36 protein-coding genes are annotated in these 43,243 nt (G+C 47.2%); 24 read left to right on the top strand and 12 right to left on the bottom strand.

What is annotated here, in order from left to right; translation table 11 throughout:
* Positions 1-693 precede the first annotated feature (693 nt).
* The 8 genes from queE to ACO0KV_RS15310 all read left to right on the top strand — a co-directional run bounded on the left by queE (position 694) and on the right by ACO0KV_RS15310 (position 12,504).
* Positions 694-1,329 carry a 7-carboxy-7-deazaguanine synthase gene (gene queE, locus ACO0KV_RS15345; RefSeq protein ID WP_423043571.1) on the top strand — a complete coding sequence of 212 codons (636 nt, stop codon included), beginning with the start codon at positions 694-696 and terminating at the stop codon, positions 1,327-1,329.
* Between the two features lie 7 nt (positions 1,330-1,336).
* The gene (queD, locus tag ACO0KV_RS15340) at positions 1,337-1,780 is read left to right on the top strand and encodes a 6-carboxytetrahydropterin synthase QueD (RefSeq protein WP_423043569.1); all 444 of its coding nucleotides are present in this window, start codon (positions 1,337-1,339) and stop codon (positions 1,778-1,780) included.
* 13 nt (positions 1,781-1,793) lie between these two features.
* Positions 1,794-2,333, top strand: coding sequence for a tRNA adenosine(34) deaminase TadA (gene tadA, locus ACO0KV_RS15335; RefSeq protein ID WP_423043574.1), 540 nt, complete (start codon positions 1,794-1,796; stop codon positions 2,331-2,333).
* Positions 2,334-2,349: 16 nt separating this feature from the next.
* The gene (locus ACO0KV_RS15330) at positions 2,350-3,276 is read left to right on the top strand and encodes an LD-carboxypeptidase (protein ID WP_423043567.1); all 927 of its coding nucleotides are present in this window, start codon (positions 2,350-2,352) and stop codon (positions 3,274-3,276) included.
* Positions 3,277-3,614: 338 nt separating this feature from the next.
* The gene (locus ACO0KV_RS15325; protein WP_423043565.1) at positions 3,615-4,901 is read left to right on the top strand and encodes an MdtA/MuxA family multidrug efflux RND transporter periplasmic adaptor subunit; all 1,287 of its coding nucleotides are present in this window, start codon (positions 3,615-3,617) and stop codon (positions 4,899-4,901) included.
* Between the two features lie 15 nt (positions 4,902-4,916).
* Positions 4,917-8,018 carry an MdtB/MuxB family multidrug efflux RND transporter permease subunit gene (locus ACO0KV_RS15320; protein ID WP_423043563.1) on the top strand — a complete coding sequence of 1,034 codons (3,102 nt, stop codon included), beginning with the start codon at positions 4,917-4,919 and terminating at the stop codon, positions 8,016-8,018.
* On the top strand, positions 8,015-11,107 hold the full coding sequence (locus ACO0KV_RS15315; RefSeq protein ID WP_423043561.1) for a multidrug efflux RND transporter permease subunit: 3,093 nt from the start codon (positions 8,015-8,017) through the stop codon (positions 11,105-11,107). Before ACO0KV_RS15320 ends, ACO0KV_RS15315 begins: the two co-directional genes overlap by 4 nt.
* An 11-nt stretch (positions 11,108-11,118) precedes the next feature.
* Positions 11,119-12,504: an efflux transporter outer membrane subunit gene (locus tag ACO0KV_RS15310; RefSeq protein WP_423043559.1), complete on the top strand. Its 1,386-nt coding sequence runs from the start codon at positions 11,119-11,121 to the stop codon at positions 12,502-12,504.
* 193 nt (positions 12,505-12,697) lie between these two features.
* On the opposite strand, the gene ACO0KV_RS15305 is transcribed toward ACO0KV_RS15310, so the two are convergent.
* Positions 12,698-14,362: an MFS transporter gene (locus tag ACO0KV_RS15305; RefSeq protein WP_423043557.1), complete on the bottom strand. Its 1,665-nt coding sequence runs from the start codon at positions 14,360-14,362 to the stop codon at positions 12,698-12,700.
* Between the two features lie 574 nt (positions 14,363-14,936).
* On the opposite strand from ACO0KV_RS15305, the gene ACO0KV_RS15300 reads away from it, so the two are divergent.
* The 10 genes from ACO0KV_RS15300 (at position 14,937) to ACO0KV_RS15255 (ending at position 24,513) form a co-directional block, all read left to right on the top strand.
* Positions 14,937-16,115, top strand: a complete 1,179-nt coding sequence (locus ACO0KV_RS15300; protein ID WP_423043555.1) for an acetyl-CoA C-acyltransferase — start codon at positions 14,937-14,939, stop codon at positions 16,113-16,115.
* A gap of 103 nt (positions 16,116-16,218) precedes the next feature.
* Positions 16,219-18,036 (top strand): acyl-CoA dehydrogenase, encoded by a 1,818-nt coding sequence (locus ACO0KV_RS15295; protein WP_423043553.1) that lies wholly within the window; start codon positions 16,219-16,221, stop codon positions 18,034-18,036.
* A gap of 148 nt (positions 18,037-18,184) precedes the next feature.
* Entirely contained in the window at positions 18,185-18,976 is a 792-nt protein-coding gene (locus ACO0KV_RS15290; protein ID WP_423043551.1) for an SDR family oxidoreductase, read from the top strand.
* A gap of 2 nt (positions 18,977-18,978) precedes the next feature.
* Complete coding sequence (locus ACO0KV_RS15285; protein WP_423043549.1) at positions 18,979-19,443, top strand: PaaI family thioesterase; 465 nt, start codon at positions 18,979-18,981, stop codon at positions 19,441-19,443.
* Positions 19,444-19,575: 132 nt separating this feature from the next.
* The gene (locus tag ACO0KV_RS15280; RefSeq protein ID WP_423043548.1) at positions 19,576-20,571 is read left to right on the top strand and encodes an NADP-dependent oxidoreductase; all 996 of its coding nucleotides are present in this window, start codon (positions 19,576-19,578) and stop codon (positions 20,569-20,571) included.
* A 96-nt stretch (positions 20,572-20,667) separates the two neighbouring features.
* The gene (locus ACO0KV_RS15275) at positions 20,668-21,567 is read left to right on the top strand and encodes an SDR family oxidoreductase (RefSeq protein ID WP_423043546.1); all 900 of its coding nucleotides are present in this window, start codon (positions 20,668-20,670) and stop codon (positions 21,565-21,567) included.
* A gap of 57 nt (positions 21,568-21,624) precedes the next feature.
* Complete coding sequence (locus tag ACO0KV_RS15270; protein WP_423043544.1) at positions 21,625-22,521, top strand: alpha/beta fold hydrolase; 897 nt, start codon at positions 21,625-21,627, stop codon at positions 22,519-22,521.
* Positions 22,522-22,531: 10 nt separating this feature from the next.
* Complete coding sequence (locus ACO0KV_RS15265; RefSeq protein WP_423043542.1) at positions 22,532-22,984, top strand: acyl-CoA thioesterase; 453 nt, start codon at positions 22,532-22,534, stop codon at positions 22,982-22,984.
* A 1-nt stretch (position 22,985) separates the two neighbouring features.
* Entirely contained in the window at positions 22,986-23,426 is a 441-nt protein-coding gene (locus tag ACO0KV_RS15260; protein ID WP_423043540.1) for a GNAT family N-acetyltransferase, read from the top strand.
* Positions 23,427-23,517: 91 nt separating this feature from the next.
* A complete protein-coding gene (locus ACO0KV_RS15255) occupies positions 23,518-24,513 on the top strand; it encodes a DHH family phosphoesterase (protein ID WP_423043538.1) in 996 nt (331 codons plus the stop codon).
* A 78-nt stretch (positions 24,514-24,591) separates the two neighbouring features.
* Here ACO0KV_RS15255 and ACO0KV_RS15250 read toward each other — a convergent pair whose 3' ends face one another.
* Genes ACO0KV_RS15250 through ACO0KV_RS15240 form a run of 3 tightly spaced genes read right to left on the bottom strand, consistent with a single transcriptional unit; the run spans position 24,592 to position 27,338 of the window.
* Positions 24,592-25,215 carry a LysE family translocator gene (locus tag ACO0KV_RS15250; RefSeq protein WP_423043536.1) on the bottom strand — a complete coding sequence of 208 codons (624 nt, stop codon included), beginning with the start codon at positions 25,213-25,215 and terminating at the stop codon, positions 24,592-24,594.
* 4 nt (positions 25,216-25,219) lie between these two features.
* Positions 25,220-26,026 (bottom strand): alpha/beta fold hydrolase, encoded by an 807-nt coding sequence (locus tag ACO0KV_RS15245; RefSeq protein ID WP_423043534.1) that lies wholly within the window; start codon positions 26,024-26,026, stop codon positions 25,220-25,222.
* A 1-nt stretch (position 26,027) separates the two neighbouring features.
* A complete protein-coding gene (locus tag ACO0KV_RS15240; protein ID WP_423043532.1) occupies positions 26,028-27,338 on the bottom strand; it encodes an O-acetylhomoserine aminocarboxypropyltransferase in 1,311 nt (436 codons plus the stop codon).
* A 163-nt stretch (positions 27,339-27,501) separates the two neighbouring features.
* On the opposite strand from ACO0KV_RS15240, the gene ACO0KV_RS15235 reads away from it, so the two are divergent.
* Positions 27,502-27,951, top strand: coding sequence for a CBS domain-containing protein (locus ACO0KV_RS15235; protein ID WP_423043530.1), 450 nt, complete (start codon positions 27,502-27,504; stop codon positions 27,949-27,951).
* A gap of 81 nt (positions 27,952-28,032) precedes the next feature.
* Positions 28,033-29,025 carry an NAD(P)/FAD-dependent oxidoreductase gene (locus ACO0KV_RS15230; protein WP_423043528.1) on the top strand — a complete coding sequence of 331 codons (993 nt, stop codon included), beginning with the start codon at positions 28,033-28,035 and terminating at the stop codon, positions 29,023-29,025.
* A 3-nt stretch (positions 29,026-29,028) separates the two neighbouring features.
* On the opposite strand, the gene ACO0KV_RS15225 is transcribed toward ACO0KV_RS15230, so the two are convergent.
* From ACO0KV_RS15225 to ACO0KV_RS15195, 7 genes are all read right to left on the bottom strand, one after another.
* On the bottom strand, positions 29,029-29,511 hold the full coding sequence (locus tag ACO0KV_RS15225; RefSeq protein WP_423043526.1) for a cupin domain-containing protein: 483 nt from the start codon (positions 29,509-29,511) through the stop codon (positions 29,029-29,031).
* 72 nt (positions 29,512-29,583) lie between these two features.
* A complete protein-coding gene (locus ACO0KV_RS15220; RefSeq protein ID WP_423043524.1) occupies positions 29,584-31,368 on the bottom strand; it encodes an ABC transporter ATP-binding protein in 1,785 nt (594 codons plus the stop codon).
* 241 nt (positions 31,369-31,609) lie between these two features.
* Entirely contained in the window at positions 31,610-33,148 is a 1,539-nt protein-coding gene (lysS, locus tag ACO0KV_RS15215) for a lysine--tRNA ligase (protein WP_423043522.1), read from the bottom strand.
* A gap of 166 nt (positions 33,149-33,314) precedes the next feature.
* A protein-coding gene (gene prfB / locus ACO0KV_RS15210; protein ID WP_423043521.1) for a peptide chain release factor 2 occupies positions 33,315-34,419 on the bottom strand; the annotation gives its coding sequence in 2 pieces (ribosomal slippage) (positions 33,315-34,337 and positions 34,339-34,419; 1,104 coding nt in all).
* A 127-nt stretch (positions 34,420-34,546) separates the two neighbouring features.
* Complete coding sequence (locus tag ACO0KV_RS15205) at positions 34,547-34,837, bottom strand: hypothetical protein (protein ID WP_423043520.1); 291 nt, start codon at positions 34,835-34,837, stop codon at positions 34,547-34,549.
* A 157-nt stretch (positions 34,838-34,994) separates the two neighbouring features.
* Positions 34,995-37,211, bottom strand: coding sequence for a YgiQ family radical SAM protein (locus ACO0KV_RS15200; protein WP_423043572.1), 2,217 nt, complete (start codon positions 37,209-37,211; stop codon positions 34,995-34,997).
* A gap of 206 nt (positions 37,212-37,417) precedes the next feature.
* Positions 37,418-37,882 (bottom strand): ribonuclease HI family protein, encoded by a 465-nt coding sequence (locus tag ACO0KV_RS15195; RefSeq protein ID WP_423043518.1) that lies wholly within the window; start codon positions 37,880-37,882, stop codon positions 37,418-37,420.
* Between the two features lie 224 nt (positions 37,883-38,106).
* On the opposite strand from ACO0KV_RS15195, the gene ACO0KV_RS15190 reads away from it, so the two are divergent.
* From ACO0KV_RS15190 to ACO0KV_RS15175, 4 genes are all read left to right on the top strand, one after another.
* Positions 38,107-39,018, top strand: coding sequence for an alpha/beta fold hydrolase (locus ACO0KV_RS15190; RefSeq protein ID WP_423043516.1), 912 nt, complete (start codon positions 38,107-38,109; stop codon positions 39,016-39,018).
* 173 nt (positions 39,019-39,191) lie between these two features.
* On the top strand, positions 39,192-39,929 hold the full coding sequence (locus ACO0KV_RS15185; RefSeq protein ID WP_423043514.1) for a hypothetical protein: 738 nt from the start codon (positions 39,192-39,194) through the stop codon (positions 39,927-39,929).
* Positions 39,930-40,154: 225 nt separating this feature from the next.
* The gene (locus ACO0KV_RS15180; RefSeq protein WP_423043512.1) at positions 40,155-40,595 is read left to right on the top strand and encodes an NfeD family protein; all 441 of its coding nucleotides are present in this window, start codon (positions 40,155-40,157) and stop codon (positions 40,593-40,595) included.
* Positions 40,596-40,655: 60 nt separating this feature from the next.
* Positions 40,656-41,606 (top strand): SPFH domain-containing protein, encoded by a 951-nt coding sequence (locus ACO0KV_RS15175; protein WP_423043510.1) that lies wholly within the window; start codon positions 40,656-40,658, stop codon positions 41,604-41,606.
* Between the two features lie 105 nt (positions 41,607-41,711).
* Here the strand turns inward: ACO0KV_RS15175 and ACO0KV_RS15170 are convergent, their stop codons facing one another.
* Positions 41,712-42,824 (bottom strand): NADH:flavin oxidoreductase/NADH oxidase, encoded by a 1,113-nt coding sequence (locus tag ACO0KV_RS15170; RefSeq protein WP_423043508.1) that lies wholly within the window; start codon positions 42,822-42,824, stop codon positions 41,712-41,714.
* Between the last annotated feature and the right edge of the window lie 419 nt (positions 42,825-43,243).

The following is a 43,243-nucleotide window of genomic DNA, read 5'->3' as shown; positions in this document are numbered from 1 at the left end:
GCAGCATTCGACATTAGGTTACCGCTCTCCCGTTCAATATCTGGAAGACTGGATGAAGAAACAAAATCAAGAGAATCTCGCTGCATGACATTCACCTGATGGTGAACTAATTATCGAGGGAAGCTCAGAGTTAGAACTGGACCGGCGTGGATGTGCTCAAGGAAGGTGCGAGCGCCTTCTTCAGTGAGGCTGGATGAAAGCCGGTAAATATTAACTTATGCATATCTATTTTTATCATGCTCTTGGTTGTCATCTGAGTCTTGGGATGTTGATAAAAAATACCTATTAGAAAATGATGCGTTGCACACTATGTTAAGTGAAAAATAGATATTTTGTTAGTGATAATTTAATATTGCGATGCCTTTTATGGGGCGGGCTGGTGATGTATTTGTAGCAAAGAGTTAGATATATTGCGTTGCGCAATGATGGGTAGCTGATTACGTGTTTTCTGTAGCTTGCCGAGGAGATGTTTTGATTAGATGAGGCATTATTTGAAATGCTGTGTTATTCGCCTCAGTCATGTTTACTTGCGGGCTATGGTATGATACGCGGTTAATCGTAATTTACCTCAAATACCGTAGGCGGATTACTTCATCTTGCCTTAATCACATTGTGCTGTCGTCCATTGCAAATCGGGCGTTTCTCTGATTTTGATTAGGTAAAGACAACTCTTACTCATAGCAGGAATCAGGCGTGACCTATAGCGTCAAAGAAATTTTTTATACATTGCAAGGCGAGGGAAATCACGCTGGTCGTCCGGCCGTGTTTTGCCGTTTTGCGGGCTGTAATTTGTGGTCTGGCCGCGAAGAAGACCGAGCAACGGCAATTTGCCAGTTTTGTGATACCGATTTTGTTGGCACCGATGGTGTTGGTGGTGGTAAATTCAGGCAGGCGCATGAATTGGCGGCGAAGATTGATTCTTTGTGGCCAGCGTCTTATGTGGCGAGCAAATATGTGGTTTTCACAGGTGGGGAACCTCTGTTGCAACTCGATGATGTGTTGATCGAGGCGATGTACGCCGTCGGTTTTGAAATTGCCATTGAAACAAACGGCACGTTGCCTGTCCCAGAAGGCGTTGACTGGGTCTGTGTCAGTCCTAAAATGGGTTCAGAGCTTCTCGTGCGCAAAGGGAACGAAATTAAAGTAGTCATCCCACAAATTGGTCAGGATATGGCTTCATATGCGAATCTTGATTTTGAACATTACTTTGTGCAGGCGATGGATGGCCCATTGAGAGATGATAATCTACGCCGCGCAATAGACTTTTGCAAACAGCATCCACAATGGAAGTTAAGTTTGCAAACACATAAACTCCTACAAATTCCGTAAGCTTTTCATGTTAACGATTACCAGAAAAATGGAATTCGATGCAGGTCATCGTATTCCCGATCACAGCAGCCAGTGTCGTAATTTACACGGTCACCGCTATACGTTGCAAATCACATTAACAGGTGAGGTGGTGCAGCAAGACGGCGAGTCCGATAATGGCATGATTATGGACTTTGGTGACATCAAAGCACTTGCTAATCAGCATTTGGTGAATTTATGGGATCACTCCTTCATTGTCTATGAGAAGGATTACATCATCAAGAATTTCCTGGAGAAGTTGCCTGGTCACAAAACTGTGGTGATTGATCGCGTTCCAACGGTTGAGAATTTGGCGAAAATTGCCTTTGATATTCTGAAAGACGTCTATCACGACCGCTTTGGACGTTCACTCGCACTGACAAAAGTGACGTTATATGAAACGCCCAATTGCTGGGCAGAGATTGACGGATAATCCTGTGGTGCCAATGAATAATCTGAATGCTGTTCCTGGTGATATTGATCAGGCAGCTTCAGATCTTTTTTTTATGCGCGCGGCATTGACTCAGGCACAACTGGCTTGGGCTGACGGAGAGGTTCCAGTTGGTGCGGTGGTGGTAAAAAATGGTGTAATTATCGCAACCGGATATAATCGTCCTATCATCGACCATGATCCTACCGCTCATGCTGAAATTATGGCTTTGCGGCGTGCCGCGGATGTGTTGGGTAATTACCGTCTGCCGGGATGTGAGTTGTATGTGACACTTGAACCCTGCGTAATGTGTGCTGGGGCGATGATGCATGCTAGGCTGGCACGCGTGGTGTTTGGTGCTACCGATCGAAAGACCGGCGTCGCTGGTTCGGTGTTGAATATCTTTGACCATGCGCAGTTGAATCACCATACTGCGGTGGTTGGGGGTGTTCTTGCTGATGAGTGCGCTCAATTATTAAAAGATTTTTTTGCTAACCGTCGGCGTGAGGTTGCAGAAAAAAAGCGTTTGTTAAATTTGGATATTCCCGCCACTTAATTCTTCAATTTCTTTCATGCATTCCGCTAATCCAAAACGCTTTGACCGGACGACTCCTTTAAGCATCGCCATCGTGGCGCCGAGCGGAGCGCCTCTTGATGAGGATGCCGTTGTCAAAGGTCTGGCTTTCCTTCGTGAATTAGGGCATCAGGTTCATAATTACTATCATCCAGAAGAAAAGTTTCTGCGCTTTGGCGCTACCGATCAATTGCGTATTGACCATTTGTATGCGGCGGCTGCGAATCCTGACGTTGACGTCGTTATGGCACTTCGGGGTAGTTATGGTTTCTCCAGATTACTGCCGCATCTGGACTTTGATTTTTTCGCGCAAAGCGGCAAAATTTTTGTCGGTTATAGTGATTTCACGCTGATGCATCAGGCGCTGCTTGCGCGCAATGTGCTCAGTATTGCTGGGCCTATGTTAGGCGATTTTAGCCATTCAGAGAAACTGTCTGCCTATACCCTCAAGCAGTTTTCTGAATGCTTGTCAGGGCCCACTCATCGCGTTGAATTTCTGTCCGAGGATACCTTGGATATGGTTGTTCATGGGCGGCTATGGGGTGGGAATCTGGCAATGTTGGTCAGTACTTTAGGTACCCCTTACTGGACTCAGCTTGATGACGGTATTCTATTTATTGAAGACATCGGCGAGCACCCATACAGAGTAGAGCGCATGTTGTTGCAACTGCATTTTGCGGGTGTACTAGAACAGCAAAAGGCCATCGTTTTAGGCGATTTTTCTGGTTATCGGTTGGCACCCCATGATAATGGCTATGATTTCTCGCAGATGCTGGCCTATCTGCGAAGTATTCTCTCAATTCCAGTGTTAACGGGTTTGCCTTTTGGTCATATTCCGGATCGGGCGAGCTTGGTTGTCGGAAGTGAGGCGACGCTACGTGTAGAGCAGGGGTGTGTCGTCCTGGAGATGATATATTTACTTTGAACTTTTTTGACTTCATCGCATCAGATTCAAGATGTTATTGTTATTTAGAGGACATACATAAAATAGACGTTTATTTTTGTATGTCCTTATTACTTTTTTGGTTCAAGGTATTTTGTATAAAAGTATGATCCCAGTCGATCATTTGAAACAAAATCTATACAAACGCCCCATTGCTATTCGATTAAGGGCTCCCCTATGATGTAAGCCCTTATTTGATGGAATTGCTGAAAATTAATATTCCGTCATTCGCTTTAGTCTTTAGTCACGTGCATTAAATATCTGCTAATTAATCATTTTGCTACAACAAAATGAAAACTACTTTTTCTGAAAAAATCATCATGTCAGATTCTAATAATAAATTTTCTCGCAACGTGCGTTATGTCGTTGCAGCGGTTGTGGTAGCAGGTGTTGCGTCAGGGATTTGGTGGATTACACATAAGCAATCCGCAGCAGTTGGTGGTTGGCAAGGGAAAAATGGTATGGCGACAGCAGTTGGTGTTGCGCCTGTTCTGAGGCAGGATGCTCCTATGCAAATAGGAGCGTTGGGTACGGTTAATTCTACCTACACTGTGACAGTACATAGTCGTGTTGATGGTCAGCTTGATCAAGTGCACTTCAATGAAGGTGAATTGGTCAAGCAAGGACAACTATTAGCCGAATTGGATCCCCGTCCGTATCAGGCGACTTTGACTCAAGCTGAAGGGCAATTGCTTCGCGATCAGGCATTGCTGAAAAATGCGCAGTTGGATCTACAGCGCTATCGCCAGTTGTTAGCACAAAATTCTATCGCTAAACAGCAAGTTGATACGCAGGAGGCCTTGGAGCAGCAATATCAAGGTACAGTGAAAAATGATCAGGGTATTGTTGACAATGCCAAATTGCAATTGAGCTACAGCAGGATCACGGCGCCCGTATCGGGGCGCGTTGGTTTGCGTCAGGTCGATCCGGGAAATATTGTTCATGCTAGTGATGCCAGTGGCGTTGTCGTTATCACGCAAATTGATCCAATTAACGTCGTTTTTTCGGTCCCCGAGACGAGTTTGACGAACGTCCTTACGGCGTCACGAGATGCAAAAGGACAGTTGAAAGTAGAAGTGTGGGATCGTGATAATCAACACAAAGTTGCAGACGGGATGCTCTTAGCCATCGATAATCAACTTAACACGGCCACAGGCACGGTGAACTTGAAAGCGAAATTTTCAAACGAAAAACAAACTCTGTTTCCGAATCAATTCGTCAACGTTCATTTGCAACTAGGCGTAAGAGCGAATGTAATCGTTGTTCCTACCGCTGCAATTCAACTCGGCAAAGGCGGGAGTTATGTCTACACCGTTAATGACGATTCTAGTGTCAGCATCAGCAAAATCGTTCTCGGTCCTGTTTCAGGCGACAATACGGTGGTCGAGAGTGGGCTCCAGCCAGGTCAAAGAGTTGTGATTGATGGCCTCGATAAGTTGCGTGATGGTGCGAAAGTGAAATTGGTTGATCGTAACGCAAAAGCCGATGCAACAGGTGGCGATACTCCTCGTGGTCACAAAGGGCAAAAAGGCGATGGAAAGGGTGCTGTTTCTGCTTCAGCTCCTTCTTCGGCATCCGCTGGACGTCCTGCTTCCGCTTCAAATTAAACGCAAGGAAATTGCATGAATCCGTCCCGCCCGTTTATTTTGCGGCCAGTTGCGACCACATTATTGATGATCGCAATTATGCTTACAGGTTTTTTGGCCTGGCGTTTGTTACCAGTGTCGGCGTTACCTGAGGTCGATTATCCAACGATTCAGGTTGTTACGCTGTACCCTGGCGCCAGCCCTGACGTCATTACCTCATCGGTGACAGCGCCGCTTGAACGTCAATTTGGTCAGATGCCAGGACTGTCACAGATGTCATCGTCAAGCTCTGGCGGTGCTTCGGTTATTACTTTGCAATTCAGTCTTGATTTAACCTTAGATGTGGCTGAGCAAGAAGTGCAGGCGGCGATCAATGCAGCAAGTAATTTGCTGCCAACGGATCTTCCGAATCCACCAATTTATAATAAGGTCAATCCAGCAGATACGCCAATTATGGCAATCTCGATTAGTTCGCCAACCTTGCCACTGACCAAAGTAGAAGATTTGGTCGACACACGACTCGCTCAGAAAATTTCTCAGGTTCCTGGCGTGGGGCTGGTCAGTATTAGTGGTGGTCAACGTCCTGCGGTTCGGGTACAGACAAACACCAAGGCACTCGCCTATCGCGGTTTAACGCTGGAGGATATTCGTACGGCAATTGGTAACGCTAACGTGAATCAGGCAAAAGGTAGTTTCGATGGTCCGCTGCAAGCGTCAACCGTCGATGGTAACGATCAGTTAAAGTCTGCTGAAGAATATAAAGATGTTGTGATTGCCTATCAAAATGGCTCGCCCGTCCGGTTGCGGGATGTCGCAAACGTTATTGAAGGTGCAGAGAATGCACATTTGGCGGCATGGGCAGGTGCAACACCGGCGATTATTTTGAACGTGCAGCGTCAGCCTGGCGCCAACGTGATCAAAGTGACCGACAAAATTAAGGCCTTGTTGCCACAGCTTAAAGCCGGTATGCCTGGCGCGGTTGATGTTGAAGTGCTGACAGATCGTACCGTTACTATCCGAGCTTCTGTCGAGGATGTGGAATTTGAGCTGATGTTGTCAGTGGCACTGGTCGTGATGGTGATTTTTATATTTTTGCGCAATGTCCCAGCAACCATTATTCCTGCTGTCGCAGTGCCTTTATCCTTGATTGGTACGTTTGGGGTCATGTATCTTGCAGGTTTTTCGATCAACAACCTGACACTGATGGCATTGACAATCGCGACAGGGTTTGTGGTTGATGATGCGATTGTGATGATCGAAAATATTGCCCGTTATATTGAAGAGGGCGAGGCGCCAATGGCTGCGGCGCTGAAAGGCTCTAAGCAAATTGGCTTTACGATTATTTCTCTGACTTTTTCGTTAATTGCCGTGTTGATCCCGCTTCTGTTTATGGGCGATGTTGTTGGTCGTTTATTCCGTGAGTTCGCGATTACGTTGGCAGTGTCAATTCTGATTTCTGCTTTCATTTCTCTGACGCTGACGCCGATGATGTGCGCACGCTTGCTCAAGCATGTACCAGAAGAAAAGCAAGGTCGTTTTTATCATGCCAGCGGACAATTTTTTGATAATATTATCGCTTACTACGGTAGAAAATTAGAGTGGGTTCTTGATCATCAGAATCTGACTCTATTGGTCGCATTGGGAACCTTAGTGTTGACTGCTTTGCTGTATATGTGGGTTCCCAAGGGATTCTTCCCGTTACAGGATACTGGGGCGATTCAAGGTATTAGTGAAGCGTCTCAGTCGATCTCCTTTTCTGCGATGGCAGTACAACAAGAATCGTTGGCGAAAAAAATTCTGCAGGATCCAGCAGTGGAAAGTTTATCTTCGTTCATCGGCGTAGACGGCGCGAATGCATCTCTTAACAGTGGTCGCTTACTGATCAATCTTAAACCAAAAGAAAGCCGAGATAACATCCGTGTGGTCACTAACCGTTTGCAACAAATGGTCAGTGAGATTCCTGGTATGTCGTTGTATCTGCAACCTGTTCAGGACTTAAGTATTGATGCGCGGGTAAGTAGAACGCAATATCAATTTACGTTGCAAGCGACGAACCCTGAAGACTTATCAGCCTGGACACCAAAGCTCATTAACGAGTTGCAAAAACTCCCAGCGTTGGCCGATGTCGCCAGTGATTTGCAAGATAAAGGCTTGCAAGCTTATGTACAAATTAACCGCGATACTGCATCACGCCTTGGTGTGACAACTGCGGCGATTGACAACGCTTTGTATGATGCGTTTGGTCAGCGTTTGATCTCGACTATTTTTACGCAGACAAATCAATATCGCGTTGTTCTTGAGGCGGACCCTTCAGCGCAACAGGGGCCATTGTCACTGAAAGGGATTTATGTCCCGACTCTGACCGGAGGTCCAATCCCGCTTGATACTGTCGCAACCATCGAACAACGCTCGACTTCGTTGACGATTAATCATTTGGGTCAATTTCCGACTGCGACTATTTCATTTAATTTGTCGAAGGATGCGTCATTGGGTGAGGCAGTCGAAGCGATTCATCAGACGGAAGCGCAATTGGGTATGCCAGCCAGTATTGAAACACGGTTCCAGGGTGCTGCCATGGCTTTTCAGGCATCGCTCAGTAATACGTTGTGGCTAATCTTGGCTGCGATCATCACGATGTATATTGTGCTGGGCGTGTTGTATGAGAGCTATATTCATCCAATCACTATCTTATCGACCTTGCCATCGGCGGGTATTGGTGCATTGTTGGCGCTATTGGTGAGTGGTACTGAGCTCAGTGTGATTGCAATCATCGGCATTATTTTGCTAATCGGTATTGTCAAGAAAAATGCCATTATGATGATTGACTTTGCGCTGGAAGCTGAGCGTGATCATGGTATGACACCCCGCGAGGCCATTTATCAGGCGTGTTTATTACGTTTTCGGCCGATTCTGATGACGACCATGGCAGCGTTATTAGGCGCATTGCCATTGATGCTTGGTGGTGGAATGGGGTCAGAGCTACGCGCACCTTTGGGTGTCACGATGGTTGGTGGCCTGATGGTTAGTCAGGTATTGACGCTCTTTACGACGCCAGTCATTTATCTCGCTTTTGATCGTCTGGCGCGTCGCTTTGGTAAGGTATCTGCTCCTATCGTTGGTGATGAGGTCGAAGTATGATGTCGTCGGGGCCGTTTATCCGGCGTCCGATTGCAACGACGCTGCTCACACTGGCGATTTTTTTGGCGGGAATGCTGGCGTTTAAGTTGCTGCCGGTATCACCGCTGCCACAGGTCGATTTTCCGACGATTCAGGTCAGTGCCAGATTGCCGGGGGCCAGTCCTGAAACGATGGCGGCAACTGTTGCTACGCCGTTAGAACGTGCACTTGGTCGTATTGCTGGCGTATCCGAAATCACTTCTTCTAGTTCACTTGGATCGAGCAATATTACATTGCAGTTTGATTTGGAGCGAGACATTAACGGTGCCGCGCGTGATGTGCAGGCCGCCATTAATGCCGCGCGCTCGCTGTTGCCAACGGGAATGCCTGCCAATCCAACGTATCGTAAGGTCAATCCGGCAGATGCTCCCATTATGATCATTGCGTTGACGTCTGACTCTATGACAAGGGGGCAAATGTATGATGCTGCAGATACTGTCCTCGGACAAAAATTAGCTCAGGTCAATGGAATAGGTAACGTTATTGTCGGTGGTGGCTCTCAGCCTGCTGTTCGCGTTGAAGTGAATCCATTGCAGCTGAATCATTACGGCATTGGTATGGAGACAGTGCGTGCTGCTATTACCACGACTAATGCAAATCGACCCAAAGGGTTTATCGAGGATGATACGCATCATTGGCAAGTGCAGGCCAATGATCAGGCCAAGCTGGCAAAAGATTATTTGCCGCTCATCGTCAGCTATAGCAAAGGTAATCCGGTTCGCATCTCCGATATCGCTGCCGTGAATGACTCTGTTCTTGATGTGAGAAATGCGGGGCTGTATGGAAAACAACCAGCCGTCATGCTGATTTTATTCCGACAACCTGGGGCGAATATTATCGAAACAGTTGATCGCGTCAGCGCTTTATTGCCGAGCCTAAAAGCATCGATTCCCGCCGCGATTAATATGGATGTTGTCATGGACCGGACACCGACCATTCGTGCATCGTTGCGCGAAGTGGAGCGTTCTTTGGTGATCTCCATCGCATTGGTGATTATGGTGGTGTTTTTGTTCTTGCGGAATGGTCGTGCGACGGCCATTCCGGCAATCACAGTGCCGGTTTCCTTGGTTGGTACTTTTGCGGTCATGTACATGGCAGGTTTTTCGCTCAACAACCTGAGCCTGATGGCATTAACCATTGCAACAGGGTTTGTTGTGGATGACACCATTGTTGTCCTTGAAAACATCTCGCGCCACATTGAAAATGGCATGAGCCCATTTCATGCTTCGCTGAAAGGTGCGAAAGAGGTTGGATTTACCGTATTATCGATGAGCATTTCACTCATCGCGGTGTTTATTCCGATTCTCCTGATGGGAGGGATTATTGGTCGCTTGTTCAGAGAATTTGCAGTGACATTATCCGTAGCGATTCTGGTGTCACTCGTTGTGTCATTAACGACGACGCCAATGCTCAGCGCACTTTGGCTTAAACCGCATACTGAGGCGAAACACGGTAAATTATTCCAGTTAAGTGAGCGCGTATTTGATTCGATGCTGTCCTTATACCGTCGATCGCTCCACTGGGCCTTGAATCATGGCCCCATCATGATGGTCTTATTGTTTGCGACGATTGTGCTCAATGTGTATCTCTACATTATTGTTCCTAAAGGTTTCTTTCCACAGCAGGATACGGGACGTCTTAACGGCATGATTCAGGCTGATCAAAGTATCTCGTTCCAAGCGATGCAGCAAAAACTGAAAAGGTTTATTGATGTCGTCGGCGCTGATCCTGCCGTTGATAAAGTCATTGGTTTTACTGGTGGAGGTCAACGAAATATGGCGAATATGTTCGTTTCTTTGAAGCCGCGCGGTGTACGCACAGAAACTGCTGATCAGGTGATTGCGCGCCTGCGAAAGACATTATCTAAAGAACCAGGTGCAAGTTTATTCTTGCAGCCAGTACAGGATATTCGTATTGGTGGTCGTGCCAGCAACGCCCAGTATCAATATACCTTGCAAGGGGATAGTCTAGATGAGTTACGCATGTGGTCGCCAAAAGTTGAGGCAGCAATGCGTAAATTACCTATGCTTGCGGATGTAAATACTGATCAGCAAACTAAAGGTCTCGAGACTAATCTGGTATTTGATCGTGACGCCATGGCACGCCTGGGGTTGACGCAAAATCAGGTTGATTCAGTCCTCAACGATGCATTCGGTCAGCGTCAGGTATCGACGATCTACAATGCCCTTAATCAGTATCACGTCGTCATGGAAGTCGCTCCTGAGTATTGGCAAAATCCTGATGGGTTAAAGAGTATCTACATGCAAACGCCTGGTGGGCAGCCAATTCCCATCTCCGCCTTTGCGCGCTGGGAGCCGACGACGACGTCACTTGCAGTGAACCACCAGAGTCAGTTTGCAGCGACGACAATTTCGTTTAATTTGCCGCCCGGCACGTCACTATCCGATGCAACAAAAGCAATTGATGTGGCGCTCGCAGAAATAGGTTTGCCGACGTCTGTTCAGGGAAGCTTCCAAGGTAGTGCTAAAGGCTTCCAGGATTCGCTCAGTAGCCAGCCGTTTCTGATTTTAACGGCATTGATTGCGGTGTACATCGTGTTAGGTATGTTATATGAAAGTATTGTTCATCCATTGACGATTTTATCCACTTTGCCATCGGCGGGTGTTGGTGCTTTATTAGCATTGATGGCGGTTGATTCCGAATTTAATATCATTGCTTTAATCGGTATCTTGTTGTTGATCGGTATTGTGAAGAAGAATGCCATCATGATGATCGACGTTGCTCTCACTGCAGAGCGTGAACAGCATTTGCCCCCAGAAGAAGCTATTCTGCAAGCCTGTTTGCTGCGCTTCCGGCCCATTATGATGACAACGCTTGCTGCTCTGTTCGGCGCGTTGCCGCTAGCGGTGGGGCATGGTGACGGATCGGAAATGCGCACGCCATTGGGGATTTCGATTGTTGGTGGTTTGATTCTGAGTCAGTTGCTGACGCTATACACAACACCCGTCGTTTATGTGTATTTGGATCGCTTCCGTTTGTGGTGTTCGTCTTTCCGCAACGGTGGTCAGGCTATCGTTGAAAAATACTAGGATTCATTGTTATGTCAAAAAAAATGTTTCACCCTAAATTGATGGTCAGTCTGCTAGCGTTAGGTTTGTCCGCATGTGCTATCGGTCCAAATTATGTTAAACCAAAGATTGATGCACCAGTCAGTTTCAAAGAAGATGGCAGCTGGAAAACCGCGCAGCCGATGGATGTCAGTCCGCGTGGCCCATGGTGGGAAGTGTATCAAGATGAGCAACTGAACCGGCTGGTCAAAGAGTTGAACGAGCAAAGTCCAACGATTGCTCAGGCTGAGGCGCAGTATCGGCAGACAAAAGAATTGCTCAATCAGGCTGAGGCAAGTTTATTTCCTCAAATTACCGTGAATGCCGGTGCAAAGCATGGTGAAATTAATGCAGGCGCACCTGCTTCAAAACAATATACAACCAGTCTTAGCGCCAGTTGGGAGGTCGATATCTGGGGAAGTGTTCGACGAGCGGTCGAGGCGGGTCTAGCGAAGGAAGAGGGCAGTGCTGCGCAATTGGCGGCCATTAAATTAAGTAGTCAGGCGCAACTGGTCACAGCGTATTTGCAACTGGTTGTAGCAGATGTACAGTTAAAGCAATTACGTGAAAGTGAAAAGGCACTCGAAGAGACGCTAACATTAACACGAAACCAATTCAAGGCCGGTATCGTTTCTGATGCGAATATTGCTTCCGCTGAAAGTCAGTTAAAGACCGCACAAGCAGCGACAGTCGATAAAGTATTGACTCGTTCCCAACTAGAACATGCCATCGCGGTGGCACTCGGAAAGCCACCAGCAAGCCTTAGCCTAGATGCGTCTCAGTCGGTCCCTCACTTACCACAATTGCCTACCGTGTTGCCGTCGCAATTGCTAGAACGGCGCCCTGATATTGCGGTAGCAGAACGGAATATGGCTGTCTCCAACGCTCAAATTGGTATTGCACAGGCAGCTTATTTTCCAACGATTACTTTATCTGCATCTGGCGGCTATACCGGCAATGCTTGGTCTAATTTGATTAGTACACCGAATCGCCTCTGGTCTTTAGGGCCTCAGTTAGTTGGTACACTTTTTGATGCGGGTGTACGTAAATCGCAAACGGCACAGGCAGTGGCTGTTTATGATCAAAGCGTTGCCAGCTATAAGCAAATAGTACTCGGTGCATTTCAGAATGTGGAAGATGACCTGATTGCCCAGCGCATGCTTGAGCAGGAAGAGAAGCTCCAGAATGGTGCTGTAGCGGCTGCACGGCGTTCTGAGCTGATTACTAAAAATCAGTATGCAGCCGGCACCGTCAGCTACATTAATGTCTTAACTGCGCAAACTACACGGATTAATGCAGAAGCCAGTTTGTGGAACGTCAAAAATCGTCAATATGCCAATAGCGTTGCTTTCATTGCTGCAATCGGCGGAAGTTGGTAATTCTCAACATATCGGCGCCAGACAGCTTGCTAGACGTTTGTTTTTGGGTTGTCCTGCGTAACTTGCTCCGGAATTGGCGTCTTGCTACATTTATTGTTGTAAGTGTAGGAAGATCGCAATAAATCTAGGTGTAAAAAAAGCGGCTTACTTATCTGTAAGCCGCTTTTTTATTTGCTTAAACTAATCAGTTGGATTAGTCGCCAGCATAAATGTCATTGTCTTTCGTTTCACGAATGAACAGTGCACCGATGACAACGGTAGCCAACGCAATAATGATTGGATACCACAGGCCATAGTAAATATCGCCTTTGAATGCAACCAGCGCGAAGGCAGTTGTTGGCAATAATCCACCAAACCAGCCGTTACCGATATGGTATGGCAAAGACATTGATGTGTAGCGGATACGTGTCGGGAACATTTCGACCAGCATCGCTGCGATTGGCGCATATACCATCGTTACATAAATCACGAGGATGATCAGCAGTACCAGAACCATTGGTTTGTTTATTTGCTCTGGATCTGCTTTTGGTGGGTAGCCAGCAGCCTTAATTGCGTCGGCCAGCTCTTTAGAGAACGCCTTATCCTTAGCAGCGGCTTCTTCTTTTGGCAGACCTACAGCACTGTAAGAAGTCAGTACTTTGTCGCCAATTTTGACCGTTGCAACTGCGCCTGCTGGAGCTACTTCGTTTGCATAATTAACCGATGCTGCTGCCAACTTAGCTTTAACGATATCGCATGAAGAATTAAACTTTTTAGTGCCAGTAGGATTGAACTGGAATTGGCAATCATCTGGATTGGCAGTAACTACAACTGGTGCATTTTTCAATGCGGCTTCCAATGCGGGATTGGCGTAGTGTGTCAATGCGCTGAAGATTGGGAAGTATGTCGCTGCGGCCAGCAAACAACCCGTCAAAATGATTGATTTACGACCAATCTTATCAGAGAGAGAGCCAAAAATGAGGAAGAATGGTGTGCCGACGATCAGTGATGCAGCAATCAGCAAGTTTGCTGTTGCGCCGTCGACTTTCAGTGTTTGCTGTAAGAAAAACAGTGCATAAAACTGACCTGTGTACCAGACCACTGCTTGACCCATTGTTAAACCAACCAAAGCGAGAATAACGATCTTCAGGTTTTTCCATTGACCAAATGATTCTGTCAAAGGTGCTTTAGATGTTTTACCTTCTGCTTTCATTTTTGCAAAAGCTGGCGATTCGTGCATAGACAAACGAATCCAGACAGAAACAGCCAACAAAAATACAGATACCAAGAAAGGCACGCGCCATCCCCAGGCACCGAATTCTTCTTCACCAATTGCTTGGCGAGTACCCAAAATCACCAATAAGGACAAAAATAAGCCCATTGTTGCTGTTGTTTGAATCCATGCAGTATAAGCGCCACGCTTACCATGTGGTGCGTGTTCTGCAACATACGTTGCGGCGCCACCATACTCACCACCCAGTGCCAGACCTTGAAGAATACGCAAAGTGACTAAGATGATTGGAGCGGCCATGCCGATCGTTGCGAAGTTAGGCAGCAAACCAACGCAGAACGTTGAGCCGCCCATGATCAGAATAGTGACCAAGAACGTATATTTGCGGCCGATCATGTCGCCTAAACGACCGAATACCAGCGCGCCGAATGGACGAACAATAAAACCTGCCGCAAACGCGAGCAGTGCGAAAATGAAAGCAGTGTTTGGGTCAGTGCCAGCAAAAAATTGCTTGGCAATAATGGCTGCTAGAGAGCCGTACAGATAAAAGTCGTACCATTCAAAAACGGTTCCGAGTGAGGATGCAAAAATTACTTTGCGTTCCTCCGCGGTCATTCCGCTTGACGCTGCTTGAGGTGCTGTCGCCATGCTTGTCTCCTGATTATGTTTTAAAGTATGTTGGCAAAGCGTGCTTATTAAAAATACCGACTGCATTTTTTGCACAACTTGAGTGTGCGAGCCAAAGCTTACGCAATACTGTCTTGAAACTTACAGAACCTTACAAAACAACAATACCAGCGTTTCTTTGACATTTATTTGTGAAAAAACCACGAAATCATCCAAATTTTTATCGTCAATATCGCTGGCCTACAAAAAATCCACTGAGTTAGTCTCATTTTTTGTTTTCTCTGACAGCGGTGTTTGCTTGGGTCGCTTAAATAGTAAAACAATTCTCATTGGAAACTTTTTCTTCAATTTGATTGACGCGATAGACTGATTCAACGAAAACTTTTCGTCTTTTTAAAAAAAATAATTATTTTCGAACGGTCGTGCTATATTATGTTTTTTTGCATCGCGCATGATTTATTGGTTTGGGCAAGGTGTGTGCCGCATGACTGTCATTTCGTCGCTTATTCGGAAAGCATCAGCGATCTGCGAAATGCAAAAAAGATAGTACAGAATTCATTTTATTTTCACTCATACTAATATATTGGAGACCCACATGTCTGATGCTGTCATTGTTTCTACCGCGCGTACTGGCCTTGCTAAATCTTGGAAGGGTGCATTTAATATGACCCATGGTGCAACGATGGGTGGACATGCGTTGGCCGCTGCGATTGCTCGTGCTGGTATTGATGCTGGTGAGATTGAAGACGTGATTATGGGCTGTGCGACGCCAGAAGGCGCCACTGGCAGCAATATTGCGCGCCAGATTGCTCTGCGTGCAGGTTGCCCGGTAACCACTGCAGGGATGACCGTTAATCGCTTTTGTTCTTCCGGTTTGCAAACAATCGCGTTGGCTGCGCAGCGGATTATTGCTGGTGAGGGCGATGTTTATGCCGCAGGTGGTGTTGAATCCATATCATGCGTACAAAATGAAGCAAATACGCATATGTTGGTCGATCCATGGTTAAAACAACATAAGCCAGAAGTTTACTGGCCGATGCTCCAGACGGCGGAGACTGTCGCTAAACGATACAACATTTCCCGCGACAGACAAGATGAATACGGCGTGCAAAGTCAGCTCCGTGCATCCGCTGCGCAGGCTGCAGGTTTATTTAATGCCGAGATCGCGCCAATGACTACGGTGATGGGTGTCGCCGATAAAGCGACTGGCATGTTGGTGACACGTGAGGTCACTATCTCTTCTGATGAAGGGATTCGTTCTGATACAACTCTTGAGGCTGTCGCAAAAATTCGCTCTGCGGTGCCAGGCGGTGTGATCTCTGCGGGTAATGCGAGTCAGTTTTCTGATGGAGCATCCGTTGCCGTATTGATGAATAGCAAGCTTGCTGAGGCGAGAGGCTTGCAACCTTTAGGTATTTTCCGTGGTTTTGCAATCGCCGGTTGTGAACCTGATGAAATGGGTATCGGTCCAGTGTATGCGATTCCAAAACTGCTTAAAAAGGCCGGTCTAAAGGTAGAGGATATTGGCCTGTGGGAGTTGAATGAAGCGTTTGCGGTACAAGTTCTGTATTGCGCGGATAAGCTTGGCATCCCTATGGATCGCTTAAACGTGAACGGTGGCGCGATTGCCGTCGGTCATCCGTATGGCGTATCCGGTGCACGTTTGACAGGACATGCGTTAATTGAAGGAAAACGTCGTGGCGTCAAATTTGTAGTGGTGACCATGTGTATTGGTGGTGGACAAGGTGCAGCTGGCTTATTTGAAGTAGTCTAACGTACACTTAAGTCCTGGTTTAAAAAGAGCTTCATGCGTGGAATGACTCAATGGTCGGACACCTGAAGCTCTTTTTGAGTTCTCACATTTTTTCGATACTGCCATGCAATCAAAAATCCTTTCCCGCCGTGATCTCGAATTTTTACTGTATGAATGGCTTGATGTTGAATCTCTGAATCAGCGCTCGCGCTTTGAAGATCACAATCGTGAAACCTTCAACGCTGCGCTCGATACCTGCGAGCAAATTGCCACTGATCTTTTCGCTACCCACAATAAAAAGAACGACCAGAATGAGCCGCATTTTGACGGCGAAGTCGTGCATATGATTCCTGAAGTAAAGCAAGCGTTGACCGCATTTTGCGATGCGGGTCTGCTTGCTGCAGGGCAGGATTATGAATTTGGTGGCATGCAGTTACCATGCGTTGTTGAAAAAGCGGGCGTTGCCTATTTTAAAGGGGCAAACGTTGGTACTGCATCCTACCCATTTCTGACAATTGGCAATGCCAATACGCTGCTCAAGTGCGGAACGCCAGAACAGATTAATTCGTATGTCAAGCCAATGCTTGAGGGGCGTTTTTTTGGGACGATGTGCCTGTCAGAGCCACAAGCTGGCTCGAGTTTGTCCGATATCGTGACCCGCGCCGAGCAGCAAGATGATGGTAGTTACCGGCTGACTGGCAATAAAATGTGGATTTCGGCAGGCGAACATGAACTGTCAGAAAATATCGTGCATCTTGTGCTTGCCAAAGTACCCGATGAAAACGGGCAGCTGATTCCTGGTGTGAAGGGAATCTCTTTATTTATTGTCCCTAAATATTTGCTTAATATGGATGGTTCCTGCGGCGAGCGTAATGACGTTGTGCTTGCGGGGTTGAACCATAAAATGGGTTATCGCGGGACAACCAACTGCTTACTTAATTTTGGTGAAGGCAAGTTTAAACCATTAGGTAAGGCAGGTGCTGTTGGGTATCTAGTTGGTACCTTACACCGCGGCCTGGCAAATATGTTCCACATGATGAATGAGGCGCGGATTGGCGTTGGCTTAGGTGCTGTTATGTTAGGTTATACGGGCTACCTGCATGCGCTAGATTACGCCCGCAATCGCCCACAAGGACGACCTCCGCTCAATAAAGACCCAGCGGCACCGCAAGTGCCAATCATTGCGCATACTGACGTTAAACGGATGTTGCTCACCCAGAAAGCCTATGTCGAAGGCGGACTGGCGCTCACTCTTTACTGCGCGAAACTGGTGGATGAAGAGCGTACTGGAACGACTTCCGAAGCGCGTGAACATGCATCGTTGATCTTGGAAATTTTGACGCCCATTGCTAAGTCATGGCCTTCACAATGGTGTCTGGAGGCTAATAATCTCGCAATCCAGGTGCACGGAGGATATGGATATACCCGCGAATACAACGTTGAACAGTTCTATCGTGATAATCGCCTCAATCCCATACACGAAGGGACGCACGGCATTCAGGGGCTGGACTTGCTCGGAAGAAAAGCGGTGATGCATGATGGCGCTGCATTGGAAGCGATAGGCGAATTGTTGCATAAGACATTGAGACTAGCTGCCAATCAGCCGCAACTGGTCGACTATGGCAAATCACTAGCACGTGTTTTACAGCGCTTAGCGCTGGTCACTAAGCAGCTACATGCTTGCGGAGATACCAATAAAACTTTGGCAAATGCGTCTGCTTATTTAGAGGTGTTTGGGCATGTTATTGTTGCATGGGTATGGCTGGAGCAAGCGTTGCTTTGCCTCGGTAAAGAGCAGCATCACGATGCCGATTTTTATGCCGGTAAACTTCAGGCGTGCAAATATTTCTTTAACTGGGAGCTGCCAAAAGTTCATCCGCAGTTAGATTTGCTCGGCAATATCGATACAACGACTTACGAAATGAAGGATAACTGGTTTTAAAACGGTGGGTACATTGCTCAATGCCATTCTTGATCTAATGGTGTTACCAGCAAAGTGGCAACTGTACCCGCATGTTTTTAGCGGTTTATTGCATGCAATAAATTTAGACGAAAATAATTACATTTAAAAATAAGAATTGGAGACAAATATGAAAGCAGCACGTACCGTTCAACAGTTATTTAACCTTAGTGGCAAAACAGCGCTGATTACAGGTGGCTCACGTGGTCTTGGTTTGCAAATGGCGGAAGCGCTTGGTGAGCAGGGAGCAAAGATAGTTCTTTCATCTCGTAAGCAAGCGGATCTGGATGAAGCCGTTGCTCATTTGAAGAGCCGTGGTATTGAGGCGAGTGCCGTTGCCGCTGATTTATCCAAAGAGTCTGCTGTAACGCCGTTACTTGATGCCGCTTTAGCGCAACTCGGGCACATCGATATTCTAATCAATAATGCGGGGGCGACGTGGGGTGCGCCAGCTGAGGATCATCCTATTGAAGCATGGGATAAGGTCATGAATTTAAATATCCGCAGTATCTTTTTGTTGTCGCAGGCGGTTGGTAAACGTAGCATGATTCCACGTCGTTCTGGTCGCATCATCAATATTGCATCGATTGCTGGTTTGGCAGGTAATGCACCAGGAACCATGCAGACGATCGCCTATAACACCTCCAAGGCTGCAGTGATCAATTTTACGCGGACACTGGCCGGAGAGTGGGGCGTGCATGGCATTACCGTCAATGCGATCGCACCAGGATTCTTTCCTTCTAAAATGACGAAAGGAATTTTGGATCATCTGGGTGAAGAAAAACTCGCTAAAGAAGCGCCGCTGCAACGAATTGGCGATGATGAAGACGTAAAAGGCGCCGCTCTGTTATTTGCCTCTGATGCAGGCAAGCATATTACTGGCCAGACCTTGGCAATCGACGGTGGTGTATCCGCGGTGTAATCATGGAGCCAACCACACCTGCTCAGGCTGCGTTGCAGCAGCCATCACCAACCATTAATCCTTTCTTACATGACCTGGGTGTCGAATTTCTTGAAATGGAAAACGGCACAGCAAAACTATCACTGGATCTGTCTGAGAAGCATATGAATAGCTGGCAGATTACGCACGGCGGCGTCATTATGACGATGCTAGATGTTGTAATGGCGATGGCTGGACGATCATTGCATGCAGATTTAAAAGGCGTCGTGACGGTCGAAATGAAGACCAGCTTTTTGCAGCCAGGTGGCGTCGCTGGTGGGCGGATTGAAGCGCGTGGTAATGCCTTTCATCAGTCGTCCACAATGTGTTTTTGCGAAGGGGAAGTGTGGAATGGTGAGCGTCTTGTTGCAAAGGCGATGGGAACGTTTAAATATCTGCGTCGACTGACGTCAGGTGAAAATATGAAAAAATTGTACGGAAGCGATTAATCTTCATTTAGTTGCTGACATGGTGATCGTTAACATTTCATCGCATTTTATCGTGGCAAGTGGCGCAATTGATGCGAGGACGTATCGCGGGGTTTCAGTACTCGCGAATTTTTAATAAAATGAGAAAAAATCATGAATCAATATCAACGTATAGTTTTGGCATCACGCCCACAAGGTCAGGTTGTTAACGAAAACTTCCGTGTAGAGACATTGCCTGTTCCTGATATCAAAGAGGGCGAGGTGTTGGTTCGGAATCATTTTTTATCACTCGATCCTTACATGCGCGGGCGCATGGAAGATGCGAAGAGTTATGCCGCACCACAAGCCTTGGATGAGACCATGATTGGCGGAACAGTAGGTGAGGTGATTGCCAGCAAGAATCCACGTTTTGCGGTAGGCGACAAGGTTCTTGGTATGTTAGGTTGGACGGAAGTTGCCGTGTCCGACGGCATACTGTTGCGTAAGCTTGATACAACCCATATTCCACTTTCGGCCTATCTGGGTGCCGTCGGTATGCCAGGTCTCACGGCCTGGTATGGTCTGACGCAGATCATGAACCCTAAAGCGGGTGAAACAGTGGTGGTGTCTGCGGCAAGTGGTGCTGTTGGTAGTGTGGTTGGTCAGTTAGCGAAGCAATTGGGATGTCGCGTGGTCGGGATCGCTGGCGGCGCTGAAAAATGTGCTTATGTGGTCAATGAGTTAGGTTTTGATGCTTGCGTTGATTATAAAGCTGGTCAACTCGAAACCGATCTTGCTGCGGCCACCCCGAATGGCATTGATGCTGTATTTGAAAATGTTGGCGGCGAAGTATTTGACGCGAGTCTGGCGCGTATGAATCCGTTTGGGCGGGTTGCGCTCTGCGGCATGATTGCTGGTTATAACGGGGAGCAGATCAGTATCAAAAATGCCCGCGTCTTTTTAACAATGCGCGTTACGTTGCGTGGTTTTATTGTGTCTGAACATATGGATCTCTGGCCGCAAGGTTTGCAGGAATTGGGCGCAAAAGTAGCGAGCGGGAAGCTCAAGTTCAGAGAATCAGTTGCAGAGGGTATTGCGAGCGCACCAGATGCATTCATCGGTCTGCTGAAAGGGCGTAATTTTGGCAAACAGTTAGTTAAGCTGACTTGAAACAAGTGAGATCTGTTTCAACTGCAAAGAACGAAAATAACGCCGTGTCAGTCAATCCGTCGTTTTACCAAATAAAAAAATCCAACAGGAGACATAATGAAAGTTTTTAAAGACAGAGTTGCAGTGATTACTGGTGCTGCCAGTGGATTTGGTCGAGAGTTTGCGCTCATTGGTGCCCGTCTAGGTATGAAGCTCGTTCTCGCTGACGTACAGCCGGACGCTTTAGATAAAATCAAAGTTGAGCTTGAAGAGCAAGGTGCGCAGGTGTTGGCTATGCTATGCGATGTACGTCATGCCGAGCAGGTGCAGGCGCTTGCCGATGCGACAATGGCACGTTTCGGTGCCGTGCATCTCGTCTTTAATAACGCCGGTGTTGGCTCTGGTGGACTGATTTGGGAAAACACGCAAGCTGACTGGGAATGGGTGTTAGGCGTTAATCTGTGGGGTGTGATTCATGGCACGCGGATTTTTACCAATCTGATGCTTGCCTGCGCCAAAACAGATCCAGCATACGAGGGACATATCGTTAATACAGCATCGATGGCGGGACTTTTAAATGCCCCGACAATGGGTGTCTATAATGTTTCAAAGCACGCAGTGGTATCCCTGTCTGAATCGTTGTATCAGGACTTGCAGTTGGTTGAGGCGCCGATCGGTGCATCCGTCTTGTGTCCATATTTTGTTCCGACGGGTATTTCGCAGTCGCATCGAAACCGTCCGGAAGATGTCAAAGGCGACGCACCAACGGCTAGTCAGCGTGCAGCGCAGGCGATGTCCGATAAAGCGGTTACCTCTGGAAAAGTGACAGCGCAGGAAGTTGCAGAAAATACGTTTAAGGCGATCAGTGAGCAACAATTTTATATATTTTCTCATCCAGGTGCGCTAAGTAATGTGCAGGAACGGATGGAGGACGTCGTGATGATAAGAAATCCTGGTGATCCTTACAAAGCCGCGCCACACATTCGCGATATGTTACGCGCAAAATTAAAAGCTTAAGCCTCAGCGGCTCAAACTTAGATTATTTCTCGCGTAACTTAGGAAGGAGAGGCTGCAATGACTGCAAGTATTAAACCTGGCCAATTTGCCCAATTAGACAATGGCACTCGATTGCATTTCGCCAGTGCGGGTGAAGTGGGGCGGCCATTGATATTATTTGTCCATGGTTTTCCAGAGTTTTGGTACGAGTGGTCAGCGCAGTTGGCTGAGTTTGGGCAAGACTATTTTGCGGTTGCCCCAGATTTACGAGGTTTTAATTTATCCGATATGCCCGCTGATTTGGGTGAATACAAGGCAAAGCATATTGTTGATGACCTACGTTTGTTAGTTTCTCATCTGGGATATGAGCAAGCGATTGTTGTCGCCCATGACTGGGGAGGTGCAATATGTTGGAATATGGCTATTGCGCTACCATCTCTGGTAAAGAAGCTGATCATTATCAATTCACCGCATCCGTATTTGTTTATGGATGCCTTGAGCAACGACCCAGAGCAACAAACTGCTAGTCAATACATGAACTGGTTGCGCAATCCGGGTTCTGAAGATGCGCTCTCCAAAGACAATTTCGCGTTGATGGATGGATTCTTTAATGGTATGGGGCAGGGCGATGCCTCTTGGTACGACAAGCCAACCCGAGCCGCATACCATGCATGTTGGCAGCGTGGCTTAACTGGCGGGGTCAATTATTACCGCGCATCGCCATTGCATCCTGCTACTGAGGGCCATGCTGGGCCATCAAAATTAAATCTGAATCCTGACGACTTCAAGGTTCGTGTGCCTACACGCATTATCTGGGGTGAGAATGATAAAGCCTTACCAAAAACACTGTTAAATAGCATCGAAGATTTTATCGATGATGTCAAAATTCAACGGATTCCTGAAGGTTCGCATTGGGTGATTCATGAACAGCCAGAACGCGTGAATCGATTAATACGAGACTTTTTGAATGATTGAAAGTTGATCCATGGCGTTTGAGGATTTTGTTTTTTCCCATTCTTTGCGGGTTCGATGGTCTGAAGTCGATATGCAAGCGATTGTGTTTAACGGGAATTACCTGACCTATTTCGACGTTGCTTTCACCGAGTACTGGCGTGCGACTGGCTTACCGAATGCAGTGGCGCAGGCGGCAGAAGGAAAAGAGCTATTTGCACGGAAGTCATCGGTCGAGTATTTTTCTCCGGCACGGTTTGATGATGTTTTGGATATTGGCGTCAGATGTAGTCGCATAGGACAATCATCGATACAGTTTGTACTTGAAATATTTCGTGATGGCCAGCATCTAATTTCGGGTGAGTTGGTTTATGTCTACGCTGGTAAGGGGGCGGACGGCGTGACTCCCAAAGGGGTTCCTGTTCCACTAGATTGGCGTGAGATAATAGGCGACTTAGAAAAAATCAAACCGCTAGGGATTAATTGACATGGCGACATTGAAATCAGGCGCTCACATTGTTTTGGGGGACTGGGCTGCGCTCGAAAAAGATGCGCACGCAGTCCGTTATGCGGTGTTCGTACAAGAGCAAAAAATTCCAGCCGAGCTTGAGTGGGATGTGATGGACGTCCAGTGTTTGCATGCAGTTGCTTATGACGATAATAAACAGGCGATTGGTACGGGGCGTTTATTGCCGGACGGTCATATAGGTCGTATGGCGGTGTTAGCCAGTGCCCGTAGTTCGGGTGTTGGTGCTGCCATCCTTCGTACCCTGATGGAGCAAGCAAAACTGCGCGGAGATAAACTGGTACAGCTTAACGCCCAGCAGTCTGCGGAGCCGTTTTACGCACGAGAAGGCTTTGCCAGAGATGGCGAGATCTTTATGGAAGCAGGTATTGCGCATATTTGTATGGCTTACCAGTTTTCTTGAGGTGAGTGCAGTGCGTATATTTCGCTAAGGGACGTTACCCTGTAGCTTTTAAAAGAAGCAAAATTATTTCTATTGCAAACTGAGGCGTGTCATGGACAGTGTTTCTGGTAATCAGCACAAATATTTTGATATCTTTAATGGTGATGCGGATGGCATCTGTGCGCTCCACCAGTTGCGGATGGCTTTTCCGCGCGAGGCTATCGAAGTAACTGGTGTAAAAAGAGATATTACCTTACTTGAGAAAATACAGACCTCCCCAGGGGATCGCCTAACAGTGCTTGATATTTCGCTCGATGCGAATGTCGCAGCCTTAAAAGGGCATCTTGATGCAGGCGCTTTTGTCAGTTACTTTGATCATCACGAAGCCCGTAGCATCTTTCAACATCCTCACCTTGAATTTCATTGGTCTGATGCAAAAGATGTTTGTACCAGTATTCTGGTGAGTCGTTTTTTGGATCACCGTTATGTCATGTGGGCAATTGTGGCGGCATTTGGTGATAACTTAACCAACGTTGCCAACGGTATGTGCATGGAGCAGGGATTGGGTTGGAGCGATCGTGCTGTCTTGCAAGAGTTGGGTAAATTATTAAACTACAACGCATATGGTGAGCAACTATCTGACTTGCATCTTCACCCTGCGGATCTCTATCGAGAAGTCCACAGGTTTGTCAATCCCTTTGATTTTATTCGTAGCTCTTCACATTTTCTCGCCTTGCAGTTTGCTTACGCAGAAGAAGTGACGTATCTCAATAACCTTCGCCCTGTAGAAACCCGATACAAAAGTAAGGTGTATGTGTTGCCGGATGCGCCTTGGTCGAGGAGGATTTCCGGTTTGCTGGCAAACAAATTGGTTGATGAGCAGCGAGACTCTTCATTTGCTGTACTTACCCCTAAATCAACTGGTGGTTATCTCGTGAGTATACGATCCGCACAACCAGACACAAAACCCGCGAGTGAGTTTTGTTCCGGGTTCCCAAGTGGAGGAGGGCGACGATTGGCAGCTGGGATTAATTATTTGGATGAAAAGGATGTTGCCTCGTTTATACAGCGTTTTTTTGATTTCTTCGAGGTAGCATCGAGTCAGTGAGCTGCGCTGTGACAAGAGGGTTGTGTTGTATGTACGGCGATTAACGCTCAATATGGTCAATTGAGCGTTCCAGAAAAATTACACGACGGCAACCAGTACACCAGCAGTTAGTACTAATACTCCTGCAATCCGCTCCGTAATTAGGGCGTATTTTTCCTGTGTTGCTAAATGGCTCGCTTTACTTGCTAGCATGCCGTAACCAAGTAAAATAAAAAATTCCGGAATGATGGAGCAGGCCGCAAGAATCAGCATTTGCAAACCAATCGGTTGGGATGGATTGATAAATTGAGGTAGAATCGCGACGAACGTTAGCATACTTTTAGGGTTTGTTAACTGCAGCATCAAGGCTCTTGAGAAGATCTTTTTTCCTGCTTCAGGTTGTCCGTCGACGCGGGATAGCGTGATTGGCGAAGGTCTGCCAAAAATAGCTGATAATCCCAGATAAACCAGATAAGCAGCCCCAAGATATTTAATCCCCATGAAGATCATTGGCGATGCTAACAATGCACCACCCAGTCCAGTGGCGGATAAGGCGAAAAAAATCGCATTGCCAGACAAAATGCCCAAGGTCACAAACAGTGATTTTCGCCAGCCGCGTGCGATGCCATAAGCCACGACCATCATCACCGCTGGACCTGGTGATAAGGACATGGCTGCTTCTGTTGCTGTAAACAATGCCCAGCTTTCAAACGTCATTGTCATGCACTTATGCTTTCACAAACTGGAACAAGGTGTTTAACACTGCATCAGATTGTTCTGACATCAACGAATGACCACAGTTTTCGATGAGTGTGATTTTTCCACGAGTAATGATATTGGTGAGCGTCGTTGTCGCTTTGGGCGGTGTCATCATATCTTTTTTGCCAATTACAAATAAGGTTGGGCATTGCACAGTGTGCGCCGCCGCTTCACCATTTGCGTATGCATTACATGCAAAAAAATCGGTATAGAACAATTTGTCTGGGTTGATTTTAGACAGTCTTTGCATGAGACGTTGGCTGCCTCCTAGTACAGAAAACCCCGGCCCAGGAAAGGATGGTTTGTGCGCCATCGACGTGTGTGACCAGATGTTGACCATATCAATGGCAGTCTGTTCTTCATCACGCGCTGCGTTAAGCAGGGTGTCTGAGACCTTCATGGGATATGCAGTACCAATTAAACAGAGCTTGCTGACCCGCTGAGGCGCATTTGCGCAGGTTTCCAGTGCAACTAAGGATCCCATGCTGTGACCAACGAGTGTGGCTTGTTGAATTTGTGCCGCATCCAATAAGGCAAGCAGCCAGTGCGCCATGTCTTCGATGGAAGTTAACGCCGGTCCTTTACTGCGCCCATGTCCAGGCAAATCAACGGCGAGGACGTTATAACCATGATGCGCAAAATAGCGACTCTGCAGTCCCCAGACAGAGTGATCGTTTTGCGCGCCATGGATAAAAACGACCGTCGGTAATTCTGGTTTTAGTAGCTTGCCACCGGTGTAGCAATAGGCTTCATGTTGGTTGACGTTGAATAGCATCTCAGGCTCCTTTCTGCGCTGCTTTTAACCCACGGCTCAGGTCTTCAATCAGGTCGTCGACATTTTCTAGGCCAACCGATAAACGCATGGTGCCTTCCGTAATGCCTGATGCACTGAGCTGTTGAGCCGGAACGCGGAAGTGGGTCGTAGAAGCTGGATGGATGACGAGCGACTTGGCGTCGCCGACATTGGCGAGATGCGAAAAGAGATTGAGTGATTCGACAAAGCGTTGACCTGCAGCGCGATCACCTTTGATGTTGAATGAAAACACGGCACCGCAGCCTTTTGGTAACAGCGTTTTTGCCAGTTCATAGTCTGGATGCGTTGGTAGCTCTGGATAGGAGACTGAGGCGACCGCAGGATGTGATACTAAAAATTCGACGACTTTTCGGGTGTTGGCAACGTGTCTGTCCATGCGTAACCCTAAGGTTTCGATTCCCTGCAATATCGCAAACGCATTGTGTGGACTCATGCATGCGCCGAAGTCACGCAAGCCCTCGCGACGGGCACGCAATGAGAAAGCAGCAACAGTGGATTCTTCACTAAACACCATGCCATGGAAGCCCTCATAGGGTTCGCAGAGCTCACTGAATCGACCGGTTTTATCATAGGCTTCCTGCCAGTCAAAGGTGCCGCCGTCCACCAGCAGGCCGCCAATTGCCGTACCGTGGCCGCACAAGAATTTGGTTGCTGAATGAAAGACCAGATCAGCACCAAGATCAAATGGTCGGAGTAAATACGGGGTAGTAAACGTTGAATCAACCAGCAATGGCAAAAAATTTTCATGTGCGATCGCAGCGATTTCAGGAATGTTCAATACGTCCAGCCCAGGGTTGCCAAGCGTTTCAGCAAACAACGCCTTTGTATTTGGTCTTATTGCACTGCGCCATGCGCCCATGTCACGTGGATCAATAAACGTCGTTTCGATACCGAAACGTTTCATGGTGTAAGCGAGTAAATTTTGTGAGCCGCCATAGAGTGCGCGAGAAGCAACAATATGCGATCCCGCGCCGGCAATCGTTGCCAGGCCCAGATGTAATGCTGCTTGTCCGCTGGCAACAGCAATTCCTGCAACGCCACCTTCTAATGCTGCAATGCGCTCTTCAAGAACAGCATTGGTCGGATTGGAAATTCTGGAATAAACATGACCCGCACGCTCCATATTAAACAAGGATGCTGCGTGGTCAGAGTCTTTGAAAACGTAGGATGATGTAAGGTAAATCGGGGTTGCTCTCGCGCCCGTAGCGGGATCGGGTGCTGCACCTGCGTGCAACGACAGCGTATCAAAGCCAGGGTAATGTGGGCCGCTCATAAACTGGTATCTCCGTATTGTAATGATGCAATGCTACCATTAACGTCACAAAATGAAATTGTGTTTTCGGCAGGAAAAAGTGTGAACATGCTGGATTTTTTGCATCGCTTACGATACATTGGAATACAGTTTTGTAAAATACAGATAACAGGAGGGGCATGCCATGAAAGTTTCAGAAATACTCCAGGTGAAGGGTAATATCCTTTTTACTATTACACCCGACACGCCGATTATTGATGCTGTCAGCGTGATGGAAGAAAAAGATATCGGTTCGCTGGTGGTCATGGAATATGGTGACTTGGCAGGGATCTTAACTTTCCGCGAAGTGATCCGCGCGATTCATTCCAACAATGGTTCACTGGGTAACGGTACTGTACGCAAGTACATGGATGATCATCCGATCACCGTCACACCAGAAACAGAAGTCAACGAAGTACGTCGCATGATGCTGGAAAAACATTCCCGCTATCTGCCAGTGATGGATGCGAAGACGTTGCTGGGTGTTATTTCATTTTATGACGTTGCTAAAGCAGTGTTGGAAGCGCAGAGTTTTGAAAACAAAATGCTCAAAGCGTATATCCGCGATTGGCCTGCAGAACAGAATGAAGAATAAGCAAACAATGTTGACTTAATTTAAGATGACGCCCGCACAAAAAATATTGCGGGCGTTTTTATTTTTTAAAAAGGAACAAACATGCATATCGCCGTCGTAGGGGCAGGTTTATCAGGATTGACTGTAGTGCGCCAATTACAATCTCAGGGCCATCATGTGACGGTCTATGAGAAGAGTGCAGGGGTCAGTGGTCGTATGAGTACCCGCCAGACGGAACTGGGTGGATTTGATCATGGAGCGCAGTATTTTACTGCTAGTTCCGACCGATTTAAGAAGGAAATTAACGATTGGAAAAAGTTGGGTTGGGTCGCGCCGTGGGAAGAAAAACTGGTCAGTCTTGATCATGGTCAAAGTAAGCCTGCAGGAAAGAGTGCGACGCGGTACGTAGCAACACCAGGAATGAACGCGCTAGGTAAACAACTTGCACATGGACTGGATGTTAGAAAAGAGCAGCAAATCGTGGGGCTGGAAGCGCATGGAAACCAGTGGTTGCTGAAAGTGCAGGCCGATACGGTGGCCATCGCTGCATCAGCCGGTCCATTTGACGCTGTATTGCTGGCAATTCCGGCAGATCAGGCTGCGCCTTTGTTGGGCGAGTTTCCTGCCTTCGCAGTTGAGGCGACAAAATCGATCATGCTGCCATGCTGGACATTGATGCTCGGGTTTCAGACTTCGCTCGAATTGCCTTATGGTGGCGCATGGGTCAATCAGTCGCGCTTATCATGGATCGCTAGAGATAATTCTAAGCCTTTGCGCAGATCAGGCGAGCGTTGGATTGCGCAAGCAAGCCCAGCGTGGAGTATTGAGCATCTGGAAGAAGATCCCGAACGCGCAAAAGAAAAGCTGCTAAAGGCATTTCATGAGGCGACGGGATCCTGGATACAACCAATCCATGCGGTTGTGCATCGTTGGCGTTTTGCGCAATCTGAGCATCCGCTTCCATTTGATTTTCTGTGGGACGTCAATCGCAAAGTCGGTGTCTGCGGGGATTGGTTTGCTGCTGGTCTTGAAGGTGGTGGGCGAGTTGAAAACGCATTTCTCAGCGCTGTAGCCTTGGCAAAAACAATCGGCTAGTCATCATTGCAGGAGTTTGGCAAGTCCTCGTGCGGGCTTGCCAGCATCGTAAATCGTCCAGCTTTTGCGGATATGGTCTGGTACATGCCAGACGGCGGTAGTGCCCGCCCTGAATAGGGCGCTTTCGCCTGCATGTAGGGTGAATTGCTTGCCTTGGTAATCTAAGGTGACACTACCGTCGAGAATGTATACGGCTTCATCAAACTGGTAATGCCATTCAAATGTGGCGGCGTCACATTCGAAAATGCCAGAACTCGTCTGACCATCACCTGATTTGAAAAACTCGTCTGCTCTGAAGTTAGGTGTGCCTGATTTAATCCAGGCGGGATTAACGTTAAATGGTTTCAAATGCAGCTGGGTTGCCTCAGTGCTTGCTGCTGGCATGTGATAAGTATGAAGAGCGGCTTTATAGGAAAGAAATAAAATCACACTGGCAATTCCGCCGGCAATAGTCGCTTTTATCGTTGCTTTTTTTCTTGCGTTCATGAGTTGCGTAACAGAGCGTATATTAAAGTGACATAGTATATAAAAAATTACCGTTATGCCACACAATTTGCATTACCCTTGTCGCTCTCCAGTTTGCAGCCGCCACAAACTCGCGTATCCCGCGTTTAATGACAGTAACTCTTCATGCGTACCGCTTTCGATAACGTTGCCAGCTTCAAGCAAATAAATACAATCTGCCTGTCTTATTGTGGAAAGTCGATGGGCAATGACGATAGTGGTGCGGTTGCGGCTGACGATATCCAGACTGCGCTGAATAGCGGCTTCTGTTTCATTGTCGACGGCACTGGTGGCTTCGTCCAGAATCAGGATTGGCGGATTTTTAAGAATTGCCCGTGCGAGTGCCAGCCGCTGACGCTGTCCACCTGATAACTTCTGACCACGTTCGCCAATTCGCGTCGCGAAACCTAAAGGTAATTTCTGAATAAACTCCGTCGCCTCAGCAGCTTGGGCGGCAGCCGCAATAGCTTCGTCGCTGACATTGACCATCCCGTAGGCGATGTTGTCAGCAATGGTACCGTCGCTCAGGAAGCTATCTTGGGCAACATAGCCGATCACTCGACGTAAATCTTGCAGATTCAGGCTGTCAGTCGGGATGCCATCAAGCATGATCTGTCCATGTTGCGGACTGTAAAAACGGAGCAGCAATTTGACTAGCGTCGACTTGCCTGAGCCAGTTGAACCAACGAATGCAACAGTTTTACCGGCAGGGATTTGTAGGTTGATGGCATGTAATGTCGTTTGATTGCCGTACGAAAAACTTACGTCTTTAAAACTAATCGCTCCTTGCACCTCTGCTAGTGGCAGGTGTTTACCCTCATAGTTGATGTTGATTTTTGTATCGAGTAAATTCATTGCACGGTCAATTGCTGACATTGAGCGTTGATACATGTCTGCGACGTCAGCAAGGCCAGTCATTGGCCATAATAAGCGCTGAGTTAAATAGACCAAGACAGAATACGCCCCGATAGCTAACTCGCCATGCAAGGTCAGCCAGCCACCGTACACTAGTGTGGCAGTAAACCCTGCTAAAATTGCCATGCGGATCACAGGCGTGATCGCAGAACTGATGGCAATGGCTCGAGCATTCGCTTCTCGGTACTGATTGCTGGCCTCAGCAATATGATTTTTCTCGAAAGTCTCGGTAGCGAACGCTTTAATTGTTGCCAATCCAAGCAAATTGTTATTGAGTCGAGCACTGACATCGCCTGCTGCCTCACGTACCTCTGCGTAGCGGGGTGCGAGGCGATTCTGGAACCAGAATGCGCCAAACAAGATCGCCGGCACTGGTAGTAATGAAATGATGGCCAACGACGGTTGTAACGCGAAGAAAACTGCACTGACCATAACGGATGAGCAGATAACCTGGATAATCTGATTGGCTCCACCATTGAGGAACCGCTCCATTTGATTGATATCTTCGTTCAAGATGGACATTAGATTGCCTGTGCGTTGATTTTCAAAATACGCCATGTCTAATTTTTGTACATGATCGTACGTGTCGAGTCGTAAATCGTGTTGCAGGTTCTGCGCCAGTTTGCGCCACTTCAATTCTAACAAGTACTCAAACCAGGATTCGCCACCCCAGATCAACGTATTCACCGCACCCAGTACAATCAGTTGATGCCAGGTGTCCGTGATGCCAAAGCCCCCTAACACCCGTTTTGCGAGAAAGCTTTTGTCACCATTGACGACGATATCTACCGCAACACCAATCAATACTTCCGGCAAGATATCGAAGAATTTATTGAGTATCGAATAAAGTGCCGCTAAGCGAAAATCGGAGCGGTATTGTTGTGCGTAATGCAGGAGCTTTTTTAGCGGATGCGTTGTGGTCATAGTAGTCGGAGGAGATCGTCTGGAGTCATTGTGGTTCAATCAAGTGGTGAGGATTCTACCTTAGCGGACCTTTGTACGCAGATGGTGCGATTTGCCATCCATAAAGCGATTAATGCAGCAGGGATAAAAAAACACCCGAGGATCAAAATAGATGCCACGGGTGTTTTTAGTTCTGCTTTTGATGATCATTAAAGTGTTATTTTAACGCTGATCATACTTGCAGTTAATCTGCTCTTTGCAATTAGTCTTCGCGACGTAAATGCGGGAACAGAATGACGTCACGGATGTTTGGTGAGTCGGTGATTAACATCATCAGACGGTCAATGCCGATACCGCAGCCACCGGTTGGAGGTAGGCCATATTCGAGTGCGCGGATGTAGTCTGCATCGTAGAACATCGCTTCATCATCGCCTGCTTCTTTGGCGGCAACTTGTGCTTGGAAGCGTGCTGCCTGATCTTCGGCATCGTTTAACTCGGAGAAGCCGTTAGCGATTTCGCGACCAGTCATGAACAATTCAAAGCGTTCTGTAATGCCAGGAACGGTGTCTGATGCACGTGCCAACGGTGACACTTCGACAGGATAGTCGATGATGTAGGTTGGATTCCACAGCTGCGCTTCTGCTGTTTCTTCAAACAAGGCCAATTGCAATGCGCCGAGACCTGCTGTTGCAAATGGTTTGACGCCGAATTTCAATAATTCTGCTTTGATGAACTCAGCATCGTGCAATTGTTCATTGGTATATTGCGGCGCATATTTATTGATCGCGCCAACAATTGTCAGACGTTCAAACGGTTTGGACAAATCCAGCTCTTTACCTTGATACGTTAATACAGCTGTGCCATGCGCATCTTCAGCTGCTTTACGGATAACTTGTTCAGTAAAGTCCATCAGCCATTTGTAATCGACGTAGGCTGCATAGAATTCCATCATCGTGAATTCTGGATTGTGGCGTGGTGATACCCCTTCATTGCGGAAGTTGCGGTTAACTTCAAACACACGGTTAAAACCACCAACAACCAGACGCTTGAGGTATAGTTCAGGCGCGATACGCAGGTACATTTCCATGTCCAGTGCGTTGTGATGGGTAATGAAAGGCTTTGCCGCTGCACCGCCTGGGATGACGTGCAACATCGGCGTTTCCACTTCCATAAATTCATGGGTTGCCATGAAATTACGGATGGAGGTCATTGCCGCAGTACGTGCTTTAAATGTGCGACGTGTCTCTTCGCTCATGATCAGGTCGACGTAACGCTGACGGTATTTGGTTTCTTGATTTGCTAAGCCATGGAACTTGTCTGGCAGTGGGCGCAAGGATTTGGTCAGCAAACGTAATGTCGTGACTTTGATGGTCAGTTCATCGGTTTTTGTTTTGAACAAAACACCTTCAATGCCGAGGATGTCGCCCAAGTCGTAGTGACGGAACGCTTCCATTTCCGCTTCGCCAGTTTTGTCTGTTGTGACGTACAGCTGGATACGGCCATCTGCGCGGATGCCGGACGCATCTTGTAAGGTGGCGAATGCTGCTTTTTTACCGGCTTCACGCTTCAACATCATGCGGCCGCCAATACTCACTTCGACATGTAGTTCTTCGAGTTCTTCACGGCCAATATCACCATACTGCGCTTGCAAATCAGCAGCTTTGTGGGTTGGACGGAAATCGTTTGGAAAAGCGATGCCTTTGGCGCGAATCGCATCAAGCTTCGCGCGGCGCTCTGCGATGATGGAGTTTTCATCAACCGGCAATTCGCTGGCGGCGTTTTGGTTATTAGTTTCTGACATAAGATTTCTCTCAGTGTTGCGGGCGGTGTGCCCGTTTGTTGTTGGTTCTGATCAACGTCTGCGTAGCAAAATTCGAACAAAATGGATTAACCGCGTTCGTCAAATGTTGATGAATAGCTTAATGTGTGCATCACTGATGTTTCTCATCAATGATGCACTAAGTTATTTAGACACCTTGCTTTAGTGATGCTGCAATAAACTCGTCGATGTCGCCATCCAATACGGCTTTGGTGTTGCCTGTTTCGAAGCCGGTGCGCAAATCTTTAATGCGTGATTGGTCAAGTACATACGAGCGAATCTGATGGCCCCAGCCCACGTCCGTCTTGGAATCTTCCAGATTTTGTTTTTCGCTCATGCGCTTACGCAATTCGAGCTCGAATAACTTCGCTTTCAACATCTCCCATGCCTCAGCGCGGTTACGATGTTGACTGCGGTCATTCTGACACTGCACAACGATGCCGGAAGGGCCATGAGTCAAGCGCACGGCTGAATCGGTTTTGTTAATATGTTGACCGCCCGCACCAGATGCACGGTAGGTATCGGTACGCACATCCGCAGGGTTGATGTCGATTTCAAATGACTCATCGACTTCTGGGTAGACAAACAGACTCGAGAACGAGGTGTGGCGACCATTGTTGGAATCGAACGGAGATTTGCGAACGAGACGATGCACGCCAGTCTCAGTACGCAAAAAGCCATAGGCGTATTCGCCTTCTACTTTCAGGGTTGCTGTTTTAATGCCCGCAACATCGCCATCGGACTGTTCAAGAATATCGACTTTGAAGCCTTTACGCTCGCAATAGCGCAAATACTGACGCAATAACATCGACGCCCAATCTTGTGCCTCGGTACCGCCCGCACCAGCTTGAATGTCGATAAAACAATTATTCGGATCCATGGGATTGTTAAACATCCGACGGAATTCCATCCCTTCTACTAAGCCTTGCAATCCTTGAGCATCGATCTCAATCGCTTCCAAGGTGTCGTCATCAGACTCTTCTCGAGCCATCTCAAATAGGTCATTCGCGTCACGTAATCCGGAATTTGCTTTATTGAGTGTGTCGACAATGGCTTCAAGGGATTTTTTCTCTTTGCCTAAATCCTGGGCGCGTTTAGGGTCGTCCCAAACTTTAGGATCTTCTAATTCGGCATTGACTTGTTCGAGCTTCTCTGACTTGATATCGAAGTCAAAGATACCTCCGAAGTTCGGCTTCGCGGACCGTCAGGTCGGCAAGCAGGGAGGACAGGCTATTGAGGCGTTCGGCTTCCATAATGTCGCTTTTCTAATGCAATAAAACCTTGCATTATAACCGCAGCCGCACCTTAGTAGTGATTCGGCTGCCGTTTGTTTTGTCAATATGTGCCATCAATTCACTTAAATAACCGTCATCTTTTCCTTTACCAGACTGATTTTGTAATTGTTGGGTGAACGTCGCGATGACTTTCTAGCCATTTTGCCAAATGATTTTTAAAGCAGTCAGGGCAAACATGATATTGCGTAATTTTGACTGAACCGCCACTCGGCAATGATTCTTCTTCTTCGAGAGAAATCGTCGTGTTGACTTTCTCGTGTTCCTTGTCGCTCCAGTTTTCATCCCAAAGGGACTCAGCACCGCAGACGTCGCAAGTGAGTTTATCGAAGATTTCTTCGGTATGCTCGAGTATTAAAACGGTTTTCATGTGTTTCATAGTGCCTCCAGAGGGTAACTACGTAAAAATGCCATTCACCGCCTAGCTGATTTTACATCAGTAAAACTCCCTGAGTAATGCACGATAAAAAAAAGCTGCGCAGATTGCGCAGCTTTTAATGTAGTTTAACTATCGCACTTAAAGGCATGCTTAAAGATTAACGTCTACCAGATTTTGCCGTGGTAGTTTTTGGCTTGGCGGACTTGTATGCCAGTCCCGTACGAGCAGGGGTGGCCGCTGTTTTAGCTGTTGCAGAGGGGTTGCTGTGCGCAGCCGGTTTTTTACCATAAGTATTGATCTTTGGTGCCGCTACACGTTTACCATTGGCAACGCCGCTCTCATCAATAGTGATGGGGATTAATGGTTGTCGTGCAGGGATCAAGTGACGAGGTCCGCTGCCGATTAAATCCCTTCGGCCCATCCGTATCAATGCTTCGTGAATGATTTCCCAGTTTTCAGGCGCATGGTAACGCAACAATGCTTTATGTAATTTGCGAATTTTGCCAGAGCGTGCCGTTTCGACGACTTCGGAATCCGCTGTGACTTTCTTGAGCGGATTCTTGCGTGTGTGGTACATGGTGGTCGCTAATGCCATTGGTGTTGGCATAAACGTTTGCACCTGATCCAATTTGAAATCGTTTTTCTTGAGCCAGATCGCGAGATTGACCATGTCTTCATCGGTCGAGCCAGGGTGGGCTGCGATAAAGTAAGGAATCAGATATTGTTCCTTATTGGCTTCTTTTGAGTATTTTTCAAACATTTGTTTGAATTCATCGTAGCTGCCGATGCCTGGCTTCATCATTTTTGACAGGGTGTCTGTCTCGGTATGCTCTGGGGCGATTTTTAGCAAACCACCGACGTGATGTGTTACCAGTTCTTTGACATATTCTGGTGATCTGACAGCGAGGTCGTAACGTAAGCCTGAACTGATCAGGATTTTTTTTACACCAGGAATGGCCCGTGCTTTGCGATAAATAGAAATTAACTTGCTGTGATCGGTCCCCAGATTGGAACAAATTGATGGGTATACGCAAGATAAACGACGACATGATTCTTCGATGCTCTTGTCTTTGCAGGCCAGGCGATACATATTCGCGGTTGGGCCTCCGAGATCGGAAATCGTGCCGGTAAAGCCTTTGACTTTGTCGCGAATTTCTTCGATTTCACGCAGGATAGAAGGCTCAGAGCGGCTTTGAATAATCCGACCCTCGTGCTCTGTAATCGAGCAGAACGTACAACCACCAAAGCAGCCACGCATAATATTGATAGAAAAGCGGATCATCTCCCAAGCCGGGATGCGGGCTTTGCCGTAGGACGGGTGTGGCGCGCGCGCATAGGCACGATCATACACCCCATCCATTTCGTCCATCGCTAGCGGCAGTGGTGGTGGATTGAGCCAGACATCACGGTCGCCGTGACCTTGCACCAGGGCTTTGGCGTTTCCTGGATTGGCTTCTAGGTGAAATACGCGCGACGCGTGGGCGTACATCACAGGGTCATCTTTGACTTCATCAAAAGACGGCAAGCGGATGGCGGATTTGTGTTGCTTATTTTTTAGCATGAGTTGACGCTCTTCGCGGCTCATGATGCGAATTGCCTGTTGCTGAACAACATCGGCAGCGGGTGCCTCAGGCGTCGCGTTTTTGGACTCCTCACCGGTTGCGCATTTCGCATCTTTTTCTGGCGTCATTGCGTACGGGTCGGTATGTGCTTCTAGTTTGCCCGGGGTATCGATCTTGACTGAATTAATGACCGTCCATTCTTCATCAGGCAACCAACCTTGTGGTGCCATAAAAGCAGTACCGCGCAGATTGCGGATGTCTTTGATGTGTTCTCCCTGCGCAAGTCGATGCGTGAGGTCGATCAGTGCGCGCTCTGCATTGCCGAATAGCAGAATGTCCGCTTTTGAATCTGGTAAAACAGAGCGGCGTACCTTATCGGACCAATAGTCATAATGTGCAATACGACGCAGACTCGCTTCAATGCTGCCAATAACGACATTCGCATCAGGAAATGCTTCACGTGCACGTTGGGCGTATACCACGAGCGCTCGGTCAGGTCGCTTTGTGCGATCACCATCTGGCGTATAGGCATCCTCTGAACGGATTTTGCGGTCAGCGGTATATCGATTCACCATCGAGTCCATATTGCCGGCAGTGACGCCAAAGTAGAGATTGGGTTTTCCGAGAACTCGGAACGCATCTGCTGAGTGCCAGTCTGGTTGGCTGATGATGCCGACTCTGAAGCCGTGGTGTTCAAGCAAGCGACCGATCAATGCCATTCCGAAGCTTGGATGATCGATATAGGCGTCGCCGGTAACTAAAATAACGTCGCAGCTATCCCATCCAAGTTTGTCCATTTCGGCACGAGACATTGGAAGAAAAGGCGCAGTGTGGTTGCCGCCGACATCCGTACGGAAGCGAGGGAACGAAAAAAGATTTTTTGGCAAAGGATTCATAGACAGGATTTTACCGGAAAGCCGCGCATCTTGCTTGTTGGGATATGAATTTATGCTGAATAATCAAAAGCTTGCGTGAAAACCATATCTTAACGCCAATGAAAAAAACCAACTTTTTTGCTTTAGAGAGAAATTTCTTCTGTTTTAATGCCAATATCGTTACGCATGAGTGCATCGACTTCATTGTTTTTGTGTCGTGGAATCCATTTTAGGGTTAAGCCAGGAAGCTGAGAAATCAATACCAGCGCATCGTTCCTATACTGACTTAGCTTTTGAGAAGCCTTGTTTTTTGGTCCAAGTACATCGTTGATGACAACTTGGCTGTCACCGCGCAATAAAATACGGACGCGGTCAGGATGTTCAGTTTTTTGCGCAATCAATTTAAGTGCTGATATGAGTGCCTGATATTCAGCATCGCTACTATCGCCATAGCCTATGTACTCTGTATGGGTGTAAATGGCACCATCCTTACCCTTTAAAATACATGCCAGATGACATCTGCCAGGATTGGGTTTCGCGGAGCCATCAAACCACGCGAACCAATCGGTGTCTGAAAAGGAGTCCTCTTGTTTGTGGTGTGAGGGCATGTTTATCCTATTTTTCTTTTAAAATTAGTAATAAAATATCAATTTCTAATGTGACTTGGATTCTACCTGTTGCAGATCATATTTTGTTTAGACTAAAGTTGTATGATATTTAATAGTTGACCTGATCTGCTTCATCTTTCATCTCGTGTTTCGTGTTGGGTGTTTTTAGGATGGGTGAAGGCGTTGGCTTTTGAATGGTTGGTTTTTAACGTGAAAAGAGTTCTATGTTTGACATAATCAAAGAAAAAATCCGGCAATATCAAGCGAATATTTACCTTAATGCTATTCGGCTTTCCTACCAACAAGCAAGATTGGAAAAGAAAAAACTTTCCATTGAGTTTGGGGAAATTTCGTATTTGACCAGCAAAGGCGCGACGTCGTCACAGCTATCGGGCCCAGTGATTCTTCTTTTACATGGATTTGGCTCTGAAAAAGATACGTGGATCCAGTTTGCCGGACTGCTGGACTTACCATATCCGGTGATCATTCCAGATTTGCCAGGGCATGGCGAGAGTTCCTGGGACGCAGATCAAGATTACTCGATTCATAGCCAGGCGCACCGTGTGTACCAAATGCTAACCACCTTGGGGATTAAATCAGGTCATGTCGTCGGGCACTCTATGGGAGGTGCAATCGCCTTAAGGCTCGCGCATCTGTATCCAGAAATGGTTCGGTCACTTGTTCTGATCAGTGCAGCCGGGGCGGAAATTCAACCAGGTAGGGTTGAAGCAGTTGTTGATTCTCGTGAGTTAAATCCTTTGATCGATGTGCAAAACCGAGATGATTTCCAGCGCTTGTTGGATATATGCATGAGTAAGCCGCCTTACATGCCACGGATGGTGTTTAACTTGCTCGCTGATAAAAAGATTGCTCGGTTTGAGATTGATAAAAAAATCTTTGGTGACATGATGGCCGATCTTGATCAAAGTGCTTATTTGGGGCAGTTGGTATTGCCAGTGCTGATTCTTTGGGGAGACGGTGACCAAGTGCTAAGTGTCGCTGACGCTGATTATTTGCATGAAAAGCTCCGTGGTAGTGAGCGGGTCATTCTAAATGGGATTGGTCACGTGCCTATGCTTGAGGATCCGAAGCAAAGTAGCCGACATGTAGGGCAATTTTTACATCTGATCCAGTAATAAATTCTAAGCACTATCTGCGTATGTTGACGTTTTTTGTGTGATTGTCGTCAAGATTGCTTGAAATTTGTACGTCTATGTAAAAAGTAGACAGAATGATATTTCATTTGTATGGTAACAAGACCAAAATAAAGCGTTCAATTACTATTGTCCTTACTAATCAGGAGTTAGCCATGTCAATTACTTCACTCGGTGCTGGTAGTTATCAGACCGTAGGTTCGTTGGGAGCGTCTACAACCAATGTAATTGCTACGCCGGTTGCAACGCCTGATGTGAGTGCGGCAGCGGTAAGTAGTACCTCATCTTCAATGTCAACTGGCTTAACATCATCGAATACCAGTGCGTTGAACACAGCAATAACGCAAGCGTTGTCACAAATCAATCCTAACCTAGATTTAACCAAATTATTGTCCGCAAGCGGACAACAATCTTCATCCAATTTTGCGAGTAGTTTGTTGAGTTCGTTGACAGGACTTAATGCGAGCGGTGCGACAACTTCAAACTTATTTTCGATGCTTAATGACTCATCTGGAGGGGCCACCAGTACTGCCTCATCCGGCAATAACATTAATCAATTACTTGCAACGGCATTAGGGAAGTCATCATCAAGTTCAGCAGCGCCAGCACCAGTGCAGTTGAATAAGTCCAGTGCGACGTTTAACCTCCAATCGAGCATTCAGCAATTAATTACCACCTTAGGTAGTAACGCGAATTCATTAAGTAGTATGTTTGGTGACTCGTCGGGTTCTGTTGACTCATCGACGTCCGCATTGCAATCGTCGTTTAATAGCCTTGTGACTAGCAGTGGTGGCAATCCAACGCAGGCTAATTTGCAATCTTTTTTGAAACTCGTTGCTGCCAATGTTGCGGGTAGTACTTCCATCGGCAGTCTTTTCAGTACGAATGCCTGATCGCTGAGCTATTTCAATGGCGTACCATTAGCTTGCCCCATCATTCAATACGAGACCTGTAGATCGATGATTTACAGGTCTTTTTCTTTGGCGGCAATGGATAGAACATGTTGTTGGTAGGTGGTGATAGTGATGCGGCTAAATATAATTAATTTTACCGATGACGTACGGTTTTATTTAGATCACAATGCATGAACGAAATAACAATGACAGGAGCACAATAAAATGAATCCGTGGGTAATATGGGCGGTGATGGCAGGTGTAGTCGTGATTCTGGAGTTATTTACCGGCACGTTTTATTTGTTGATGATTTCTGTTGGCATGATTGCTGGTGTTGTCGTTGCGGCTGTTGGTTTAAGTATCTCAGCGCAATTGCTTGTCGCAGCCATTGTCGGAAGTCTTGCGACGATATGGCTACATCGCAGTAAATATGGCTGGAAAGCCAATGCAAATGCGGCGCGAGATCCTAACGTGAATATGGATATCGGACAGACGATTGAGGTTGGAGAATGGCATGCGCATGGAAGTGGTAGGCCGTCGGCTCGTGTTGCCTATCGAGGAGCTATGTGGGATGTTGAGTTACATCACGGCGCTGGAGAGCCAGGGCGTTTTGTGATTTTGGAAGTGCAGGGAAGTAAATTTATCGTTAGACCTGCAACGATTTGAAAGAAATGATGTAGATAAGTTGATGTTGCGTGTGATTCTTAATTTTTTTAAGGTGGGAATATGGAAAGTATAGGAAGCGTTGCGTTAGTGTTGTTTGTGATGGCAGTCGTGTTCGTTTTTAAGACAATTAATGTCGTGCCACAGCAGCACGCTTGGGTGGTTGAGCGTTTGGGTAAATATCATAGTACTTTGGGTCCAGGGCTCAATATCGTTGTGCCATTTATCGATCGGATTGCTTACAAACATGTGCTCAAAGAGATTCCGCTCGATGTGCCGCCACAAGTGTGTATCACGCGGGACAATACGCAATTGCAGGTGGATGGTATTTTATATTTCCAGATTACGGATGCAATGCGTGCATCGTACGGCTCTTCTAATTACATTGCTGCTATCACCCAATTGGCGCAGACAACTTTACGCTCTGTGATTGGTAAGATGGAGCTTGATAAGACATTTGAAGAGCGCGATCATATTAATACGACGATTGTCAGCGCAATTGACGAGTCAGCCGCGAATTGGGGGGTGAAGGTCTTACGTTATGAAATTAAAGATCTGACGCCGCCAAAAGAAATTCTGCATGCAATGCAGGCGCAAATTACTGCTGAACGTGAAAAGCGTGCGCTGATCGCTGCGTCAGAGGGGCGTAAGCAGGAACAGATTAATATTGCAACGGGCGAACGTGAGGCCTCGATTGCAAAGTCAGAAGGTGAAAAACAGGCCTCCATTAATCGGGCTCAAGGTCAGGCAGCAGCAATTTTGTCGATTGCAGAGGCAAGTGCTGAGGCTATTCGTAAAACGGCTGCGGCAATTCAATCTCCTGGCGGTGAAGATGCAGTGAATTTAAAAGTTGCTGAGCAATATGTTGCTGCATTTGCAAATCTCGCTAAAACGAATAATTCGATCATCGTACCGGCTAACCTTGGCGATATGAGTGGTTTGATCGCAACCGCGATGCAAGTCGCTAAGTCGCAAAAAGGCAGTGTCAGTGAGGCGCCGAAACGCATTAGTTAAATAATGTGCCTTCGGTGGTAATAAAAAAGAGCGACGCCAGAAATAACCAGGCGTCGCTCTTTTTTTGGCATCACTGATACGGACGTCGTTCAGAGAGGTGGATGGTTATCTTCCACCGATTTTTGTTTCGCCAAAGAGTGCTTTCTGATCACGTGGCTGAGAGCGCCAGTACTGCTTTGGTGCATCAACAGACGCGCCTAATTTTGCTGCTGCATGCCACGGCCAGTGCGGATCGTAAAGAATGCCACGTGCAATGCCGATCATGTCGGCTTGTCCGCTTGCGACGATCTCTTCTGCTTGCTCTGCTTCGGTAATTAAGCCGACCGCGATAATTGGCATTGATGTTGATTTTTTGATGTGTTCAGCAAATGCAACCTGGTAACCTGCTACTAACGGTATTTGTTGCAAAGGCGAAACGCCACCGCTGGAGACGTGCAGGAAAGAACATCCGCGCCGCTCCAATTCCTTGGCAAAGGTTGTGCTTTGTTCGACGTCCCAGCCGCCGCTCACCCAGTCGCTAGCGGAAATACGGACACCCAATGTGTACTCTTGCGGAAGGGCTGCCTTAACGGCGTCAAACACTTCTAATGGAAATCGCATCCGATTTTCAAGGCTGCCGCCATAACTGTCTTCGCGGTGATTCGAGAGTGGGGATAGGAATTCGTGCAGTAGATAGCCATGCGCTGCATGCAGTTCAATGGCGTCAATCCCCAGACGGTGAGCGCGAAGTGCGGCATCGACAAATGCTTGCTTGATCCGGTCAAGTCCTGCGGCATCTAGCGCAACTGGTGGCGCTTCATGGGCGCCATGCGCAATCGCCGATGGCGCAACAGTTTGCCATCCGCCATTTTCTGGTGAAATTAACTGACCACCATCCCACGGCGCCTGACTGGATGCTTTGCGACCAGCGTGAGCTAGCTGAATGGCGATCGGCATCGTTGCGTATTGGCGTATGGAAGACAGGACTTTCGCAAATGCAGCTTCCGTTTCATCTGACCATAAGCCGAGATCGGCGGGTGAAATTCTACCGATAGGTTCAACGGCAGTTGCTTCAATGATCAATAAGCCTGCGCCAGAGAGGGCTAGGCCGCCAAGATGGATTAGGTGCCAGTCAGTTGGTTTGCCATCCACCGCTGAATATTGGCACATCGGCGCAATGACAATCCGGTTTTTTAAGTTCAGTTTTCCCAATGAAATTGGGGAGAAGAGTGCACTCATCGTTGATTTTCCTGTTATGTTGAAATCTGCGCGTGAGAGGGGCGAGATAGCTAACCATCATAAGGTAAATTGATTCGTCGTGCAGAGCAGCGATGTTATACGTTACGCTGACGGAAGTTCGTGACTGGGAAAATGGAATTGGTACGGCACTATAAACGTGGTGTCGTCTTTCTAGCGCAAGGTAATAAAATAATCATGCCCAGCATTATTTTTCGTTTTAGGCCTTGGGCGATATGTTGTTGGTCTGACTTTAGGTATTTTCAGGTATTTTTAGTTGTTTGAAAATTTTTTAGAAAGGCGAATTCTAGGATGAAGTGCAATTTATGAACGGTACCGGTTAATGAGGGCAAGATGCGATAGCATTTGTGCCTTTTTGACCGGCCAGTCGAAATTGCATAATGAACTACACACATCTCACC

Source organism: Undibacterium sp. RuRC25W (genome assembly GCF_049339825.1).
In the GTDB taxonomy this organism is placed as follows: Bacteria; Pseudomonadota; Gammaproteobacteria; order Burkholderiales; family Burkholderiaceae_D; genus Undibacterium.
The sequence above is the reverse complement of the archived record's forward strand: the minus strand, read 5'-3'. Positions and strand labels throughout refer to the sequence as shown.

Excerpts from the sequence above, each read along its gene's own strand:
- ACO0KV_RS15275 (WP_423043546.1), top strand. The coding sequence starts at position 20,668 with ATGAAAGTTTTTAAAGACAGAGTTGCAGTGATTACTGGTGCTGCCAGT.
- ACO0KV_RS15280 (WP_423043548.1), top strand. The coding sequence starts at position 19,576 with ATGAATCAATATCAACGTATAGTTTTGGCATCACGCCCACAAGGTCAG.
- lysS (WP_423043522.1), bottom strand. The coding sequence starts at position 33,148 with ATGTCAGAAACTAATAACCAAAACGCCGCCAGCGAATTGCCGGTTGAT.
- ACO0KV_RS15300 (WP_423043555.1), top strand. The coding sequence starts at position 14,937 with ATGTCTGATGCTGTCATTGTTTCTACCGCGCGTACTGGCCTTGCTAAA.
- ACO0KV_RS15200 (WP_423043572.1), bottom strand. The coding sequence starts at position 37,211 with ATGTCTCGTGCCGAAATGGACAAACTTGGATGGGATAGCTGCGACGTT.
- ACO0KV_RS15265 (WP_423043542.1), top strand. The coding sequence starts at position 22,532 with ATGGCGTTTGAGGATTTTGTTTTTTCCCATTCTTTGCGGGTTCGATGG.
- tadA (WP_423043574.1), top strand. The coding sequence starts at position 1,794 with ATGAATAATCTGAATGCTGTTCCTGGTGATATTGATCAGGCAGCTTCA.
- ACO0KV_RS15250 (WP_423043536.1), bottom strand. The coding sequence starts at position 25,215 with ATGACAATGACGTTTGAAAGCTGGGCATTGTTTACAGCAACAGAAGCA.
- ACO0KV_RS15220 (WP_423043524.1), bottom strand. The coding sequence starts at position 31,368 with ATGACCACAACGCATCCGCTAAAAAAGCTCCTGCATTACGCACAACAA.
- ACO0KV_RS15180 (WP_423043512.1), top strand. The coding sequence starts at position 40,155 with ATGAATCCGTGGGTAATATGGGCGGTGATGGCAGGTGTAGTCGTGATT.
- ACO0KV_RS15310 (WP_423043559.1), top strand. The coding sequence starts at position 11,119 with ATGTCAAAAAAAATGTTTCACCCTAAATTGATGGTCAGTCTGCTAGCG.
- ACO0KV_RS15225 (WP_423043526.1), bottom strand. The coding sequence starts at position 29,511 with ATGAACGCAAGAAAAAAAGCAACGATAAAAGCGACTATTGCCGGCGGA.
- queD (WP_423043569.1), top strand. The coding sequence starts at position 1,337 with ATGTTAACGATTACCAGAAAAATGGAATTCGATGCAGGTCATCGTATT.
- ACO0KV_RS15185 (WP_423043514.1), top strand. The coding sequence starts at position 39,192 with ATGTCAATTACTTCACTCGGTGCTGGTAGTTATCAGACCGTAGGTTCG.
- ACO0KV_RS15245 (WP_423043534.1), bottom strand. The coding sequence starts at position 26,026 with ATGCTATTCAACGTCAACCAACATGAAGCCTATTGCTACACCGGTGGC.
- ACO0KV_RS15205 (WP_423043520.1), bottom strand. The coding sequence starts at position 34,837 with ATGAAACACATGAAAACCGTTTTAATACTCGAGCATACCGAAGAAATC.
- ACO0KV_RS15170 (WP_423043508.1), bottom strand. The coding sequence starts at position 42,824 with ATGAGTGCACTCTTCTCCCCAATTTCATTGGGAAAACTGAACTTAAAA.
- ACO0KV_RS15255 (WP_423043538.1), top strand. The coding sequence starts at position 23,518 with ATGGACAGTGTTTCTGGTAATCAGCACAAATATTTTGATATCTTTAAT.
- ACO0KV_RS15295 (WP_423043553.1), top strand. The coding sequence starts at position 16,219 with ATGCAATCAAAAATCCTTTCCCGCCGTGATCTCGAATTTTTACTGTAT.
- ACO0KV_RS15175 (WP_423043510.1), top strand. The coding sequence starts at position 40,656 with ATGGAAAGTATAGGAAGCGTTGCGTTAGTGTTGTTTGTGATGGCAGTC.
- ACO0KV_RS15230 (WP_423043528.1), top strand. The coding sequence starts at position 28,033 with ATGCATATCGCCGTCGTAGGGGCAGGTTTATCAGGATTGACTGTAGTG.
- ACO0KV_RS15320 (WP_423043563.1), top strand. The coding sequence starts at position 4,917 with ATGAATCCGTCCCGCCCGTTTATTTTGCGGCCAGTTGCGACCACATTA.
- ACO0KV_RS15290 (WP_423043551.1), top strand. The coding sequence starts at position 18,185 with ATGAAAGCAGCACGTACCGTTCAACAGTTATTTAACCTTAGTGGCAAA.
- ACO0KV_RS15325 (WP_423043565.1), top strand. The coding sequence starts at position 3,615 with ATGTCAGATTCTAATAATAAATTTTCTCGCAACGTGCGTTATGTCGTT.
- ACO0KV_RS15195 (WP_423043518.1), bottom strand. The coding sequence starts at position 37,882 with ATGCCCTCACACCACAAACAAGAGGACTCCTTTTCAGACACCGATTGG.
- ACO0KV_RS15330 (WP_423043567.1), top strand. The coding sequence starts at position 2,350 with ATGCATTCCGCTAATCCAAAACGCTTTGACCGGACGACTCCTTTAAGC.
- ACO0KV_RS15315 (WP_423043561.1), top strand. The coding sequence starts at position 8,015 with ATGATGTCGTCGGGGCCGTTTATCCGGCGTCCGATTGCAACGACGCTG.
- ACO0KV_RS15190 (WP_423043516.1), top strand. The coding sequence starts at position 38,107 with ATGTTTGACATAATCAAAGAAAAAATCCGGCAATATCAAGCGAATATT.
- ACO0KV_RS15305 (WP_423043557.1), bottom strand. The coding sequence starts at position 14,362 with ATGGCGACAGCACCTCAAGCAGCGTCAAGCGGAATGACCGCGGAGGAA.
- ACO0KV_RS15285 (WP_423043549.1), top strand. The coding sequence starts at position 18,979 with ATGGAGCCAACCACACCTGCTCAGGCTGCGTTGCAGCAGCCATCACCA.
- ACO0KV_RS15240 (WP_423043532.1), bottom strand. The coding sequence starts at position 27,338 with ATGAGCGGCCCACATTACCCTGGCTTTGATACGCTGTCGTTGCACGCA.
- ACO0KV_RS15260 (WP_423043540.1), top strand. The coding sequence starts at position 22,986 with ATGGCGACATTGAAATCAGGCGCTCACATTGTTTTGGGGGACTGGGCT.
- ACO0KV_RS15270 (WP_423043544.1), top strand. The coding sequence starts at position 21,625 with ATGACTGCAAGTATTAAACCTGGCCAATTTGCCCAATTAGACAATGGC.
- ACO0KV_RS15235 (WP_423043530.1), top strand. The coding sequence starts at position 27,502 with ATGAAAGTTTCAGAAATACTCCAGGTGAAGGGTAATATCCTTTTTACT.